Below are 55,466 nucleotides of genomic sequence, written 5' to 3' on the forward strand. Positions count from 1 at the left end.
TTCCGCGCCTCGGGCCCGCCGCGCTGTCGCCGGCCCGAGGCGCGGAACGCCGGACGGCGGGGCGGTCCTCCTGCCACCGTGGTACCCCGGCCCCGCGCGCCGCTCCGGCGCCCCCGCCAGCCCCGAGGAGCCCCGCATGCCCGCTGCCGCCCGCACGCCTGAGCCCGCGCCCGCGAGCGCTCCCGCCCCCGCGCCCGTTCCCGCCCCCGCGACCGCGCCCGCCGCCGCGCCGGCCCGGACGCGGTCCGTCCGTGCCGTCCGTGCCCGCGGCCGCACCGCCCTCGCCGCCGCCGGGCTCCTCCTGCTGGTCGGCGCTCCCACGGCGTACGCCGCGCTCGACGGCGGCGCGGGCCCCGCCGCCCCCGGCGCCACCCCGGGGCCCACCGCTTGGGGGTCCGCGGCTCCCGCCGGGGCCCGCCTCCACGCCGAGACCCGTCTGCTGTTCGGCACCGAGCGGGCCGACGGCGGCCCCGCGGTGACCGACCGGCAGTTCACCGAGTTCGTCGACCGCGAGGTCACCCCGCTCTTCCCCGCCGGGCTCACCGTCCAGGAGGGGCGCGGCCAGTGGCGCGACGCCTCCGGCCGGATCCAGCGGGAGCGCTCGTACGAGCTGGTCCTGCTCTACCCGGCGGCCGAGGCGGCCGCCGCCCACCCGCGCGTCGAGCGGGTCCGCGAGAGCTACCGGCGGGCCTTCGGGCAGGAGTCCGTCGCCCGCGTCGACGACCGGGTGCGGGTCGACTTCTGAGCGGGCGCTGATGGCAGGATCGTGCCCACCCGCCACCGCCACCCCCTGGCGGCGGAAAACTACCGCCGCTAGTTTGGTCGGACGACGGACGACAGGCACAGCGAGCCAGGCCGAAGGAGACAGCGATGAAGGTCCACGACGGGATGTACATCGACGGCGCGTGGCGGCCCGCCGCCGGCACCGGCACCATCGCCGTGGTGAACCCGGCGACCGAGGAGGTCGTCGCCGAGGTGCCGGCGGGTTCGGCGCAGGACGTCGACGCCGCCGTGCGCGCCGCCCGGGCGGCCTTCCCCGCCTGGTCCGCCACCGCCCCCGCCGAGCGCGCGGCCCGCCTCGCCGCCCTGCGCGACGCCCTCGCGGCCCGCCAGGACGAGATCGCCGCGACGGTCACCGAGGAGCTCGGCGCCCCGCCGCGGCTCGCCCACGCCGTCCACGCCGGGCTGCCGGTCACGGTCACCGGCTCGTACGCCGACCTCCTCGCCACGTACCCCTTCGAGGAGAAGGTCGGCAACTCCACCGTGCTGCTGGAGGCGGTGGGCGTCATCGGTGCCATCACCCCCTGGAACTACCCGCTCCACCAGCTCGTCGCAAAGGTCGCCCCGGCCCTCGCCGCCGGCTGCACGGTGGTGGTCAAGCCCGCCGAGGAGACCCCGCTCACCGCCCGGCTCTTCGCCGAGTGCGTCGACGCGGCGGGCTTCCCGCCGGGCGTCCTCAACCTCGTCACCGGTCTCGGCCCCGTCGCCGGCCAGGCCCTCGTCGAGCACGAGGGCGTCGACCTGGTCTCCTTCACCGGCTCCACCGCCGTGGGCCGGCGCATCGGCGCCACGGCCGGCGGCGCGGTCAAGCGGGTCGCCCTCGAACTCGGCGGCAAGTCCGCCAGCGTCATCCTGCCCGGCGCCGACCTCGCCAAGGCGGTCACCACCAGCGTCGCCAGCGTCATGTCCAACTCCGGCCAGCGGTGCAACGCCTTCACCCGCGTCCTGGTCCGCACCGACCGGTACGAGGAGGCCGTGGCGCTCGCCGCCGAGGCCGTCACCGCGTACCGGCCCGGCGAGCGCCTCGGCCCGCTGGTCAGCGCCGCGCAGCGGGACCGGGTAGTCGCGTACGTCGAGAAGGGCGTCGCCGAGGGCGCCCGCCTCGTCGCCGGGGGCCCGCGGCCGCCGCTGGACCGGGGCTACTACGTGGCGCCGACCGTCTTCGCCGACGTCACCCCCGACATGACCATCGCCCAGGAGGAGATCTTCGGCCCCGTCGTGGCGTTCCTGCGGTACGAGGACGAGGAGGACGCCCTGCGCATCGCCAACGGCACGGTGTACGGCCTCGCGGGGGCCGTCTGGGGCGAGCCGGAGGCGGCGGTCGCCTTCGCCCGGCGCATGGAGGCGGGGCAGGTCGACATCAACGGCGGCCGCTTCAACCCGCTCGCCCCCTTCGGCGGCTACAAGCAGTCCGGCGTCGGCCGCGAGCTGGGCGCGCACGGGCTGGCCGAGTACCTGCACACCAAGTCCCTCCAGTTCTGACCCCCCGAGTCCTGCAACCGCCAAGCCCCCGAGCCGGGAGAAGCCCATCGTGGTCGTCCGCGCCGCCGTCCTGCCCGCCGTCGGGTCTCCGCTGGAGATAACCGCCATCGAACTCCCCGAGCCCGGTCCCGGCGAGGTCCGGGTCCGCCTCGCCGCGGCCGGGGTCTGCCACTCCGACCTGTCCCTGTCCGACGGCACCATGCGGGTGCCCGTCCCCGCCGTCCTCGGCCACGAGGGCGCCGGCACCGTCCTCGCCGTCGGGGCGGACGTCGCGCACGTCGTACCGGGTGACGAGGTCGTCCTCAACTGGGCGCCCTCCTGCGGCGCCTGCCACCACTGCGCGATCGGCGAGGTGTGGCTCTGCGCCGACGCCCTGGCCGGCACGGGCCGGGTGTACGCCGCCACCGGGGACGGCACCCCGCTCCACCCGGGCCTGAACGTCGCCGCGTTCGCCGAGGAGACGGTCGTCCCCGCCCGGTGCGTCCTGCCCGTCCCCGACGGCGTGCCGCTCACCGAGGCCGCCCTGCTCGGCTGCGCCGTGCTCACCGGCTACGGCGCCGTCCACCACTCCGCCCGCGTCCGCGAGGGCGAGTCGGTCGTCGTCGTCGGGGTCGGCGGGGTCGGTCTGGCCGCGCTCCAGGCGGCCCGCATCGCCGGGGCCGGGCCGATCGTCGCGGTGGACGTCTCACCGGAGAAGGAGGCGCTGGCGAAGGCGGCGGGGGCCACCGACTTCGTCGTCGCCTCGGACACCACCGCCCGGGAGGTGCGCGGCCTCACCGGCGGCCGGGGCGCCGACGTGGCCGTCGAGTGCGTCGGCCGCGCCGTCACCATCCGGGCCGCCTGGGACGCCACCCGGCGCGGGGGCCGCACCACGGTCGTCGGCATCGGCGGCAAGGACCAGCAGGTGACGTTCAACGCCCTGGAGATCTTCCACTGGGGCCGCACCCTGTCCGGCTGCGTCTACGGCAACTGCGACCCCGCCCGGGACCTGCCCGTGCTCGCCGACCACGTCCGCGCCGGCCGCCTCGACCTGGGCCTGCTCGTCACCGACCGGATCGGCCTCGACGGCATCCCGGCGGCGTTCGACGCGATGCTGGCGGGGAAGGGCGGGCGCGCCCTGGTCGTCTTCTAGGCCACCCCGCGCGACACCCCGGCCGCACCCCGCGCGGCCGGGGTGTCCGTGCTGCCCCCGTGGCCCGGCGAGGGGCGCGTAGCCGCAGGTCGCACCGGGCGCCGAGGTGCTCGGCACGGAGCGCGGAAGTGTTGCGGTTCAGGCCGTTGACGCCATACCAGCCGGTCGGTACGGTCCCGGCAGTCAAGGCGCCCCCCATCCGTCCCCGCAGCCCAACGGAGCTCGCACCCATGGACACGGCACCCCCTTCCGCACCCGTCACCGCCGCCCCGAGCGACCGCCGCCGGCGCAGGGTGGCCACCGTCGCCGCCCTCGCCTCGGCCGTCGAGTGGTACGACTACTTCGTCTTCGGCATCGCCGCCGCCCTCGTCCTCGGCGACCTGTACTTCCCGGCGGCCAGCCCCTCGGCGGGCGTCCTCGCCGCCTTCGCCACCTTCGCCGTCGGCTTCCTCGCCCGCCCCGTCGGCGGCGTCATCGCCGGCCACCTCGGCGACCGGCGGGGCCGCAAGCCGATGCTGGTCCTCGCGCTCACCGTGATGGGCGTCGCCACCGCCGGCATCGGCCTGCTCCCCACGTACGAGACGATCGGCATCGCCGCCCCCGTCCTCCTCGTCGTCCTGCGGATCCTCCAGGGCCTCGCCGTCGGCGCCCAGTGGGGCGGCGCGATGCTCATGGCCACCGAGTACGCCCCCGAGGGCAAGCGCGGCCTGTACGGCAGCCTCGTCCAGCTGGGCGTGCCGATCGGCGTGGTCACCGCCAACACCGTCTTCCTCGCAGCGGGCGCGCTCACCGGCGACGCGGCGTTCGCCGGCTGGGCCTGGCGGGTGCCGTTCCTCGTGGGCTTCCTCGTCCTCGGACTCGCCTGGTACATCCACACGCGGGTCGAGGAGACGCCGGAGTTCCGGGCGGCCGAACGGGCCCTCGCCGCGCAGGAGAAGGAGCGGCCCCGCTCCCCGCTGCGGACGGTCCTGCGCGACCAGCTGGGCACCGTGCTGCTGGCGGGCGGCTCGTTCGCGGTGAACACCGCCACCTTCTACATCGTCGTCACCGGCGTCCTCGACTACGCCACCCGCGAGCTGGGCATGGAGCGCAGCGCCGTGCTGACGGTGTCCCTCTGCGTGAGCCTCACGCAGCTGGCGCTGATCCCCGCGGCGGCCGCGCTGTCCGACCGGGTCGGCCGGCTGCGGGTGTACGCGTTCGGCGCGGCCGGACTGCTGGTGTGGGCGGTGCCCATGTTCCTGCTCATCGACACGGCCTCGCTGCTCTGGCTGGCCGCGGGCACCTTCGTCGCCAGCTGCTTCCTCAGCATCATGTACGGCCCGCAGGCGGCGCTCTTCGCCGAGCTGTTCTCGGCTGAGACCCGGTACACCGGCGCCTCGCTCGGCTACCAGATCGCCGCCGTGCTCGGCGGGGGCCTCGCCCCGTTCCTGATGGTGCTCCTGCTGGAGGCGACCGGCACCTCGATGTCCGTGGCCGCCTACATCATGGTGCTGGCGGTGGTCGCGCTGGTCTCCATCAAGGTCCTCGCCTCCCGCGCCGCCCGGGCCTCCGGCGCCGCCCCGGCCGACCGGCGCTGACCCCGCGCCCGTACGCCGCCGCCCCGCGCCCGCCCCGCACCCGGGCCCGCCCCCGCACCCGGGCCGGGCGCGGGGCGGCGGGGGGCGAGTCAGGTGCGCGCCAGGGCCGCGTACTGCACGGCCAGTCCGTCCAGCAGCGCCCGCAGACCCGTCTCGAAGGCGCCCTCGTCGACCTTCTCCCGGTGCTCGGCCAGCAGGTGCGCCCGGCCCAGGTGCGGGTAGTCCGCCGGGTCGTAGGCCGCCTCGTCGTCGACGAACCCGCGCGCGAACGACCCCAGCGCCGAGCCCGTGATGAAGTACCGCATCAGCGCGCCGATGTAGGTCGCCTGGGCGGGCGGCCAGCCCGCGCGGACCATCGCCCCGAACACCGCGTCCGCGACGCGCAGTCCGGCGGGGCGCCGCCCCGGGCCGCGGGCGAGCACCGGCACGATGTTCGGGTGGTCGGTGAGGGCGGCCCGGTAGGAGACCGCCCAGTCGTGCAGCGCCGTCCGCCAGTCGCGGCCGTCGCCCTCGTCGAACATCGCCAGGTCGACCTGGGCGCTCACCGCGTCGGCGACCGCTTCCAGGATCTCGTCCTTGGTGCGGAAGTGGTTGTACAGCGAGGGCCCGCTGACGCCCAGCTCCGCGGCCAGGCGCCGCGTCGAGACCGCCTCCAGCCCCTCCGCGTCGACCAGGGCGGCCGCCGCGGCGACGATGCGGGCTCGGCTGAGGAGGGGCTTGCGCGGTCTGGCCATGCGGCACATAGTAGGGCTGCCCGAAAAAAACTAGCGCTGGTAATTAAAAGGGGAGTGCGCGTGAACCTGGAGCTCAGCGAGGAGCAGGAGGCCGTCCGCCGGCTCGCCCGGGACTTCGTCCTGCGCGAGGTAGCCCCGCACGCCGCCGCCTGGGACCGGGTCGAGAGCGTCGACCGGGGGATCGTGGCGAAGCTCGGCGCGCTCGGCTTCCTCGGCCTGACCGTCCCCGAGGAGTACGGCGGCTCGGGCGGCGACCACCTCGCCTACTGCCTGGTCACCGAGGAGCTCGGGCGCGGCGACTCCTCCGTGCGCGGCATCGTCTCCGTCTCGCTCGGGCTGGTGGCCAAGACGGTGGCGGCCTGGGGCGACGAGCGCCAGAAGCGCGCCTGGCTGCCCCGGCTCACCTCCGGCGAGGCCCTCGGCTGCTTCGGCCTCACCGAACCGGGCACCGGCTCCGACGCCGCCAACCTCGCCACGCGCGCCGTGCGCGGCCCCGGCGGCGACTGGGTGGTCAACGGCTCCAAGATGTTCATCACCAACGGCACCTGGGCCGACGTCGTCCTCCTCTTCGCCCGCACCTCCGACGTCCCCGGGCACCGCGGCGTCTCCGCCTTCCTCGTCCCGGCCGACACCCCCGGCCTCACCCGCCGCCCGGTCCACGGCAAGCTCGGCCTGCGCGGCCAGTCCACCGCCGAACTGGTGCTCCAGGACGTCCGCGTCCCCGCCGACGCCCTCCTCGGCCCCGAGGGCAAGGGGTTCTCCGTCGCCATGTCCGCCCTCGCCAAGGGCCGCATGTCCGTCGCCGCCGGCTGCGTGGGCATCGCCCAGGCCGCGCTCGACGCCGCCGTCGGCTACGCGGGGGAACGCGAGCAGTTCGGCCGGCCCATCGCCGCCTACCAGCTGGTGCAGGAGCTGATCAGCGACATCGCCGTGGACGTCGAGGCCGCCCGGCTGCTCACCTGGCGGGTCGCGGACCTCGTCGACCGCGGCGAGGAGTTCGCCACCGCGGCGTCCCAGGCCAAGCTCTTCGCCTCCGAGGCCGCGGTGCGCTGCGCCGGCAACGCCCTGCAGGTCTTCGGCGGCTACGGCTACATCGACGAGTACCCCGTGGGGAAGCTGCTCCGGGACGCCCGGGTGATGACCCTCTACGAGGGCACCAGCCAGATACAGAAGCTGATCATCGGCCGCGCCCTCACGGGCGTCTCCGCCTTCTGACGCGGGTGAGTACCCGCCCTGAGTAGCCGTGCGGATGTGTCCCGGGCCACACGGCCCGCATCCTCGACGGCATGAGTGACACACCGGTCAAGCAGCAGAACACGGCGGCCTACCACGCGCAGGCCGTCGCCTCCTTCGCCGTCGCCCTCGCGGCCGTCGCGCTCGGCGTCGCCAACCTGGACGTCGACGCCTGGGTGCGCGCCTTCCTCGGCGTCGCGGTCCTGTACCTGACGACCTCCGCCTTCACCCTCGCCAAGGTGGTCCGCGACCGGCAGGAGGCGGGGCAGATCGTCAGCCGCGTCGACCAGGCGCGCCTGGAGAAGCTGCTCGCCGAGCACGACCCCTTCCAGAAGCTCTGACGCGCGGCTTCCCCCGGACGCCCCTGGGGGGTGTCTCGTCGATCAGGCCGGGCTCCCGACGCCCGGTGCCGCGCCTCGCCGCGTCGTCGTCGGTCGCCGATGCTCCGCACCGGCTCCCTCCTCCGCCTTGGCGCCGCGTGACACCGCCACGCCGCTCGCCGATCCGGCCCGATCGACGAGACACCCCCTAAGCGCTTGCTCACCAGCGCGGTATGGTGTTCGTCCTCGCGCGAGGGGCTTGCGCGAGGGGAAGGGGCGAACGATGAGTACGGCGGAGGAGACGGCCGGCGGCGAGGAGATGCCGTGGGGCGAGGTCACACCCGACGCGGCCCGGCGGCTGCTCGTCGCCGCCGTCGACGCCTTCGCCGAGCGGGGCTACCACGCGACCACGACCCGGGACATCGCGGGCCGCGCGGGCATGAGCCCCGCCGCGCTCTACATCCACTACCGGACCAAGGAGGAGCTCCTCCACCGGATCAGCCGGATCGGCCACGACAAGGCCCTGGCGATCCTGGAGGCGGCGGCGGACGGCCCCGGCACGGCCGCCGAGCGGCTCGCCGGCGCCGTGCGGTCCTTCGTCCGCTGGCACGCCGAGCGGCACACCACCGCGCGCGTCGTCCAGTACGAGCTGGACGCCCTCGGCCCCGAGCACCGCGCCGAGATCGTCGCCCTGCGCCGCCGCACCGACGCGGCGGTGCGCCGCATCATCGGCGACGGCGTGGCGGCGGGCGAGTTCGACGTCCCGGACGTGCCCGGCACCACCCTCGCCGTGCTCTCGCTCTGCATCGACGTGGCGCGCTGGTTCAACGCCCAGGGCAGCCGCACGCCCGACGAGGTCGGCGCGCTCTACGCCGACCTCGTCCTGCGCATGGTGAGCGCTCAGAAGTAGAAGCGGGACACCGACTCCGCGACGCAGACCGGCTTGTCGCCGCCCTCGCGCTCCACCGTCACCACGGCGGTCACCTGCACGCCGCCGCCCACGTCCTCGACGTCCTTGACGGACGCGGTGGCCCGCACCCGCGAGCCGGCCGGCACGGGCGCGGGGAAACGCACCTTGTTCGTGCCGTAGTTGACGCCCATCCGCACGCCGTCGACCCGCATCACCTGCGGCACGAGGACGGGCAGCAGCGACAGGGTCAGGTAGCCGTGGGCGATGGTCGTCCCGAACGGTCCCGCCGCCGCCCGCTCGCGGTCCACGTGGATCCACTGGTGGTCCTCGGTGGCGTCGGCGAACAGGTCGATCCGCTTCTGGTCCACCTCCAGCCACTCGCTGTATCCCAGCTGCTCGCCGGCCGCGGCGCGCAGCTCGTCGGCGGAGGTGAAGATCCTCGGCTCTGCCATCCCTGCTCCCTGTTCCAGGTGCGTCCTGCCCGATCTTTCCAAGCGCTTGCTTAGCATGCTGGGGGCGGTTGCCCTTGTCAACGGACCAGTAGGGTTCGACGGGTGCCGCAGATTCCAGAGAAGATCCACGAGCTCACCGTCGGCCAACTCTCCGCGCGCAGCGGGGCGGCCGTCTCCGCCCTGCACTTCTACGAGGCCAAGGGCCTGATCCACAGCCGCCGCACCAGCGGCAACCAGCGCCGCTACAGCAGGGACGCGCTGCGCCGCGTCGCCTTCGTCCGGGCCGCCCAGCGCGTGGGCATCCCGCTCGCCACCGTCCGGCAGGCCCTGGCCGAGCTGCCCGAGGAGCGCACGCCGACCCGCGAGGACTGGGCACGCCTCTCCCGGGCGTGGCGGGCCGAACTGGACACCCGCATCCAGCAGCTCGCCCGCCTGCGCGACCACCTGACCGACTGCATCGGCTGCGGCTGCCTGTCCCTCGACACCTGCGTGCTGTCCAACCCCGACGACGTGTTCGGCGAGCGGCTCACCGGCTCCCGGCTCCTGCCGGAGCGCCCCCGCCGGGACGCCGGCGCCGGGTAGCCGCCCCCGACCGCGCCCCCGCCCCTACTCGTACTCCGTCCCGCCCTTGCGGGTCAGGTACGCCGGGCTGACCGCCTTCGCGATGGCGCGCCCGCCCACCACCGGGCTGTACCGCTCGGTGGCCGGGCGGACGACGACGCCCTCCCGCAGGTGCAGCGCCCGCCCCGAGACCGTCTCCCGGCCCGTCGCCAGCTCCAGCACCGTCGCGAGGTCGTACGGCCCCGCGTACAGCCGGGGCACCGTCGGCAGTTCGCCGTCCAGCACCTCGTGCAGCTCCGCCGCGTCCAGCCGGCGCACCCGTCCGGCGACCTCGACCGCCACGTCGAACACCGCGTACCCGAGCCGGCCCGCGCGGGCGTCCGCGCCGTACGCCAGGTCCTGCACGCCCGCCCCGTAGACCTCGGCGAAGACGCCGACCCGGGTGGCGCCGAAGCGCTCGGCCAGCCGCGCGGCGGCCGCGGGCACGCCGTGGCCGCGCACCGCCCGCCAGTAGACGTTGCGCGGGTCCTCGCGCAGGGCGAGCCCCTTCGCGCCGAAGCCCTTCGACGACACCTGCACCCGCCCGTCCCCGGCGTGGTACGTCGTCAGGCAGGCCGTGCCGTGCACCTTCTCGGTCAGCACGACGGGCTCGCCCGGCACGAAGACGTCCGGGTGGCGCCGGAGGTTCTCGACGTCGCCCCAGGGCAGCAGCTCCGGTGCGGGCTCGACGTCACCGCTCATGCTCGTCGGCACCGGCGGCACCCACTTGGTGATGCCGAGCGCCGCCGCGAAGTCCGTCCGATCCGCGGCCGCCCGCGCCAGGTCGACGCCGGCGAGGGCGCGCGGCCGGCACACGATGCCCTGCGACAGCTCGCCGCGCAGCCGCACCGCCTTGACCCGGTTCGCCTCCGCGCCGGCCAGCCGGCCCGTCAGCCCCAGCTCCTCGACGAGCGCGGGCGGCAGCACCGCCTGCTCCGGTACGTACACGGCGGCGTCGCCGTCGCGGAAGGCGCCCTTGGCGACCACGGCGCGGAACAGGCCGACCTGGGCGAGTTCCAGGGCGTCGGCGTTCGGGTGCTCGTGGACGGTCAGCAGCTCGGCGGTCACGCGCAGCGTGGACATGGGGTCCGGCTCCTCGGGTCGGCGTCGGTTCGGTCCGGCCACTGTGGCCGCGCCGAATCCGGTGGATCACGCCGTTTTCCGCCTGCTACGGTCACCCGGGCCCCGGGGACGCCGCCTGCCGCCCGCTGTGCCTACCGTCGGCCGCCCTGCCGCCCGCCGACGCGGGTCGGGCCGCGTCGGCCGGGGGTGTGCCGGCGGGTGCCGGCCCCACCCCCGTACCGTCCCGCGGCGGTTCACCCCACGGCTGCGAGTTCCCGCACCGCGCGCGCCCGCAGCCCGTCGGCCCGCGCCGTCCGCCCGCGCGCCGCCCACAGGGCCTCGTCGCTCAGCACGGGGGCGGGCACCACCACCCCGCACCGCGTGCACACCGGCCCGCACCCCTGGGCGTCGGCCGCCACCGGCCGCCACGCGAACCGCTCGGTGCCGCACAGCGGGCAGCACCCGCCCGGCTCCGCCTCCAGCGCGGCGACCAGCCGCCGCAGCGCCTCGCCGAGCGGCAGCCCGGGATGGACCGAGGGGTCGACGCACCGCGCCGCCCCGTTGCCGCCCCAGGTGTGCCGGTGCCAGTCGTCGAGGGCCGGGGGCCGCCGCAGCCCCAGCTGCTTCTCGTGCCGGCGGCGTTCGGCGAACCGCCGTTCGTAGGCGAGCCACACGGCCCGCGCCTCCTCCAACTCGTCGAGCGCGGCCACCAACCGCGCCGGATCGAGATCACGGTCCTCGGGCCCGAACCTGTGCCTGCGGCACAGGTGGTCCCAGGTCGCCCGGTGCCCGTACGGGGCGAACCTCTCCAGGCACTTGCGCAGCGAGTAGCGCCGCAGCGCCACGTCGCACTCGGGATCACGAACCTGTCTGGCGAGACTCCGGAAACCTGCCATCGCTCCGCCACCTCCGTCGCTGGTACTTCGGCGTCGTTGAAGAGACGTACGGGTGCCCGTTTCGGCTCCATCGAAAAATCGGATGTCGGCCATTACGGGCACGTCCCCCCACTGGTACGCGTGTGCGGGCCGTGCCGTTCGGTGCACGGGGGGCGGATTGACGGCCTTTCAGGGGCCGGGCGCGCCGGTCAGCGGTAGAGCAGATACTGCCCGCGCATCGTCCGGAAGGCGGTCAGTCCCCGCTGCCAGGCCGCGGCCACCTCGTGCGGGCCCGCGCCCGCGTCGACGAGGGTGCGCACCGTCGTCGAGCCCGTGAGCTTGTCGATCCAGTGGTCGGGCCGCCACGCGAACCCGCTCCAACTGCGCTTCGCCGTCACGAGCAGGGCGACACCGGTGAGGACGGGGTCGAAGGCCGCGGGGTCGTGGACGTGCAGTTGCACCCCGCCGACCGTCCTGCCCTGGAACTTGGAGAACACCGGCGCGAAGTAGGCCTCGCGGAACCGCACGCCGGGCAGTTCCAGGGCGTTCGCCGCCTCCGCCCACCGCCGGTCGACGCCCTCGGCGCCCAGCAGTTCGAAGGGCCGGGTCGTCCCCCGGCCCTCCGACAGGTTGGTCCCCTCGAACAGGCAGGTCCCCGGATAGACGAGCGCGGTCTGCGGCGTCGGCATGTTGGGGCTGGGCGGCACCCACGGCAGCCCCGTCGTGTCGAACAGGTCCCGGCGCCGCCAGCCGGACATCCGTACGGTCTCCAGCGGCACCGGCCGGGTGAGGAACTCCCCGTTGAAGAGCAGCGCCAGCTCCGCCACGGTCATCCCGTGCGCCTGCGCGATCGGCTCGCGCCCCACGAACGTGGCGAATGCCTTGTCCAGCACCGGTCCGAGCGCCGCCCGCGCGCCGAGCGGGTTCGGCCGGTCGAGGACGACGAAACGTTTCCCCGCCAGCTCGGCGGCGACCATGCAGTCGTACATGGTCCAGATGTACGTGTAGAACCGGGCGCCCACGTCCTGGATGTCGAACAGCACCGTGTCCACCCCGGAGGCGGTGAAGACGTCCGCGAGCGCCCGGCCGCTCTTGCCGTAGGTGTCGTAGACCGGCAGGCCCGTGGCCGGATCGTCGTACCGGCCCTCCGAGCCGCCGGCCTGCGCCGTGCCCCGGAAGCCGTGCTCCGGGCCGAAGACCGCCACGAGGTCCACCCGGTCGTCGGCGTGCATGACGTCCACGACGTGCCGCAGGTCCGCCGTCACGCCGGTCGGGTTGGTCACCACGCCGACGCGCCGGCCGCGCAGCCGCGCGTAACCGTCGGCCGCGAGCCGGTCGAAGCCGGTCTGCACCCGCCGTACGCCCGGCTCGCCGTGGCCGCCCCGCCCGCCGACCGCCGCGGGCGCCGCGACCATCCCGGCCGCGCCCGCGGCCCCGGTGGCGCCCGCGGCACCCGCCGCACAGCCCGCCGCCGCCAGCAGACCCCGTCTGGACACGCTCATGGGACCACCTCCGTGATCGTTCCGTCACGCTCCGACATGACCTCGCAGGCTAGCGCGGCGCCCCTTCCGGGCGAACATACCGACCGGTTAGTCTGCTGGTGGCGGCGGAGGCCGGGCCGCGGGCCGGCCGTCGGCCGGTCGCGAACCTGACGCAGGGAGAGGGGTCGTCGATGAGCGCGTTCCAGGGCGCCGGAGTGGTGGTCACGGGGGCCGGCGGCGGCATCGGCGCCGCCCTCGCACGCAGGTTCGCCGCCGAGGGGGCCCGCGTCGTCGTCAACGACCTCGACCCGGCCCGCGCCGAGCGGGTCGCCGACGAGATCGGCGGCACCGCCGTCCCCGGCGACGCCTCGGCGGTCGTCGCCCGCGCCCGCGACGCCCTCGGCGGCGCCGTCGACGTCTACTGCGCCAACGCGGGCCTCGCCTCGCCCGGCGACGCCCTCGCCGACGAGGCCGTCTGGGCCGCGGCCTGGGACGTCAACGTCATGGCGCACGTGCGCGCCGCCCGGACCCTCCTGCCCGACTGGCTGGAGCGCGGCGAGGGACGGTTCGTCTCCACCGTCTCGGCCGCCGGCCTCCTCACCATGATCGGCGCCGCCCCCTACAGCGTGTCCAAGCACGGCGCGTACGCCTTCGCCGAGTGGCTGTCGCTGACCTACCGGCACCGCGGCCTGAAGGTCCACGCCATCTGCCCGCAGGGCGTCCGCACCGACATGCTGACCGCCGCCGGGTCGGCCGGCGAGCTGGTCCTCGCCCCCACGGCCATCGAACCGGCCGACGTCGCCGAGGCGCTCTTCGCGGGCATGGCGGAGGACCGGTTCCTGATCCTCCCGCACCCCGAGGTCGCCGAGTACTACCGGGCCCGCGCGGCCGAGCCGGAGCGCTGGCTGGGCGGCATGAACCGCGTACAGCGCACCTGGGAGGGAACCGGGAGGTGAACGGCGCACCGACTAGTGGGAGGATCGGTCCTCGGCCGGGCGACGGCAGCGACGGCAGTGACGACGGAGAGAGGTGGCGACACATGGCCAGGACGACGGACGGGAACGGCGCCACACCCGTCCCCCGACGGCTGCTGGCCGCCGCCACCCGCCTCTTCGCCGAGCGGGGATACGACCGCACGTCCGTGCAGGAGATCGTCGAGGCCGCCGGGGTCACCAAGGGCGCCCTCTACCACTACTTCGGGTCCAAGGAGGACCTGCTGCACGAGGTGTACGCGCGCGTGCTGCGCCTCCAGCAGGAGCGGCTGGACGCGCTCGCGGGCGCCGACGCGCCGGTCGACCGGCGGCTGCGGGACGCGGCCGCCGACGTCGTCGTCACCACCATCGAGAACCTCGACGACGCGTCGATCTTCTTCCGCTCCATGCACCACCTGAGCCCCGAGAAGAACAAGCAGGTCCGCGCCGAGCGCCGCCGCTACCACGAGCGGTTCCGGGCCCTGGTCGAGGAGGGGCAGCGCACCGGGGTGTTCTCCACGGCCACCCCGGCCGACCTGGTGGTCGACTACCACTTCGGCTCGGTGCACCACCTGTCGACCTGGTACCGGCCCGACGGCCCGCTCACCCCGCAGCAGGTCGCCGACCACCTCGCCGACCTCCTCCTGCGGGCCCTGCGCCCGTAGGCCGCGACGCCGACGCCGACGCCGACGCCGACGCCGACGCAGGGCCGGGTCGGGCGCCGCCCGGCCCGGCCCGATCCGGCCACCCGGACCGATCCCGTGGCCCGATCCGGCCACCCGGACCGATCCCGTGGCCCGGTCCGTGCGCACCCGGTCCGAGCCCCGGCCGCACCCGTCAGGCGTACTGCCGCAGTTCCCGCCGGGCCAGCGACCGCTGGTGCACCTCGTCGGGGCCGTCCGCGAGGCGCAGGGTCCGCGCCGCCGCCCACAGCTCGGCCAGCGGGAAGTCCTGGCTCACCCCGCCCGCGCCGTGCAGCTGCACCGCCCGGTCGATGATCTCCCCGACCGTGCGCGGAGTCGCGATCTTGATCGCCTGGATCTCCGTGTGGGCGCCCTTGTTGCCGACCGTGTCCATCAGCCAGGCGGTCTTCAGCACCAGCAGCCGCAGCTGCTCCACCGCGACCCGGGCGTCCGCGATCCAGGCGTGCACCTGCCCCTGCGCCGCCAGCGGCCGGCCGAAGGCCGTCCGGGACACCGCCCGCCGGCACATCAGCTCGATCGCCCGCTCCGCCATGCCGATCAGCCGCATGCAGTGGTGGATGCGGCCCGGACCCAGCCGGGCCTGGGCGATGGCGAACCCACCGCCCTCCTCGCCGACGAGGTGGTCCACCGGCACCCGGGCGCCGTGGAAGACCACCTCGGCGTGCCCGCCGTGGGAGTGGTCCTCGTACCCGTACACCCGCATCGCCCGCCGCACCTCGACCCCCGGGGTGTCGCGCGGCACGAGCACCATCGACTGCTGGCGGCGGACGTCCTCGCCCTCCGGGTCGGTCTTGCCCATCACGATGAAGAGCCGGCAGTCCGGGTTCATCGCCCCGGAGATGTACCACTTGCGGCCCGTGACGACGTACTCGTCGCCGTCCCGCTCGATGCGCGTCTCGATGTTCGTGGCGTCGGACGAGGCGACCTCCGGCTCGGTCATCGCGAACGCCGAGCGGATCTCCCCGGCCAGCAGCGGCTCCAGCCACCGCGCGCGCTGCGCCTCGCTGCCGAACTGGGCCAGCAGCTCCATGTTGCCGGTGTCCGGCGCGGCGCAGTTCAGCGCCGTCGGGGCGAGGTGCGGGGAGCGGCCGGTGATCTCGGCGAGCGGCGCGTACTGGAGGTTGGTCAGCCCGGCGCCGTACTCCGCGTCCGGCAGGAAGAGGTTCCACAGGCCCCGCCGCCGCGCCTCCGCCTTCAGCTCCGCCACCACCGGCGGGGCGTCCCAGGGGGAGGCCAGCGCCGCGCGCTGCTCCTCGGCGACCGGCTCGGCCGGGTACACGTGCTCGGTCATGAAGGCGAGCAGGCGCCCGCGTAGCTCCTCGGTGCGCGCGTCCATCGCGAAGTCCATGGGTCAGCCCTCCTGAAGGGTGTCGAGGCCGTGCTCGATGAAGACGGGCACCAGGTCGCCGATCCGGTCGAAGCCGGAGCCGACGGTCCGGCCGAGCGTGTGGCGGTAGTGGATGCCCTCGAGGATGACGGCGAGCTTGAACCAGGCGAACGCCGTGTACCAGGCGAGCGAGGAGACGTCGCGCCCCGACCGGGCGGCGTACCGCTCGACCAGCTCGCCCGGGGAGGGGTGGCCGGCGGCCGACGCGGTCGTGCTGATCACGGATCCCGGGACGTCCAGCGGCGTGCTGTACATGACGAGCAGTCCGAGGTCGGTGAGCGGGTCGCCGAGGGTGGACATCTCCCAGTCGAGGACCGCCGTGATCCGGTCGTCCTCGCCCACCAGGACGTTGTCCAGGCGGTAGTCGCCGTGGACGACGGTCGGCGCGGGGGAGTGCGGCAGCGCCCGCCCGAGGGCGGTGTGCAGTTCGTCCACCCCGGCGAGCTCGCGGCCGCGCGAGGCGGCCAGCTGCTTGCCCCAGCGGCGCAGCTGCCGGTCGAGGAACCCCTCGGGCCGCCCGAAGTCGCCGAGCCCGACCGCGTCCGGGTCCACCGCGTGCAGGTCGACCAGCGTGTCCACCAGCCCCAGCACGGCGCCGCGGGTGCGCTCGGCGCCCAGCGGCGCGAGCTGGTCCGCGGTGCGGTACGGGGTGCCCGGCACGAAGTCCATGACGTAGAACGGCGCTCCGAGCACCGCCTCGTCCTCGCACAGCAGCAGCGTGCGGGGCACCGGCACGGCGGTGGGGTGCAGGGCGCTGAGCACCCGGTGCTCCCGGCGCATGTCGTGCGCGGTGGCCAGCACGTGGCCGAGCGGCGGGCGGCGGACGACCCACCGGTGGGTGCCGTCGGTGACCGCGTACGTGAGGTTCGAGCGGCCGCCCTCGATCAGCCGCGCCCGCAGCGGACCGCCGACCAGTCCGGGCCGCTCGCGCTCCAGCAGCGCGTGCAGCCGCTCGGGGTCGAGACCTGGCGGCGGGGCAGAGCTCATGATGCGCACCTCCGGGGGCGGGGGGACGGCGACCGGTACCCGGGCATCATGACCGACCAGTCGGTATGTCGTCCACCCCGAACCGCGGGAACCCGCGCCGCCCCGGCCCCGGGCGCGGGGCCGGGCCGGCGCGGGGTCCGTGCCGCCGGCGTCAGGCGTGGCAGGCGACCGCCCGGCCCCCGTTCATCGCGGCCATGTCCCCGAACACCGCCGCCACGTCCAGCGGCGACCCCTCCGGCAGGCCCTCCAGCTCGGCGTACGCGCGGTGGACGTTGGCCACCAGCCGCTCGCTCTCGCGCAGCCGCCCGAACTCGCCCAGGTCGGCCCGGCGCGCGACCTCCAGCGGCGGCAGCCCCCGGGCGTGGCCGTCCTCCGCCAGCTCCGCCACGAACCGCAGGTACGCCTCCGTCGCGTCGTACACCGACGGGTCCGTGAGCGGCCCGTGCCCCGGTACGACCGTCTCCGCGTCCATCGCCCGCAGCACCTCCATCGCCCGCAGCGACCCGCGCAGCGAGCCCGTGGCGAGGAACGGCGTGCCGCCGTTGAAGACGAGGTCGCCGGTGAAGACGACGCCGCGCCCCGGCAGGTGCACCAGCGTGTCGCCCACCGTGTGCGCCACGCCCGGGTGGACGAGCCGCACCTCCGTGTCACCCACGTGCAGCGTCATCCGCTCCCGGTACGTCACCGAGGGCGCCGCGACGCGGATGTCGCCGAAGTCGGTCTGCGGCCAGATCAGATGGAGCTGGCGCCCTGCCGCGAGGACCTCGCGGCGGCACGCCTCGTGCCCGACGACGATCGCCTCCGGCAGGAAGACGGAGTTGCCGTACGTGTGGTCGCCGTGGTGGTGGGTGTTGACGACCGTCCGCGGCGGCGCGGCCCCCCGCGCGAGGAGGGCGTCGCGCAGTGCCGTGGCGCGCCGCTCGGTCGCGGTGGTGTCGATCAGGACGGTGTCCGTCCCGTCGCTGACGAAGCCGGCGTTGTTCAGGCACCAGCCGCCGTCCGGCTGGACGTAGGCGTGCACATCAGGAGCGAGCTGGACGGTGTACGGGTCGGTTGCGGGCACCGGAAGTCCCCCCGGGTCGTGGCCGAACTGGACAGGCAGAGCCTGCCAGTCGGCGTCGCCGGGGCGGACGCCGGGGTCTCACCCGGCGGGCTGCCGCCGGGGTGCCCGGGGCGTGCGCGGGGCCGGTGCCGGCGCGGCACCGGTGGTGTCAGTGGTCGTCCCAGTGCCCGTCGTGGGCCGCGTGCCGGTGCCCGTCGTGCGCGTAATCGACGTGGTCGCCGTGGGCGACGGCCGGGTGTCCGCACCCCTCGCCGTGCTCGTGGGCGTGGCCGCTGTGGGCGACGTGCTCGCCCGGCTCGCACTCGTCCCAGTGCCCGGAGTGCTCGCGGTGCAGGTGCCCGTCGTGGACGTAGTCCACGTGGTCGCCGTGGACCACGGACGAGTGGCCGCAGGCGGGGCCGTGGGCGTGGGCGTGGGCCGGGTGTTCCCGGTGCAGGACCGCCATGGCAGTACCTCTCTGGCGGAGGGCCGCTGACCCTCCCAGGTTATCCCTGTTTGCCCTATTGATCACCCCGGGGGAGGGTCGTCCCATGAAGGCGATCAGCTACCGCCGCTACGGCGGACCCGAGGTCCTGGAGTTCGGCGAGCGCCCGGACCCGAAGGTGGGCCCCGACGACGTGCTGGTGAGGGTGCGGGCGGCGGCCGTCAACCCGGTCGACTGGAAGTGCCAGGCCGGCTACCTGGACCGGGCCCTGGACGCGTTCTTCCCGGTCGTCCCCGGCTGGGACGTCTCCGGTGTGGTCGTGCAGCCCGGGGTCTCCGTCCCCGAGTTCGACGTGGGCGATGAGGTGATGGGCTACGTCCGCGAGGACGTGCTGTGCCACGGCACCTTCGCCGAGTACGTCGCCGCGCCCGTCCGCACCCTCGCCCGCAAGCCGCGCGCCCTCGGCTTCGAGGAGGCGGCCGCGCTGCCGCTCGTGGGCCTCACGGCCTACCAGGCGCTCCACCGGTCGCTTCGGGTCCGCGCCGGCGAGACGGTGCTCGTGCACGCCGCCGGGGGCGGCGTCGGGGCGATGGCCGTGCAGATCGCCCGCCACCTCGGCGCCCGGGTCATCGGCGCCGTCCGCGACGGCGGCGCCGACGCCGTACGGGAGCTCGGCGCCGAGCCGGCGGTGTACGGCGACGACTTCGTCCGGCAGGTCCGCTCCCTCGCCCCGCAGCGGGTGGACGCGGTCCTGGACACGGTCGGCGGCGAGGTGCTGCGGACCTCGCCGAACCTCCTGGCGCCCGAGGGCCGCCTCGTCTCCATCGCGGACGGCGACGTCGTCACCCTCGGCGGCGCCTACATGTTCGTACGGCCCGACGCGGCGGACCTCGCCGCCCTCGCGGACCTCGCCGACGAGGGCGCCCTGACGGTACGCGTGGCCCGCACCCACCCGCTGGAGGAGGCCGCGCTGGCGCAGCGCGCGGCGATGGCCGGCGGGCTCGGCGGGAAGGTCGTCGTCACCGTCGGCGAGGCGGACTGAACCGCTCCGGCCTCACACCACCACGGCCACGGCGAAGGCCGCCAGCGCGACGGTGCAGCCCACCGCGGCCCAGCCCGCCCCGGCCCCCAGCGCCCTCGGCCGCCCCCGGTCCAGCTCCGCGATCCGCCGGTGAGCCACCGCCAGGAAGGCGACCCACACCAGGAGCGACAGCCCCGCGCCGAGGAAGCCGGCGGCGGAGGTCTCCCCGCCGCCCAGCGCCTGCCGGGCGGCCAGGGCGGCGGCGACCGTGCACGACAGCGTCGTACGCCGCCACGCCAACCGGGTCCGCTCCGGCTGCAGCCCGGGGTCGCGGGGCGCGAGCGTCACCCGGCCCACCCGAAGAACACCACCAGCACCATGGCGAGCGCCACCAGGCCGACCAGGAGGCTCAGCACCGTCGGGAAGCGGCTCACCGGCAGGTCCTCGCCGCGCCGCATCGCCCGTTCGCACCGCACCCAGTGGTTGACCGCCCGCAGCGCGCACAGGGCGCCCGCGCCGAGCAGCAGCAGCGCCATCCCCACCCGCGCCGGGCGCGGCAGGTCGGGCAGGAACTGGTCGACGGCGAACCCACCGCCCACCAGCGCCAGCCCGGTCCGCAGCCAGGCGAGGAACGTCCGCTCGTTGGCGAGCGAGAACCGGTAGTCGGGCGTCTCGCCCTCCTCCCGCACCCGCTGCGGCGAGAACCACAGCCGTACGCTCCGCCCGAAGTCACCCACCCGATCACCCTAACCGGGCCGGCCCGGAGCCGGGCGCGTCACCGCGCCGCCCGCAGCCTCTCCCACGCGGCCAGCCCGTCCGGCACCCACGGCCACTCCGTCAGACGCTCCGCCAGCTCGGCCTCGGAGAGGAAGGCGTGCCAGGCGACCTCCTCGACCTGGGGCGAGACCGGCAGCGCGCAGCGCACCTCGTACACCCGCGACCACCACGAGCCGCGGCCGCCGGGGCCGTCGTCGTACAGGAACGTCAGCACCGGCTCCGGGCGGGGCAGGCCGCGCACGCCGAGCTCCTCCTCCGCCTCCCGCAGGGCGGCCGCGTCGTACGACTCGCCCGCGCCGACCACGCCGCCGACGAACATGTCGTACAGCGAGGGGAAGGCGAGCTTGGTCGCCGTGCGGCGGTGCACGAAGATCCGGTCCTCGGCGTCGCGCGCCAGCACGAAGACGCAGCGGTGCCGCAGGCCGCGCGCGTACACCTCTCCTCGGGGCAGCCGCCCCACCACCTCGTCGTGCTCGTCCACGACGTCGAGCAGCTCGTCGGCCGGGGATGCGTCCATGTCGGGTCCTTCCGGTGCCTGGGCCGCGGGTTCCGCGTATCCCGATGATCCTCCTTCCGTCCGCGAGGGTTGACGTGCCACCACCGCGTACCGAGGATCGGAGCACTTCGATCGACCCCCGGAAGGGCGGCCCCCATGGCGTACGACGCTGACGTGATCGTGATCGGTGCGGGACTGGCCGGGCTGGTCGCCACCGCCGAACTCGTCGACGCCGGACGGAGCGTCATCCTCCTGGACCAGGAGCCGGAGCGGTCCCTGGGCGGACAGGCCCACTGGTCCTTCGGCGGCCTCTTCCTCGTCGACTCGCCCGAACAGCGCCGCATGCGCGTCCGCGACAGCCACGACCTGGCCCTCCAGGACTGGCTGGGCACCGCCGGCTTCGACCGTCCCGAGGACCACTGGCCCCGCCGGTGGGCGGAGGCGTACGTCGACTTCGCCGCCGGCGAGAAGCGCGCCTGGCTGCACCGCCAGGGCGTCCGCTTCTTCCCCGTCGTGGGCTGGGCCGAACGCGGCGGCTACGACGCCACCGGGCACGGCAACTCCGTCCCCCGCTTCCACATCACCTGGGGCACGGGCCCCGGCCTCGTCGCCCCCTTCGCCCGCCGGGTGCGCGCGGGCGTCGGCCGGGGCCTGGTCCAGCCGCGGTTCCGGCACCGCGTCACCGGCCTCGGCCGCACCGGCGGCGTCGTCGACACCGTCAGCGGCGAGGTCCTGGAGCCGTCCGACGCGGCCCGCGGGGCGGCCAGCAGCCGCGAGGTCGCCGGCGCGTTCGAGTACCGCGCCCAGGCCGTCGTCATCGCCTCCGGAGGCATCGGCGGCAACCACGACCTGGTCCGCGCCCAGTGGCCCGAGCGCCTGGGGACCCCGCCGGAGCGGCTGCTGTCCGGCGTCCCCGCGCACGTCGACGGGCTGATGCTCGGCATCGCGGAGAACGCCGGCGCCCACCTCGTCAACGGCGACCGCATGTGGCACTACACCGAGGGCATCGAGAACTGGGACCCGATCTGGGCCCGCCACGGCATCCGCATCCTCCCCGGCCCGTCCTCCCTCTGGCTCGACGCCCTCGGCCGCCGCCTGCCCGTGCCGCTCTTCCCCGGCTTCGACACCCTCGGCACGCTGGAGCACATCATGCGGACCGGCCACGACCACACGTGGTTCGTCCTCGACCAGAGGATCATCGGCAGGGAGTTCGCCCTCTCCGGCAGCGAGCAGAACCCCGACCTCACCGGGAAGTCCCTCCGCGGCGTGCTGGAACGGGCCCGCGCCGACGTGCCCGCGCCGGTCCGGGCCTTCATGGAGCGGGGCGTCGACTTCGTCGTGGAACGCGACCTGTCCGCGCTCGTCCGCGGCATGAACAAGCTCACCGGCGAGCCGCTCGTCGACGAGGCCGCGCTGCGCCGCGAGATCGTCGCCCGCGACCGCGAGATCGCCAACCCGTTCACCAAGGACCTCCAGGTCACCGCCATCCACGGAGCCCGCAGGTACCTCGGCGACCGGCTGATCCGCACGGCCGCCCCACACCGCATCCTCGACCCGAAGGCCGGCCCCCTCATCGCGGTGCGCCTGGGCATCCTCACCCGCAAGTCGCTCGGCGGGCTGGAGACGGACCTCTCCTCGCGCGTCCTGACCGCCGCGGGCGAGCCCCTGCCCGGCGTGTACGCGGCGGGCGAGGCGGCCGGGTTCGGCGGCGGCGGCGTCCACGGCTACCGGGCCCTGGAGGGCACCTTCCTCGGCGGCTGCCTCTTCTCCGGCCGCGCGGCGGGCCGCGCGGCGGCCCGCGCGGTGGTCTGATACGCCGCCGCCCCGGAGAAGTCCTCGTCACGGCACGCGACGAGGCACACCGCCTCCGGACGGTGACACGGCAGGCGCTCTGCCGGGTCAGGCTGCTCACCGACGACCAGGGGGGTGCTCCTCGCCGCCGAGCGGGCCTGTCGGTGCACGCGGGACGTGTCGACCGCGGACGACCAAACCGGGCGGGACGCGCTGGACGACCAGGCGAGAGACGCGATCGAGGCGTTCGTGGCCCGCGCTTCGCCACTGGTCCGCTGACGTGCCGAGCAGATGCCCGCCGGCGCCCGTGGAGCGGGTCCGGCCCGGGGGCGGGGGTCACGGCGGCTGGTGGAACTGGGCCGTGCCCGCCTCGGAGCCGGCACGGACGACTCCCTTGTCCGGTGGCCCCCTCCGCCCTCCGCCCCGGCCTTCACCCTGGAGCCCTCTTTGCCCCTGCGGACAGGTAGTGCCATCCGCCTGACATCCCTGTTCCTGTCGACCGTGCTCACGGCCGCGACACTCACCGGTTGCACGCTGCTGGAACTCGCCAGGGACTGCGAGGGGACCGCCCACCGGGTGAGGGAGGTGGCGGCGCTCGACATCCTCGACTCCCGCCCCGACGGGGCCGCCGCCGCCCGGGGGTTCGAGGAGGTGAACGCCGGCTGCTGGGCGGACAGCGGCGAGGTCGTGGTGTACGCCGACCGGACGTACGCCTTCCCCGGCACACGGGCCGAAGTGACCGCGCACTACCGGACGGCGGTGGTACGGGACGGATGGATCCCTGGCCGCGAAGCCTTGCCCGGTGAGCTGTGCTTCACCAGAGAGGGCATGGCCCTGTGGATCGCCTTCCTCACCGCCGAGCGCCTCGAGGAGGACGGTCACGGAAGCCGTCCCGACCTCACCACCGGGGCCGGCTACTCGGTCGGCGTCGAGTCGTATGTGGGTAGCGGTGCCGAGGCGAGTTGCTGACCTGCGATGGCCCGGGTCGCTCCCTCGCCGTGGTGGTCACCGGCGGTGGCCGGCCGGGCCGGACAAGACTGCCGAGTCCTGCCAAGCAGCCGTCACGCTCGCCTCACTCCTGATGTGGGCGTGACACATCGACGACAGCCCTGGGCCCTGTCCGGAAAGTAGCGCCGTCTGCCCGGAGGACAGGCGCCGTGGCCCAGGCGGGACTTTCCGGACGGGGCCTAGGCCCGTTCCGCCCGTTCGCCGCGCCGGGGGGAGCCCGTCGACGCCGCGACCAGCCCCGCGGCGCCCAGCACGGCGGCGATCAGCGCCGCCGAGCCGCTGGCCGGGCCGTGGATGGACCACGCCCAGGTCTCGGGCGTGTTGTCCCAGCCCACGCCCAGCAGCAGCGTCGGCCCGAACATCGCGAGCGGCAGCAGCCAGGCCAGACCGCTGCCGAAGAGCCGGGCGCTGACCATCGCGAGGCCCAGGTACCCGACGACGTTGCGGACGGCCGCCCCCGTCATCCCGGCGGACGCGCCGGCGAGCAGCGGCAGGGCGGCCAGCACCGTCCCGTAGAGCAGCGTGGCCGCCATGTGCGCGGTACGGAGCAGCCGCATCGGTCGGGCCGCCGTCTCCTCCAGGTCCGCCATGGGGGAGTACAGCGTCGTGGCGAGGACGACCGCGTGCACGACCGGCACCACCGCCGCCAGCGGCACGCTGTAGTCGACGAGGTGGCGCAGGTCGGGGAGGGACACCCGGCTCCCCGCGTACACCGCCGCCACGACGGCAACGCCCAGGCTGACCAGCGCGGCCCGCGGCACGTTGCGGCTGCGGCAGTAGGGCCCCAGCACGGCCCCGACGGCCGTCACGACCCGGACCCACGGGCCGGCCCGGCGCCGCCCGGGGCGCCGCCGGGGGTGTCGCTCGGGGTGCCGGCCGCGCCCGGTGCCCCGGCCTTCGCGGGCGGTGCGGCGGCCTTCGGCAGCGCCGGCATCGGGCGGCAGGCCCGGACCGCTCCGGCCGCGTCCTCGATCCACCGGTCCTGCGCCGCGCGCGGCGCCGCCGTGAACCGCTGGAGCGCCGCGTCGAACTGCTCGCTCCAGAACGGCGCGGGCGAGCCCGCCCGGCCGCGGACGACCGCCTCCAGGAAGAACGTGCCGGGGTAGCCCCCGGTCTCCGCCATCAGCGGCAGGTCGCACCCGGACGGCGGCTGCGGCAGGGACGCAGACATCATCTGGTCCGTCAGGTCCTGCCGGCTCGTCCCGGGCGACATCACGGGCAGCTCCCCGGCCGTCGCCGGGTCGGCGGGCCGCAGCCCGCGCTCGTGGAAGGTGCGGTTGAGGCCCGGTACGGAGGCCAGCGCCGCGTCGACCGCCTCCACGGCGCCGCGGGCGGCCGGCAGCAGGTGCCGGTCGTCGGGCCACAGGCAGGCCGTCGTCCGGCCGGCCGTCGCGCAGGCGGGCCGGTCGGGTTGCGGGGTGTGCACGGCCCAGGCCAGCTCCGGCTGCGCGGGCCGGTACGTGACGAGCGTCCCGGCGCAGACAGCCGCGACGAGCACGGGCGGCAGGAGCGCCACGAGCCGCGGCCGGGTCGACCGGCGGCGCAGCAGGGCGGGCAGCGCCAGGAGGCACAGGGCGGCCGAGAGGCACCACGCCGCCGCCGTCAGCAGCCGCCCGGTGCGCGGTTGGAAGGCCATGTCCCAGTGCTCGTCGATCGCGGGGACGAGGGCGGCCGGGCCGGTCCCGTCCGCGCCGGAGAGGGCGAGGGCGACCAGGAGGCCGTACCAGGCGACGCCGACGAGCGGGGCGACGATCCGGGACGGGACGAGGCTGCCCGCGGCCACCCCGGCGGCGGCCTGCAGCCCGATCACGGCGGCGCCCAGCAGCAGCGGCGACCACACGGGCGCGGTCACGGCGCTGACCCCGGCGGTCCTCGCGTACGCGACGGCCGCGAACAGGGCGTACGCGGCCAGCGCCCACACCATGGCCGACGCCCACACCACGACGGCCTGGGTCCAGGCGCCCCGCGCGCCGGTCGCCGCCCAGTCGAGCGTGCCGAAGCGGTGCGTCCGGCCCGCGGTCCACGCGGCGGCGGCGCTCGTCATGGGGCCCATCACCATGACGGCGAAGACCTGCACCTCGACGGCGGTCTGCGCCCACCAGCCGATCCAGTCGCTGGTCGACGCGTCGTCACCGGCGAAGTGCCACAGGCCGACCGCGGCGATGACGGCGGCGACCCACTTCGTCTCGCCGCGACGCATCTCGGTCCACAGCAGGCGTGTCACAGCGCGGCCCCTTCCGGGCCGACGACGTGGAGGTAGCCGCTCTCCACGGTGCCGCCGTCGCCGGGCAGCGCGCACAGTTCCTCGACGGTGCCGGTGAACCGGACGCGCCCGTCGAGGAGGACGGCGACGCGGTCGCAGGTGTGGGCCACGTCCTCCGCGAGGTGGGTGCTCATCACCACCGCCGACCGGGTGCCCAGCTCGCGGATGAGGTCGCGGAACCCCACGCGCTGGGCCGGGTCGAGACCGACCGTCGGCTCGTCGAGCAGGACGAGGGCCGGGCGGTTGACGACCGCCTGGGCGATGCCGACGCGGCGCAGCATGCCGCCGGACAGCTCGCCCATGCGGCGGTCGGCGTACTTGTCCATGCCGACCAGGGCGAGCGCCTCGCGGGCCCGCTCCCTGCGCTCCCGGCCGGGCACCTTGCGCAGCCAGGCGGCGTACTCGGTGAACTCCAGCGCGGTGAAGCGCGGGTAGAACCCGAACGACTGCGGCAGCACCCCGATGCGCTCCCGTACCCGGCGAACGGTGCGGCGGTCCGCCGCCCGTTCGCCGAGAAGGGTGACGGCGCCCTCCGCGGGCGGCTGGGCGGTGGTGAGGAGGGAGAGCAGGGTGCTCTTCCCGGCGCCGTTCGGCCCGAGGAGGCCCGTCACGCCGGACGGGAAGGTCAGCGACACCCCGTCCAGCGCGGCGAGCGCCCCGTAGCGGACCGACACGGCCTCGACGGCCGCGACCGGCGGGGAGCCGGCCGCGGCGCGTTCGTTGCCAAGGGACACGTTGTTCCTGTCGGTTCTGTCGTGCGGTGCTAGTTCTGCGCGTTCACGTAACCGTAGGCGCGGCTGCCGGGGATGCCGGCCCAGGTCGCCTTCGTGTAGTACTTCTTGTTCGTGCCGGTGCCGGCGTAGGAGCCGCAGCCGTACGCCGAAGAGTAGTTCTTCGACACGGACGCCTTCTTCGTGTCCGGCGCCCAGGAGACGTCCTCGTAGACGTAGCCGCTGAAGGTCTGGACGTGGCTGGTCGGGACGTCGCCGCAGGCACGGGCCTTGCCGCTGCCCGGACCCGCCCAGCGGTCGCCGTCCTCCTTGCTGCCGGCGGTGGCTATGGCGAACGGCAGACGGCTGCCGCTGATCTCGCCCGCGATCGCGCTGAACGCCGGGACGACGACGGCGACGGCGGTGGCCGCCGCGACGACCGCGGTCCTGCCCTTGCCGGACATGAGGTTCCTCATGCGCAACTCCCCCTGATTGCTTGTTCCTTGATCGGTCGCCATCGAGCCTAGGCAGCCGGTTCGGGTACGTCTGTGGCGGAGATCACCATCGGCGCCGATCTGTCGTAAGGGCGGGATCTCGTTCATCCCTGGCCGGAAAGCGCCGGGTTGGTCGCCCTTCGTCGGAATCCTTCCGTCCGCCGGTTCCCGGCTCCTGCCGCTCTTCCGCCGCCGGGGTCGCCTGGTGGTGGTACATGCGCCACGGCGCCCCGGAGTCGTCCGCCGCCCGCCGCCACAGCGAGCTGCGGTACGCCCGCCGGCCCGCCGCCACCGTCTCGTACGTCAGGTGCACGACGTCCGGCGCGAGCAGGACGCCCACCATGGCGGAGGGTTCGTAGCGGGCTCCCCGCGCGTCGCCGCCGGGCAGGTCGGGCAGCGCGGCGAGCAGCTCCTCGCGCCTCCAGCGCCGCCCCGACGCGCCGACCTCCGTGAACTCCGGGTCGAGGAGCCGCCCGGCCTCCTGCCGGGAGGACCGTACGGACGGCTCCAGCAGCCGCAGCTCACCCGCGACGGCCGCGGCCACCGGGTCGAGCGGTTCCACCACCCGGAACCGCTCGCACACCACCGGGGTCGCGTCGTCCACGGTGAACGCCGGGTCGCCGAGCAGGGCGCGCAGCTGTTCGCCATGCCAGAACCGCTCGTGCCCGGCCCGCCACTCGGCGACCGACCGGTGCCCCTCGCCCTCGTCGACGGCGTGCCGCAGGTCGACCTCGCCCAGCGGCACCACCCGCACCTCCGTAACCTCCACCACCGCGACGGGCCGACCGTCGGAGTCGATCAGCGCCGACCGCGACCCGGCGGCGGGGAGCGGCTCGCCCTCGGCCTCGTACGCGGCGAGCAGCCCGGTCGTGGCAGTCTTCGCCCCGGTCAGCACGGCGGCGACCAGCCGGTCGCGCAGCGGGCCCGGGAAGGCGAGCAGGTACGGGGGCAGGTGCGCGACGTCGCTCATGGGCCGTAGCGTCACACACGGCCGCGCCGGGGCGCCCCCGGATTTCGGGAGGCCCCGGCGTCGCGGGTGCGGGAACGGCGCGGCGGGCGCCGGTGGCTACAGCACCAGGGACAGCAGCAGCACGCAGACGATCCCGACGGCGGAGATGAGGGTCTCCATCACCGACCAGGTCTTGACGGTCTGTCCGACGCTCATCCCGAAGTACTCCTTCACCAGCCAGAAGCCGGCGTCGTTGACGTGGCTGAAGAAGAGCGAGCCGGCGCCGATCGCGAGGACGAGCAGCGCCGCGTGGGTGGTGGACATGTCGGCGGCCAGCGGCGCGACCAGGCCCGCGGCCGAGATGGTGGCCACGGTCGCCGAGCCCGTCGCGAGCCGGATGGCCACGGCGATGAGCCAGCCGAGCAGCAGGGCGGGGACAGCCCAGTCCTGCGAGAGGTCGAGGATCACCCGTCCCACGCCCAGGTCGATCAGCGTGGTCTTGAAGCCGCCGCCCGCGCCGACGATCAGCAGGACGCCGGCGATCGGCGCGAGCGAGCGTTCGACGGTCGTGGAGATCCGCTCCTTGGTGAAGCCGGCGGCGCGGCCCAGGGTGAACAGGCCGACGACCACGGCGGCGAGCAGGGCGACCAGCGGGGAGCCGACGACGTCCGTGACCCGCTGCACGCCGTCCCGCGGGTCGTCCACGACGATGTCGACGAGCGCCTTCACCATCATCAGGACGACCGGCAGCATGATCGTCGCGACGGTCGGGCCGAAGCCCGGCCGCTTCGGCGGCGCGTCGTCCGTGCTCCGCTGCGGCAGCATGCCCTCCGGCGCGGGGACGTCCACCCAGCGGGCGGCGTAGCGGGAGAAGAGCGGACCGGCGACGATCACCGTGGGTACGGCCACGACCAGGCCGAGGGCGAGGGTGACGCCGAGGTCCGCGCCGAGCGCGTCGATGGCGGCGAGCGGCCCGGGGTGCGGGGGGATCAGCCCGTGCATGACGGACAGGCCGGCGAGCGCGGGGACGCCGATCCGCATGAGGGAGTGGTTGCCGCGCCGGGCGACCATCAGCACCACGGGGATCAGCAGCACGATGCCGACCTCGAAGAAGAGCGGCAGCCCGATGACCGACGCGATGAGCACCATCGCCCACGGCATGGCCCGTCCGCTCGCCCTGGCGAGGATCGTGTCGACGATCCGGTCGGCGCCGCCCGAGTCGGCGAGCAGCTTGCCGAGGATCGCGCCGAGCGCCACGAGCACGCCGACCCCGGCGACCGTCGATCCCAACCCGCCGGTGAACGAAGCGATCGTCGCGTCGAGCGGCGCGCCCGCGAGGACGCCCAGGGCCAGCGATCCGATGGTCAGCGCCAGGAAGGCGTGCAGTCGGAAGGCGGTGATGAGGACGACGATCAGGGCGATGCCGGTGAGTACGGCCACGCCCAGTTGCGCGTCGCCCGCCGAGGTGATCGGTTCGGCGGCGTCCGCTGCCAGCATCTCGACGCTGAGTCTGGTCACGGGGGGTCCCTTCGCGGGGTCGGTCGGGGGAACGGGGGGGCAGGGGATAAGGGGGGAACCGGAGGAACGGAGGAGCAGGAGGGGCAGGGGAGGGGAGTGCGGGGAACGCGGGGGAGCCAGGAGCGGGGGAGCGGGGCCCGGCGGAGCGGCCGGGGCGGCCGCGGTGTCCGAGGCGCGCCCCCGGCGGCTCAGCCGGTCCGGCGCCGCAGCGCGGCCACCGCCCGGTCGGCGATGTCCTCCGGGGCGCCGGCCACGTCGACCGCGACCCCCGCCTCGTCGTCGCCGAGCGGCTGGAGTGCGGCGAACTGCGAGTCGAGCAGCGCCGTGGGCATGAAGTGGCCCCGGCGCGCCGCCATCCGCTCCCCGACGAGCGCGCGGTCGCCGGTCAGGTGCAGGAAGACGAGGCCGGGCGCGGCCTCGCGCAGCCGGTCGCGGTAGCTCCGCTTCAGCGCCGAACCGCTCACCACGCCGCCGAGCCCCGCCCGCCCCGCGGCCCACCGGCCGATCGCGTCGAGCCAGGGCCACCGGTCGGCGTCGTCCAGCGGGACGCCGGCCGACATCTTGGCCACGTTCGCCTCGGGGTGGAAGTCGTCGCCCTCCGCGTAGGGCACGCCGAGCCGCTCGGCGACCAGCGGTCCGATGGTGGTCTTGCCGGTTCCGGCGACCCCCATCACGACGATGACCAGGGGAGTGTCCGTGGTGTCCGGTGTGTCCATGGGGGCCTCGCTGTCCTGACGCTGTCCGGCGCCGTTCGCGGCGTCGGGACACTGAAACCCATCAGGTACGACGTATTCAACCCCCTGTGATCTAAAAGTCATACGTTTTGTTCACTGTCCTCGCCGGTCCTCGCCGCCGCTTACGCTTGGCGCATGACGACGCAGGCCCAGGGGCTCCATACGCGCGTGCTGGACGCCCTGGGCCTCGCGATCACCGCGGGGGAGTACCCGCCCGGCAGCGTGCTGCGCACCGACGAGCTGGCCGCCCGCTTCGAGGTCTCCCGCACGGTGGTGCGGGAGGTCGTCCGTGTGCTGGAGTCCATGCACCTCGTGGAGTCCCGCCGCCGCGTCGGCGTGACCGTCCGGGCGGCCGAGCTGTGGAACGTCTACGACCCGCAGGTCATCCGCTGGCGGCTCGCGGGCGCCGACCGCCCGCGCCAGCTGCGGTCCCTCACCGTGCTGCGCTCCGCCGTCGAACCGGTCGCCGCCGGGCTGGCCGCCCTGCACGCCACGCCGGAGGAGTGCCGCGCCCTCACGGAGGAGGCGCTCGGCATGGTCGCCACCTCGCGGGGCGGCCGGCTGGAGGCGTACCTCGTCCACGACGTGGCGTTCCACCGCGTGGTGCTGAACGCCTCGGGCAACGAGATGTTCGCCCGACTCGGCGACGTCGTGGCCGAGGTCCTCGCCGGCCGCACCCACCACCACGTGATGTTCGACGATCCCGACCCGGCCGCCGTCACCCTCCATGTGCAGGTCGCCGAGGCGGTGCGGGAGCGGGACGCGGCCCGCGCCGAGGAGCTGACCCGCCGGATCGCCGTGGGCGCCCTGCGCGAGCTGGACGTCCTCGCCCCGTGAGCACCGCCGTCCCGGGGGGATCGGAGCGGCGCCGCGAGTGCCCCGCGCGCGCCGGCGGGCGCCGGCGGTCCGGCCCGCGGGCCTCGTCACCGTATGTGACCACCGGTGCGCCCCCGGGGGTCCGGTGCGCCTGGTGGCCGGTCCCGGACCCCCGCCGTGGCACCGCACCCGGGTGAACCGGTAAGTTACTGCCCCGTACGCAACCGGCACGTAACCTCAGAAACAGCTCAAATCTGCTTTTACGGGGTCTTGACGTGACATGGACCACAGCCAAGCACGGCTGCGGACTGTGACGATGTGCCACTGGCGCCGCCGCGGAGACGACCCCTGCCCCGCGGCCGGCGGGCGCCAGACCCGATCCCCCTCACAAAGGCGACCAACCAGATGAGCGACCGCTCGCTGCCCGCGGCCCCCACCGGGAGCGCCGCAACCCCGGCGTCCCAGACGTCGCCGCACGTCGACGCCGGAGACGCCGGCTACAGCAAGGACCTCAAGTCCCGCCACGTCAACATGATCGCCATCGGCGGCGCGATCGGCACCGGCCTGTTCCTCGGCGCCGGCGGCCGCCTGGCGGGCGCGGGCCCCTCCCTCGCCATCGCGTACGCCGTCTGCGGCGTCTTCGCGTTCTTCGTCGTCCGCGCGCTCGGCGAGCTGGTCCTCTACCGCCCCTCCTCGGGCGCCTTCGTCAGCTACGCCCGCGAGTTCATGGGCGAGAAGGGCGCCTACGCGGCCGGCTGGCTGTACTTCCTCAACTGGTCGACCACCGCCGTCGCCGACATCACCGCGGCCGCCACCTACGCCCACTTCTGGGCCATGTTCAGCGACGTCCCGCAGTGGATACTCGCCCTGATCGCCCTCGCCGTCGTGCTCACCGCCAACCTGATCTCGGTGAAGTACTTCGGCGAGATGGAGTTCTGGTTCGCGATCATCAAGGTCGCGGCCCTCGTGATCTTCATGTGCGTCGGCATCTTCCTGGTCGTCACGCAGCACGAGGTCGGCGGCCACGCCCCCGGCCTCGCCACGGTCGCCGACAACGGCGGCGTCTTCCCGCTGGGCATGCTGCCGATGCTGATGGTCGTCCAGGGCGTCGTCTTCGCGTACGCCTCCGTCGAGCTGGTCGGCGTCGCCGCCGGCGAGACCGAGAACCCCGAGAAGATCATGCCGAAGGCGATCAACTCGATCATGTGGCGGGTGGGCCTCTTCTACGTCGGCTCCGTCGTCCTGCTGGCGCTGCTCCTGCCGTACACCGCGTACTCCGGCGACCAGAGCCCCTTCGTGACCGTCTTCGACAAGCTCGGCATCCCTGGCACGGCCGGCATCATGAACCTGGTCGTCCTCACCGCCGCCCTCTCCAGCCTGAACTCCGGCCTGTACTCCACCGGCCGCATCCTGCGCTCGATGGCCATGGCCGGCTCCGCGCCGCGGTTCACCGCCCGGATGAACAAGGGCCAGGTGCCCTACGGCGGCATCCTCCTCACCGCCGGCTTCGGCGTGCTGGGCGTCGGCCTGAACTACGTCATGCCGGGCGAGGCGTTCGAGATCGTGCTGAACCTCGCCTCCATCGGCATCCTCGGCACCTGGGGCATGATCATGATCTGCTCGCTGCTGTTCTGGTCCCGCTCCACGGAAGGGCGGGTCACCCGGCCGTCCTACCGGCTGCCCTGGGCCCCGTACACGCAGATCGTGACGCTCGTCTTCCTCGCGTCCGTCCTCGTCCTCATGTGGTGGGGCGGCGGCGTGGGCCGGACCACGGTCAACTGCCTGCCCCTGATCGCGGCGCTGCTCGTCGGCGGCTGGTTCGCCGTCCGCAAGCGGGTCAACGCGCTGGCGGCCGGGCAGCCGCGGGACTGACCCCGGGCCGGCCCGCCCGCCCCAGCGGCCCCCGCCGGACAGCCGTCCGGGGGGGGCCGCGCCCGTCTCACCGCCCGTCCGGCCGGAAACGGCCCCCCGCCACGCCCACCGGGCGCGATAGTGGTGCCGTACATCCGCACCGAGGAAGGGACGCGCCGCGATGGCACAGCAGGTCCGAGGGGTCGTGGCCCCGGGGAAGAACGAGCCCGTGCGGGTGGAGACGGTCATCGTCCCGGACCCCGGCCCCGGCGAGGCGGTGGTGCGGGTCCAGGCGTGCGGGGTCTGCCACACCGACCTGCACTACAAGCAGGGCGGCATCAACGACGACTTCCCCTTCCTCCTCGGCCACGAGGCGGCGGGCGTCGTGGAGTCCGTCGGCCCGGGCGTCAGGGACGTCGCCCCCGGCGACTTCGTGATCCTCAACTGGCGGGCGGTGTGCGGCCGCTGCCGGGCCTGCCGGCGCGGCAGGCCCTGGTACTGCTTCGACACCCACAACGCCACGCAGAGGATGACGCTGGAGGACGGCACCGAGCTGTCGGCCGCGCTGGGCATCGGCGCGTTCGCCGAGAAGACCCTGGTCGCCGCCGGCCAGTGCACCAAGGTCGACCCGTCCGTCGCCCCCGCCGTCGCCGGCCTGCTCGGCTGCGGAGTGATGGCCGGCATCGGCGCGGCCGTCAACACCGGCGGGGTCGGCCGCGGCGACACGGTCGCCGTGATCGGCTGCGGCGGCGTCGGTGACGCCGCGATCGTCGGCTCCCGCCTCGCCGGGGCCGCCCGGATCATCGCCGTCGACATCGACGACCGGAAGCTGGAGACCGCCCGCTCCATGGGCGCCACCCACACCGTGAACAGCGGCACCACCGACCCCGTCGAGGCGATCCGCGAACTGACCGGCGGATTCGGCGCCGACGTCGTCATCGAGGCGGTCGGCCGCCCCGAGACGTACCGGCAGGCGTTCTACGCCCGCGACCTCGCCGGCACGGTCGTCCTCGTCGGCGTCCCCACCCCCGACATGAGGCTGGAGCTCCCGCTGCTCGACGTCTTCGGGCGCGGCGGCGCGCTGAAGTCCTCCTGGTACGGCGACTGCCTGCCCTCCCGGGACTTCCCCATGCTCGTCGACCTGCACCAGCAGGGCCGCATCGACCTCGGCGCCTTCGTCACCGAGACGATCGGCCTCGGCGACGTCGAGAAGGCGTTCGCGCGGATGCACGAGGGAGACGTCCTGCGCTCGGTGGTGGTCCTCTGATGGCCGCCCGCGTCGAGCACCTCGTCACCTCCGGCACCTTCTCCCTGGACGGCGGCACCTGGGACGTCGACAACAACGTCTGGATCGTCGGCGACGGCGCGGAGGCCGTCGTCATCGACGCCGCCCACGACGCCGACGCCATCCTCGCCGCCCTCGACGGCCGGACGCTGCGGGCCGTCGTCTGCACCCACGCCCACGACGACCACATCGGCGCCGCCCCCGCGCTGGCCGCCGCCACCGGCGCCCGGATCCTGCTCCACCCGGACGACCTGCCGCTGTGGAAGCTCACCCACCCCGACCACCACCCGGACGGCGCGCTCACCGACGGGCAGACCCTCACCATCGCGGGGACCGACCTGACCGTCCTGCACACGCCGGGCCACGCCCCCGGAGCGGTCAGCCTGTACGCACCCGACCTGGGCACCGTCTTCACCGGCGACACGCTCTTCGCCGGCGGCCCCGGCGCCACCGGCCGGTCCTTCTCCCACTTCCCGACGATCATCGACTCGATCCGCGACCGGCTGCTCGCCCTGCCGCCGGAGACGGTCGTCCGCACGGGCCACGGCGACACCACCACGATCGGCGCCGAGGCCCCGCACCTGGAGGAGTGGATCAGGCGGGGCCACTGAGGGACAGGCGGCTCACGCACCGCACCGGGACGCCCGTGAGCGGGTCGGTGAACTCCAGCCTCCGCGCCAGCAGCCGCAGCGGACGCGCGTAGTCCTCCGGCCCGTCCTCCCGCACCACCGGGTACAGCGGATCGTCCACGATGGGCACCCCCAGCCGGGCCATGTGCACCCGCAGCTGGTGGGTCCGGCCGGTCGCCGGCACCAGCCGGTACCGGCCCAGCCCGCCCCCGTGCGCCAGCAGCTCGACCCGGCTCTCGCTGTTCGGCTCGCCCGGCACCTCGCGCGCCGCGAGCACGCCCCGCTCCTTCACGATCCGGCTGCGCACCGTCACCGGCAGGGCGAGGCCCGGGTCGTACGGGGCCACCGCCTCGTACTCCTTGGCCACCCGCCGGTCCCGGAACAGCGTCTGGTACGCCCCCCGGTGCTCCGGCCGCACCACGAAGAGCACCAGCCCGGCCGTCAGCCGGTCCAGCCGGTGCGCCGGCTGGAGCCCCGGCAGGCCCAGGTCGTGCCGCAGCCGCGCCAGGGCCGTCTCGGCCACGTGGCGGCCACGCGGCGTCGTCGCCAGGAAGTGCGGCTTGTCGGCGACCACGATCCGCTCGTCACGGTGGACGATCCCCACCTCGAACGGCACCCGCTCCTCCGGCGGCAGCTCCCGGTGGAACCACAGGTACAACCCCGGCGCGTACGGCTCCCGGCCGGTGACCGGCCGCCCGTCCGCCCCGACGAACGCCCCGCCGGAGAGCATGGTGTCCACCCGCCCGGCGCCGATCGCCGCGGCGTACCGCTCCACCAGGTGGTCCCGCACCGTGGGCCAGACCCCGTCCGGGTCGGCCGGCAGCCGCACCCGCGCCGGGTCCACCCCGCCGCGCTGCCCGAGCGGGGCCGCGGGCGCCCTCGTTCCACGTCGTGCCACACCCCCACCGTAGCCACCGCCCCGCGCGCACCCGGCACGGGGCGGCCGCCCGGGGTCAGCGGTCCGGCACGGGGCGGCCGCCCGGGGTCAGCGCAGCGGTACGACGACCTCGCCGGTCCCGCCGGCGGACCCCGCGCCCACCACGCGCACCCGGAACGGCCGGTCCGTGCCGGCCGCCGCCACCCGCACCGCGCCGGCGTCCCGGACCACCGTGAACCGCGCCGCCTCCGCGCCCGCCGGGTCCGGCACCGACACCACCGCGCCGTCCGCGTCGGGCTGGACCAGCAGCGTCAGCCCGTCCAGCCAGTCGCCGTCGGGCCGCTGGTCGTCCGCGCCGAGCGGCAGCACGGCGCCCGGCCGCACGTACAGCGGCAGGCCGTCGAAGCCGTACGTCTCGCGCCGCCACACCGGGCCGGCCACCCGCGCCCCGGTCAGCAGGTGCGTCCACTCGCCCTCCGGCAGGTAGAACTCGACCTCCCCGTCCGCCGAGAACACCGGCGCCACCAGCAGGTCGGGGCCGAGCATGTACTGCCGGTCCAGCGGCCGGCAGCCGGGGTCGCCGGGGAACTCCAGCAGCATCGGCCGCATCAGCGGCACACCCGTCCGGTGCGCCTCCACCGCCGCCGCGTACAGGTACGGCATCAGCCGGTGCTTCAGCTCCGTGAACTGCCGTGCGACGTCCACCGCCTCCTCGCCGAACTCCCACGGCACGCGGTACGACATGTTCCCGTGCAGCCTGCTGTGCGACGACAGCAGCCCGAAGGCCAGCCACCGCTTGAAGACGGCCGGCTCCGGCGTGCCCTCGAAACCGCCGATGTCGTGGCTCCAGAAGCCGAAGCCGGACAGGCCGAGCGACAGCCCGCCGCGCAGCGACTCCGCCATCGCCTCGAACGACGCGAAGCAGTCGCCGCCCCAGTGGACCGGGTACTTCTGCCCGCCGGCCGTCGCCGAACGGGCGAACACCACCGCCTCGCCGTGTCCGCGCTCCTTCTCCAGCAGCTCGAAGACGCACTCGTTGTACAGCTGGGCGTAGTAGTTGTGCATCCGCTCCGGGTCGGAGCCGTCGTGCCACACGACGTCCGTCGGGACGCGCTCGCCGAAGTCGGTCTTGAAGCAGTCGACGCCCTGGTCCAGCAGGACCTTCAGCTTGCTCTGGAACCATGCCCGCGCCTCCGGGCTGGTGAAGTCCACCAGCGCCATCCCGGCCTGCCACAGGTCCCACTGCCAGACGTCCCCGTCCGGCCGCCGCACCAGGTGGCCGAGGGCCGCGCCCTCCGCGAACAGCGCCGACTTCTGCCCGATGTACGGGTTGATCCACATGCTGACGCGCAGCCCGCGCTCCTTGAGCCGGGCCAGCATGCCCTGCGGGTCGGGGAAGGTGTCCGGGTCCCACTGGAAGTCCGACCACTGGTACTCGCGCATCCAGAAGCAGTCGAAGTGGAACACCGACAGCGGGATCTCCCGCTCCGCCATCCCGTCGACGAAGGACACGACCGTCTCCTCGTCGTACGAGGTGCAGAACGACGTCGTGAGCCACAGGCCGAACGACCACGCCGGCGGCAGGGCGGGCCGTCCCGTCAGCGCGGTGTACCGGGCGAGCACCTCCTTCGGCGTCGGCCCCGCCACCACGTAGTACTCCAGCGACTGGTCCTCGACGCTGAACTGCACCTGGCCCACCGACTCCGAGCCCACCTCGTACGACACCCGGCCCGGGTGGTTGACGAAGACGCCGTACCCCCGCGACGACAGGTGGAACGGCACGTTCTTGTACGCCTGCTCGCTGCTGGTGCCGCCGTCGGCCTGCCAGATGTCGACGCTCTGGCCGTTCCTGACGAACGGGGTGAAGCGCTCCCCGAGCCCGTACACCTGCTCGCCCACGGCCAGGGCCAGCTGCGCGACCATGTGGTGCGCCCCGGAGGCGTCCTCCACGAAGGCGGTGCCCTTCGACTCCACCGCGGTCAGCCGCCGCCCGTCCGCGTCGAGGAACGTCAGCCCCCACGGCCCGTCGCGGTCCAGCCGCACCGTGAGCGGCCCGCTGGTCAGCTCGGTGACCGAACCGTCCCGGCGGGTGCGGGCGAAGCCCCCGCCGCCCGCGTCGGCCCCCGGCAGCGCGAACTCCGGCCCCCGGTGCGCCTTGCCCGCGTGGTGGGTGGCGCGGACGCCGATCACGCCCTCGGCGGGGGAGAAGCACTCCACGGTGAGCAGCGGCGAGTTGAGCGTGTGCCCGCGGTGCTCGACCCGCCTGACCGCCGCGTACGCGGTGACGTGGTCGTCGCTGACGTGCAGGTCGCGCACCTCGGTCGCGTACGAGGCGCGGACGCCGTCCCGCATCAGCCAGAAGCCGTCGGTGAACTTCATCGGTGTCCCTGTGTGGTGAGGAGAGGGGTTGCCCGGTCGAGTGCGGAGGCGATCCGGTCCAGCGTGTCACGGTCGGGTGCGACCGGCGGCAGCGTCTCGCCCCCGCCCGCGTCCCACGCCGCCGCGAGGGCGACCGGGTCGTCCCCGGTCGCCGCGCCCGCCGCCAGCGCGGCGGCGCCGAGGGCGACGAGCTCGCTGCCGCGCGGCAGCACGACGGCGCGCCCGGACAGCCGCCGCACGGTCTCCACCCAGACGCGGCCGCGGGCGCCGCCCCCGACCAGCCGCAGCGGCGCCTCCCCGTCGGCGCTCCCGCCGGGGGCCGCGGGCAGCTCCGCCAGGGCGCGCAGCAGGGTGAAGACGGCGCCCTCGTAGGCCGCGCCGAGCAGCTGCCGCGGCGTGGTGGTGTGCCGCACCCCGGTGATCAGCCCGGCGGCGCCGGGCAGGTCGGGGGTGCGCTCGCCGTCGAGGTAGGGCAGGACGACGGCCTCGCCGCCCGGCTCCGCTTCCTCGCGGTCCAGGCCGAGCAGGGCGGCCATCCGGTCGACGGCGAGGGTGCAGTTGAGGGTGCAGCCCAGCGGCAGGTACGTGCCGTGGCCGTCGGCGGCGGCGAAGCCGGCGAGCGCGGCCGTCGCGGGACGCGTCCGGGTCGCCGCGAAGACGGTGCCGGAGGTGCCGAGCGACACCGCCGGGTGGTCGAGCAGCCCCCGCGCGCCGAGGCCCAGACCGGTGGCGGCGGCCATGTTGTCGCCCGTCCCGGCGGCGACCGCGACACCGGCGGGCAGGCCGAGGGCCCCGGCGGCGGCCGGGGTGAGCGTGCCGACGCGGGTGCCCGCCGACGGCGCGACCTCCGGCAGCAGCGCGGGGTCGAGCTCCAGCAGGGAGAGCAGCTCCGGGTCGTAGGCGCCGGTCGCGGTGGAGTACCAGCAGGTCCCGGAGGCGTCGCCGGGGTCGGTGACGGCCGTGCCGGTGAGCCGTTCGGTGAGGAAGTCGTGCGGGAGGCGCACGGCGGCGGCCGCGTCGGCGTGGCGCGGCTCGTGCTCGCGCAGCCACCGCCACTTGGCGGCCGTCATGGACGCCACCGGGACGGATCCGGTGCGCTCCAGCCACGCCCCGGCGCCCAGCGCCGCGGTCAGGGCGGCCGCCTGGGGCGCGGAGCGGGTGTCGTTCCACAGCAGGGCCGGCCGCAGCGGGCGTCCGGCGCCGTCCAGGACGACGAGCCCGTGCTGCTGGCCGGCCACGGCGAGGCCGGTCACGGCCCGCGGGTCGGCGCCGGCCTGGGCCAGCGCGGCGGCCACGGCCTCGGCGAGCGCGGTCCACCACCGCTCGGGGTCGCTCTCCCGGGCGCCGGCCTCGCCGGTCACGGTGTGCGGGGCGCGCCCCACCGCCAGCAGCCGGCCGGTGGCGGCGTCCACGACGGCCGCCTTGGTGGACTGCGTCGAGCTGTCCACGCCGATGACTAGGTGATCCATCTTTTGATCGTACACAGAACAAATTGGCCGCCACCAGGGTTGCCGTCGGCCTGTCCGGCCCTGCCCTCTTGGCGGGACGCACGGCTTGCGCTATTAGTAATCTGAGCAAACAAATAGCCGAGCCGAGGGATCCAGAGCCATGCCGGACCGCTTCGCCCCCACCCCCGACGACCTGTTCACCTTCGGACTGTGGACCGTCGGCTGGCAGGGCGCCGACCCCTTCGGCGCCGCCACCCGCCCGCCGCTCGACCCGGTGGAGACGGTGGAGCGCCTCGCCGGGCTCGGCGCCCACGGCGTGACCTTCCACGACGACGACCTCATCCCCTTCGGCTCCTCCGACGCCGAGCGCGAGGCCCTCGTCAAGCGCTTCCGCGACGCGCTGGACCGCACGGGCATGAAGGTGCCCATGGCGACCACCAACCTCTTCACCCACCCCGTCTTCAAGGACGGCGCCTTCACCGCCAACGACCGGGACGTCCGCCGCTACGCCCTGCGCAAGACGCTCCGCAACATCGACCTCGCCGTCGAACTCGGGGCGCGCACCTACGTCGCCTGGGGCGGCCGGGAGGGCGCGGAGTCGGGCGCCGCCAAGGACGTCCGCGTCGCCCTCGACCGGATGAAGGAGGCGTTCGACCTCCTCGGCCAGTACGTCACCGAACAGGGCTACGACCTGCGCTTCGCCATCGAACCGAAGCCCAACGAGCCCCGCGGCGACATCCTCCTGCCCACCGTCGGCCACGCCCTGGCCTTCATCGAGCGCCTGGAGCGCCCCGACCTCGTCGGCGTGAACCCGGAGACCGGCCACGAGCAGATGGCCGGCCTCAACTTCCCCCACGGCATCGCCCAGGCGCTGTGGGCCGGCAAGCTCTTCCACATCGACCTCAACGGCCAGTCCGGCATCAAGTACGACCAGGACCTCCGCTTCGGTGCCGGGGACCTGCGCCAGGCGTTCTGGCTGGTCGACCTCCTGGAGAGCGCCGGCTACGACGGCCCGCGCCACTTCGACTTCAAGCCGGTCCGCACCGACGGCGCGGACGGCGTGTGGGAGTCGGCGAGGAACTGCATGCGCAACTACCTGATCCTCAAGGAGCGCGCCGCGGCGTTCCGCGCGGACCCCGAGGTCGGTGAGGCCCTGCGCGCCTCCCGGCTGCACGAGCTCTCCCGCCCGACCGCCGAGGACGGCCTCGCCGCGCTGCTCGCGGACACCACCGCGTACGAGACCTTCGACGTGGCCGGCGCGGCCGGCCGCTCGATGGCCTTCGAACGGCTGGACCAGCTCGCCATGGAGCACCTCCTGGCCGTCCGCTGACCCGCTCGCGGCCCGGCCCCGGCGCGCGCCCCCCCCGGGGGCGCGCGCCGGGGGCGCCGTACTACCGCGGCGTGTCGCGCTCCGCGTACCCGGCGGGGTCGGCGATCACGTCCCGCACGACCAGCGCCGCCGCCCCGCGCGCCGCGTCCCCCGACCACGACGAGCCGCGCAGCCGCCCGCTCCCCGCGCTCCACAGCCCCGACACCACCCGCGCGGCGAGCTCCCCGTCGGCGGCCGGCGCGAGCCACGGCACCAGGCCCCGGTAGATCCCGCCCAGCACCACCGCCTCGGGGTCCAGCAGGTTCACCACCCCCGACAGCACCAGCCCCAGCATCCGGCCGGCCCGCTCCAGCGCCGCCAGCGCGCGGGCGTCCCCGGCGGCGGCCCGCCGCTCCAGCTCGGCGACCCCCGCGCCGCCCGCGTCCGCGCCGACCCCCGCGTCCCGCAGCAGCGCCGCCTGCCCGGCGTACTGCTCCAGGCACCCCCGCGACCCGCAGCGGCACAGGGGGCCGGCCGCGTCCGCCACCACGTGCCCGACCTCGCCGGCGAACCCGTGCGCCCCGCGCAGCAGCTCCCCGTCGACGACGACGGCGCCGCCGACGCCGATCTCCCCGGAGACGTACAGGAAGTCGCGCTCCCTCGCCCGGTCCGCCGGCCCGTCCCCGAACCACAGCTCCGCCAGCGCGGCGGCGTTCGCCTCGTTCTCCGAGCCCACCGGCAGCGCCCCCGTGCCCGGCCGCGCCGCCGCCAGGGCCCGCCCGAACAGCTCCTGCGCGGCGACCCGGCTCCACCCGAGGTTGGGGGCCTGCCGGACGGTGCCGCCGGAGACCAGCCCGGGCAGCGCCAGGCGCACGCCCGCCGGGCGCAGCTGCTGCTCGGCCGCCGACTCCAGGGTCCGCGCCGCGATCCGCGCCGCCCGCCCGAGCACCTCCGCGGGCGGTACGTCCCGGTTGTCCAGATGCTCGGTCAGTCGTACCCGATCAGTTCCGGCCAGATCGACGACACAGACGGACACGTAATCGATGTTGATCTCGACACCCAGGCCGGCCGCACCGGTCCGCGCGACCCGCAGCGCCGTCCCCGGCCGCCCCGCCTGCCCGCTGAACGTCTTGCCGGACTCGGTGAGGAAACCGCTGCCCAGCAACTGCTCCACCAGCGAGGACACCGCCGCACGCGTCAGTCCGACCCGCGCCGCCACGGCGGCCCGCGTGGCCTCGCCCTCGTCGTGCACGGCCCGCAGCACCAGGCTGAGGTTGTGCCGCCGCACGGTGGCCTTGTCGGCCTTGGGCTCCAGCGGATCCAGTGTGTTCTTCATCGCCTCTCGCAGCAGCAGCCCCAACAGCAGAAAGACCCCAGATGAACTGGGGTCTTCGCTGGTGTCCGAGGGGGGACTTGAACCCCCACGCCCGATAAAGGGCACTAGCACCTCAAGCTAGCGCGTCTGCCATTCCGCCACCCGGACAAGGTGTCTGTCTCGCGGCCCTGGGCCGTTCCGACGTGGAAAACCATAGCAAACATTCGGCGTGCTCGATCACGCCCCCGCCCCGCCCGCCGGCCTTGGGCCGGGAGCCCGGTCGGTAGCAGGATGGCGCCGTACCAGCAGCACCGACAGCACCGACACGGGAGGAACCAGCGTGAGCGAGACCAACCCGGCCAGGACCGGTCCAGGCGCCACCGCCGAGAGCGAGGTCGTCGACCTCTGCAGCGAGCTCATCCGCATCGACACCAGCAACTACGGCGACCACTCGGGTCCGGGCGAGCGGGGTGCCGCCGAGTACATCGCCGAGAAGCTCGCCGAGGTGGGGCTGGAGCCGAGGATCATCGAGGCGCACAAGGGCCGCGCCTCCACCGTGGCCCGGATCGAGGGCGAGGACCCCTCGCGCCCCGCCCTCCTCATCCACGGCCACACCGACGTGGTGCCGGCCAACGCCGCCGACTGGACGTACGACCCCTTCTCCGGGGAGATCGCCGACGGCTGCGTGTGGGGGCGCGGCGCCGTCGACATGAAGGACATGGACGCCATGACCCTCGCGGTCGTGCGCGACCGGATGCGCAGCGGGCGCAAGCCGCCCCGCGACATCGTCCTCGCCTTCGTCGCCGACGAGGAGGCGGGCGGCACCTACGGGGCGCGCCACCTGGTCGACCGGCACCCCGACCTCTTCGAGGGCGTCACCGAGGCGATCGGCGAGGTCGGCGGCTTCTCCTTCACCGTCAACGAGGACCTGCGCCTGTACCTGGTGGAGACGGCGCAGAAGGGCATGCACTGGATGCGGCTCACCGTCGAGGGCACGGCCGGGCACGGCTCGATGACCAACGACGACAACGCCATCACCGAGCTGTGCGAGGCCGTGGGCCGCGTCGGCCGGCACACCTGGCCCGTCCGGGTCACCAAGACCGTGCGCACCTTCCTGGACGAGCTGTCCGACGCGATCGGCACGCCGCTCGACCCGGACGACATGGAGGGCACCCTCGACAAGCTCGGCGGCATCGCCAAGATGGTCGGCGCCACGCTCCGCAACTCCGCCGCCCCCACCATGCTCGGCGCGGGGTACAAGGTGAACGTCATCCCCGGCCAGGCCACGGCCCACGTCGACGGCAGGTTCCTGCCCGGGTACGAGCAGGAGTTCCTGGAGGAGCTCGACCGGCTGCTCGGCCCCCGCGTGCGGCGCGAGGACGTGCACGCGGACAAGGCGCTGGAGACGAGCTTCGACGGCGCCCTCGTCGACGCGATGCAGACGGCGCTGCGGGCGGAGGACCCGATCGCCCGCGCCGTGCCGTACATGCTGTCCGGCGGCACCGACGCCAAGTCCTTCGACGACCTCGGCATCCGCTGCTTCGGCTTCGCCCCGCTCCAGCTGCCGCCGGACCTGGACTTCGCCGGGATGTTCCACGGCGTGGACGAGCGGGTGCCGGTGGACGGCCTGAAGTTCGGCGTCCGGGTCCTGGACCGCTTCCTCGACGCGAGCTGAAAGTCAGCTGAAACGACACTCCAATAATCGCCCGCGTGTGCACGTCTGACCGAAAAGGGTGAACGAGGCCCGCGCCTCGTAGCCCACCCTCCTCCGCCTCGTTACAGGTGTTGCGGTCCGCGGCTGGGACCGCAATGCCAACTAGGAGGAATAATGATCAAGAAGGTCGTCGCCACCGCGGCCGCCACCGGCGGTCTCATCCTGGCCGGTGCGGGCATGGCCGTCGCCGACGCGGACGCCAACGCCGCTGCCGTGGGCTCCCCGGGTGTCATCTCGGGCAACGTGGTCCAGGTTCCGGTCCACGTGCCGATCAACGTCTGCGGCAACACGATCAACATCATCGGTCTGCTGAACCCCGCCTTCGGCAACGTCTGCATCAACGACTGACCCAGCGCCAGGCGTTGTGCCTCGACCCACCAGGGTCTGAGCCCGGCCGGCCTCGGAGCGCGCGCCATGCGCTCCGGGGCCGGTGGGCATTCAGCCCCCGCGCGAGGTGTGCGGGGGCCTTCGGAAGCCAAGAAGGCAGGAAACTAGCTATGCGACAGGTCACGCGCAAGGGGCTGACCATTGTGGCGGCGGCGGGCGGAGTGCTCGCCCTCGGCGGTGGGTACGCGCACGCGTCCCACGGCGCGGGAGCGGACGGAGTCGCCGCCAACTCGCCGGGTGTCGCGTCCGGCAACTCGGTCCAGGCGCCGGTCAGCGTGCCGGTGAACGCGTGCGGCAACACCGTCAACGTCGTCGGGGCGCTGAACCCGGCGTTCGGCAACAAGTGCGTCAACAAGGGCAGCGACACGCACGCGAAGAGCACCGCCAGCAACTCGCCGGGTGTGGCGTCCGGCAACAACGTCCAGGCCCCGGTCAACGTGCCGGTGAACGCCTGCGGCAACAGCGTGAACGTGGTCGGCGGTCTGAACCCGGCGTTCGGCAACCAGTGCGCGAACGGCGGCAAGACCCCCGACAAGCCGGGCAACCCCGGTAACCCCGGGAACCCTGGTAACCCCGGTAACCCGGGCAACCCCGGTAACCCGGGCAACCCCGGTAACCCCGGTAACCCGGGCAACCCCGGTAACCCGGGCAACCCCGGGAACCCGGGCAACCCCGGGAACCCGGGTCAGCCTGGCAACCCGGGTCAGCCTGGCAACCCGGGTCAGCCGGGTCAGCCGGGTCAGCCGGGCAACCCCGGGGAGCCGGGCAGCCCGGACTCGCCGATCGAGCCGAACGAGCCGGCCCCCCAGGGTGACGGCGGCAGCACCCCGCCGAAGGGCGACGACGAGCTGGCCCAGACGGGCGCCGGCGCGCTCGGCATGCTCCTCCCGGCCGGAGCGGCCGCGCTGCTCGGCGGCACGGTCCTGTACCGCCGCGCCCGCCGCACCGCGTAGGCACGGCGTACCCTCCCGCGCACACGACGGAGCGGGCCCCGCGATCAGCGGAGCCCGCTCCGTCCCTTTGCGCCCGTTCCATCCCTCACCAGGTGGCGCGTACCTGACGGATGATGCGCCGCCGCAGCCGGACACGGCGGCTGCCGTCCCGGTGCAGGGTGAGTCGGTCCAACTCCCAGTGCCCGTACTCCGCGTGGTCGGTCAGGAGCCGCGTCGCCTCCCTCCGGGAGACGCCTCGCGGCACGTACACGTCGACAAATTCGTATTCCGGCATCGCATCTATTGTGCGGGCACGGGCCAGGTACGGATAGCGTCTGCTGTATGTCTGATGCTGCGCAGCCCACAGCTGCCGAGGTACGCGCCGCCGCCGAGGCGGTCAAAGCCGCACTGGACCGTCACCTGGAGGCGGTCGAGAACCGCACCGGTGACGACGACCCCGCGGTCTACGCCGCGTTCAACGACCTGGCCGCCGCGGCCGAGGCGTACGACGAGCGGCTCTACGACCGCTACGACGAGGTCACGCCCTTCGAGATCCCCGGCGCCGAGGACTCCCTGCCGCCGTACGCCGGGCCGGACCAGCCGAACGCGCTGAGCGTACTGATCCGCCGCGACTACGCCGTGGCGGAACCGCAGCGGCTGCTCGCCCAGGCGCAGCGCATCGCCGACGCCGAGGAGGAGGGCGACGACGGGACGGCCAGGACCGGCGCCGCCGTCGGCGCCAGCGTGCACGCCGCGCTCGGGGTCCTGTTCGGCGAGTACGAACCGGACGAGATCGCCTCGCGCCACAAGGAGTTCGGCCTGGAGGAGGGCGACTCCACGCTGTGGGTGGCCGCCGCCGACGACCTGCCCGAGCCGGGGGAGTGGCTCAGCACCCCGTTCGACCAGGCCGACCCGAGCCGGGTCGTCTGCCGCTTCGACGTCAGCGCCGTCTTCGACGAGGACGAGATGTACGAGGAGGACCCCACGGGCCGCTCCCGCGCACTGCCCTGACGGGCCCCGGCGCCCGCCGTGCCCGCGCCCCTGGGGGTGCGGGCACGGCCGTGTCAGGGTGACCGCCGCCGTACCGGCTTGGCGGGCCGGCCCCGCTACTCCGCGGGCTCGGGGACGGCCTCCAGCAGCGCCCGCAGCCGCGTGGTCCGGGTCTGCGCGGGCGGCTCGGCCACCGCCCGGGCCAGCGCCTGGTCGGCGCCGTGCACGACGGACAGGTGCCGGGCGCCCCGGCCGAACGCCGTGTACACCCACGCCCGGCTCAGTCCGCCCACCGCGTCCCCCGGCAGGACCGCCACGACCGCCGGCCAGCGCATCCCCGCCGCCTGGTGCGCGGTCAGCGCCCACCCGTGCCGCACCACGGCCTCGACCCGGTCCTTGGGCACCACCGTCCTCGCGGGCTCGGCCTCGCACTCCAGGTGCAGCCCCTCGGCGTCGGCGGACACCACCCGGCCCTGCACCGTCCGGCCCGGAGCGACCGCGTAGGCCACGCGGTCGCCCGGGTCGAAGCCGCCGAAGCGGCCCGGACCGGGGTTGAGCCGCTGCTTCAACGCCGCGTTCAACGCGCGTGTCCCCGCCGCACCGCCGTGGCCCACCGTGACCACCTGCGTGTCCTCCACCGGGACGCCGAGCGCGCGCGGCACCGAGTCGGCCACCAGCTGCACCGTCCGGTGCACCGCCTCGCCCGCGTCCCGCACCGGTACGATCACGACCTCCTTGCCGGGCGCCTCGACCTGGGCCAGCTCGCCCACGCCGATCCCGGACACCAGCTCCCCGATCGGACCGGGGTCCGGCGTGCGGGACGCGACCTGCGGGCACACCCGGGCCGCCAGCAGGTCCGCGAAGACCCGGCCCGGTCCCGCCGACGGCAGTACGTGCGGGTCGCCGCTCAGCACCAGCCGGCAGCCGTCCGGCACGGACTCCACGAGCATCGCCGCGGCCTCCACGTCGAGCTGCGGCGCGTCGAGGACCACCAGCAGGTCGAGGGCGAACGCCCCCTCCTCGTCCCGTCCCGGCCCGGCCGCGCCGGACAGCAGCGCCGCGACCGTCACCGCGCCCGTCTGCGTGCCCGTCTCCGCGTCCAGCCTGCGGCGGCCGTTCTCGCTGTGCACCGCCACCGCGGCCCGCAGCCCCAGCCGGCCGGCCGCGGCGGCCAGCGCGACCGGTTCGGCGCGCGCCGCCTCACCGCCCGTGTGGACCACCAGGCCCTGCGCGGCGACCGCGCGGGCCAGCTCGACGGGCTCGGCCTGCGCCCAGCGGGCGTCCGGACCGGAGCGGGCCAGCCGGGCCAGGCCGTCCGCGAGGCTCTCCTCCGCCATGGCGTACCGGTCGAGGCCCAGCAGCACCGGCGGGGCCTCCGCCCCCTCCGCGCCGTCCCCGGCCGCTTCGGCCTCTGCCGCGGTTCCGTCCTCGGCCCGGGCGTCCTCGTCGAAGCCGGATCCGCCCTCGTCGAAGCCGGATCCGCCCTCGTCCTCCGCCCCGTCGTGGAAGACCAGGACGACGCCTTCGGCCACGGCGTGCCGCACCGCTCCGTCCGGGTCCGGCACGGACCGCTCGGCGAGCTGCGCGCGCACGGCGGCCGCGTCGAGGGCGGTGTGCCCCCGCAGGGCGGCCCGCTCCAGCGACCAGCCCACCAGGGCGTCCGTGCGGCGCGGGTCCCCCGGGCCGCACTCGGCGCCCAGCAGCGCCCGCGCGAAGCCGTCGGCCTGCTCCGGCAGCACACCGGGCACCGCCAGCAGCCGCCACGGGTCCTCGCGGAGCAGTTCGGCCGCCGTGTCCCCGAGCACGCCCGCGACGCGCACGGCCAGGGCCTCGGGCGCCCCGCCCGCCGTCAGCACGGACCGCACGGCGGCCACCGCCTCCGGTGCCGCGACCCGCGCCGGCGGCGCGGCGGGCGCCGGGACGCGGGGCCGGGGCGGCGCGGCCGGCGGCGGAGCGACCCGCCGCGGCGGCGCCGCAGGAGCGGGGGAGTCCTCGAAGACGGAGCCCGGCTTCTCGCCGCTCTCCACCGCCCGGACGGCCGCGAGCAGGTCGGCGGCCCGGCCGCTCAGCGCGGTGCCGCTCTCGATGGGACCGCCGCGCTCGGCCTTGCGCCGCTCGATGCGCTCCCGCAGCTCCCGCTGCGCGGCCAGCTCCGCCTCCGCCTCGGACGGCGCCGCCGCCTCGGACGCCTTCACCTCGGTCGTCTCGGTCCCCGACGCCTCAGTCCCTGGCACCTCCGCCTCGGACGGCGCCGCCTCGGTGGCCTCCGCCTCGGACGCCTTCACCTCGGTCGGCTCGGTCCCCGACGCCTCAGCCCCTGGCACCTCCGCCTCGGCGGCACCGGCGCCCGGGGACTCACCGGCCGCCGCCTCACCGCCACCCGGCGCCTCCGCGGCCTTCGCGGACGGCGTCGTGTCCGTGCCCTCGGCGTCGTCCGCGAGGGCCCTGTCCGACTCCGACTCCGCCTCCGCCTCCGCGGCCTGCGGGGTCTGCGGCGCCTGCGTGGGCCGGGGCGCCGCCGGTGCGGCGGTCCGGTCGTCGTCGGCCGGGGAGTCGGGGTTCTCCCCCCGGGGAAGCGCGGTCACAGCGTGCTCCAGTCCTGATCGGGGTAGCGGTGCACGGGCGCCGACACGTCGTCGAGCGCCCGGCGGATCTCGTCAGGAAGCGTAAGGCCCTCCACTGACAGTGCGGCCGCGAGCTGCCGCGCCGTGCGCGCTCCGACCACCGGGGCGCTCACGCCCGGCCGGTCGCGCACCCATGCGAGCGCCACCTGCAGCGGGGTCGCCGCGAGGCCGTCGGCCGCCGTCGCCACGGCCTCCACGACGCGCTGCGACGCCTCGTCCAGATACGGCTCCACGAACGCCGACATGTGGTCCGACGCGCCCCGCGAGCCGGACGGCACGCCGGTGCGGTACTTGCCCGTGAGCACGCCCCGGCCCAGCGGCGACGACGGCAGCAGACCGACGCCCAGGTCCCGAGCGGCCGGCAGCACCTCGCGCTCGACACCGCGCTGGAGCAGCGAGTACTCCATCTGCGTCGCCGCCAGCCGCGCCCGCGTCCCCGGCGCGGCCAGCTGCCAGGTCGCCGCCTTCGCCAGCTGCCAGCCGCAGAAGTTCGCCACACCGACGTACCGGGCGCGGCCGCTGGTGACGGCTATGTCCAGGGCCTGGAGCGTCTCCTCCAGCGGCGTCCACGGGTCGTACGCGTGGACCTGCCACAGGTCCACGTGGTCGCTGCCCAGCCGGGCCAGCGAGGCGTCGAGCGCGGACAGCAGGTGGCCGCGGGAACCGTCGAAGCGCCGCTGCGGATCCGGGTCGGGCACGCTGCCGGCCTTCGTGGCGATCACCAGGTCCCGGCGCGGCACCAGCCGCTCCAGCATCCGGCCCAGGAGGTGCTCGGCCTTCCCGCCGCCGTACACGTCGGCCGTGTCGACGAGCGTCCCGCCGGCCTCCCAGAAGACCTTCACCTGTTCGGCCGCCTCGTGCTCGTCCGTGTCGCGGCCCCAGGTCAGGGTGCCCAACCCGATCCGGGACACGCGCAGGCCGGTGCGGCCGAGATGCCTCTGCTCCATGGCCGCGACCCTACTGGCCGGGACAGGAGGCCGAGGGACCCTGTGGACAACGCGGCCGGGCGGCGCACTGCCGCGCCGGCCGCCCGCGCGCTAGAGTCCGCTCACCACAGACGTTACTGATCGGTAAAAGGGGACCCGCATGCGGCTCGGCATCAACCTCGGCTACTGGGGCGCGGGCATGGACGGCGACAACCTCGCCGTCGCGCAGGAGGCGGACCGCCTCGGCTACGACGTGTGCTGGGCGGCCGAGGCGTACGGGTCGGACGCCCCCACCGTGCTGGCGTGGGTGGCCGCGCAGACCGAGAGCATCGACGTCGGCTCGGCGATCATGCAGATCCCGGCGCGGCAGCCCGCGATGACCGCCATGACGGCCGCCACCCTCGACTCGCTCTCCGGCGGCCGCTTCCGCCTCGGCCTCGGCGTCTCGGGCCCGCAGGTCTCCGAGGGCTGGTACGGCGTCACCTTCGACAAGCCGCTCGCCCGCACCCGCGAGTACGTGGAGATCGTCCGCCGGGCCATGTCCCGCGAGCGGCTGACCTACGACGGCGAGCACTGGACGCTGCCCCTGCCCGGTGGCCCCGGCAAGCCGATCAAGCTCACGGTCCACCCGCAGCGCGAGCACATCCCGCTCTACGTCGCGGCCATCGGCCCGAAGAACCTGGAGCAGACCGGCGAGATCGCCGACGGCGCCCTGCTGATCTTCCCGTCCGCCGCGCACCTGGAGGAGACCGCCGTCCGCCACCTGCGCGCCGGGCGGGAGAAGGCCGGGCTCACCATGGACGGCTTCGACGTCTGCCCCACCGTCCCCCTCGCCGTCGGTGACGACGTCGCGGCCCTCGCCGACACCTTCCGCCCGTACACCGCCCTCTACGTGGGCGGCATGGGCAGCCGGAAGCAGAACTTCTACAACCGGCTCGCCCAGCGCATGGGGTACGAGAAGGAGGCCGCCGAGATCCAGGACAAGTACCTGTCCGGCGACAAGGACGGCGCCGCGGCCGCCGTGCCGCACCAGCTCATCGACGACACGACCCTGCTCGGCCCCGTGGAGCGGATCGCCGACCGGATGGCGGCCTACGCGGCCGCCGGCGTCACCACCCTGACCCTGGCCCCCGCCGGCTTCACCCTCGACGAGCGGATCGCCGCCCTCCGGGCGGGCACCGAGGCGCTGGAGCGGGCGGGCCTCGTCGACTGAGCCGGCCGGGCGGACGGCCCGGCCGGCCCCCGGGGAAGCCCGCGGCCGTGGTGGGGGCTCGGGGTCATCCCCGCCACGGCCGTCACGCAGCACAACGCGCCACCGGCCGCCGGGTTACGCCCCCGTCGCACCGCGCACGGCCCCGCCGCTGCTCCGATCGGTGGAGTGGCGGCGGGGTGTCGTTGCCTCACCCCCTCCCCGGCACTTGACTCGTGCCGACACACGGAGGTGACAGCGATGCTCTCGGCCCGCAGCCTGTTCCAGGAGATCGTCGAGGACGACCGTTCCTACCAGCTGTTCTGTTCCATCGCCGCCAGCGGCGAGACCCAGGGCGGCTGGGAGAACGCCCGGATCGCCGCCCTGGTGCCGCAGTCCCTGGCCGCACTGGCCCCGAAGATCACCCGGCACGGCGCCGACGAGGACAAGCACGGCCGCCTCTTCAACGGGCTGCTGAGGAAGCGCGGCCTCGACCCGGTGCCCGTCCCGCCCGAGACGGACTACACCATGCTGCTGGAGCGCGCGGGCATCGGCCTCGCCCACGACAAGCTCCGGCGCGACCAACCGCTCACCGAGTACGACATCCTCGTCTACCTCGCGCACAGCCGCGTCACCGAGCAGCGCGCCGCCGACCAGATGAACCTGCTCGTCCGGCACTTCGGCGACCACCCCGAGATGGGCAAGGCCCTCCGCATGATCAGCGCCGACGAGGACAACCACCTCGCCTACTGCCACGAGGAACTGCTCCGCCTCGCCCGCGCCGGCCACGCCCGCACCATCCGGCGCACCCTGCGCGAGAGCGCCCTCGCCGAGATCGCCGTCCACCGCGACGTCAGCCTCGCCGTCATGGAGTACATGGGCCGCATCCTGCGGTGGCCGCGCGCCAAGTCGGCCGTCCTCGCCGCGGGCATCCACGCCGTGTACGCCTGTGAGCGGGCCGGCGGCTGGCGGCGCATGGTCCGCCTCGCCATGCCGGCGCAGCGCGACGCCATGGGCGGGCCGGCCGAGACCGTGCCGGCGCACTGACCCGCCGGCGGTCCGGGGCGGGGCGGCGTCAGAGCCAGCCGCGCCGCTTGAACAGCCGGTACAGCCCCGTCACCGCGACCGCCATCAGGCCCACCACCGCCGGGTAGGACCACACCCACTCCAGCTCCGGCATGTGCGTGAAGTTCATCCCGTACACGCCCGCCACCATGGTCGGCACCGCCGCCATCGCCGCCCAGGCGGAGATCTTGCGCATGTCGTCGTTCTGCCGGACGCCCATCTGCGCGAGGTGCGCCGAAAGGATGTCCGACAGGAGCCGGTCCAACCCCTCCACCTGCTCGTTCGCCCGGGTCAGGTGGTCGCTGACGTCCCGGAAGAACGGCCGGGCGGACTCGACGACGTACGGCACGCCCGTCCCCGCCAGCCGCTCCATGGGCGAGGCCAGCGGCCCCGTCGCCCGCCGGAACTCCAGCACCTGCCGCTTGAACGTGTAGATCCGCGACGCCGTGTTCTTCGCGTCGCCCCCGGTCGGCGCGAAGACCTCCGCCTCCAGCTCCTCCAGGTCCAGCTGGAGCTCGGCCGCCACGTCGATGTAGTGGTCGACGACGGCGTCGCTCACCGCGTACAGCACCGACGTCGGCCCCTGCCGCAGCACGTCCGGGGCGGCCTCCAGCCGCCGGCGCACCTCCGACAGCGGCGCCCCCACGCCGTGCCGGACCGTCACCACGAACGAGTCGCCCAGGAAGAGCATCAGCTCCGACGCGGAGACCGTGTCGCCGGCCGGTTCGTACTGCACCGGCTTCAGCACCAGGAAGAGCGAGTCGTCGTACACCTCCAGCTTGGGGCGCTGGTGGGCCTTGAGGGCGTCCTCGACGGCGAGCGGGTGCAGCCCGAACTCCGCCGACACCCGGTCGAACTCCTCGGCGGTCGGCTCGTGCAGGCCGATCCACAGGAAGCCGTCCACGGAGCCGCGCGCCTCCTCAAGGGCGGCGACGACGTCGGTGGGGCCCTGGAGGCGTCTCCCGGCACGGTAGATGGCGCAGTCAACGATCACGCCGCGTATTCTTCCCCGCCCACCGCCGCGCGCACCCACCGCGCCGCCGCGGCCTGCCCGGACGGGCCCGTCAAGGCTGTGCCGCCCTCCGGGCGGACGACGCCGCTTTCCGGACACCCCCTAGGCTGGCCGCCATGGCGACCCTGATCCTCGTCCGGCACGGCCGGTCCACCGCGAACACCGCCGGAGTCCTCGCGGGCCGCACCCCGGGCGTCGGCCTCGACGAACGCGGCGCCGCGCAGGCGGCCGCGCTCCCCGGCCGGCTCGCCGGCGTGAAGCTCGCGCTGGCCGTGAGCAGCCCCCTCCAGCGCTGCCGCGAGACCCTCGCCCCGCTCCTCGCGGCCCGCCCCGGCCTCGCCGTGCACACCGACGACCGGCTCAACGAGTGCGACTACGGCGACTGGTCGGGCCGCGGCCTCGCGGAGCTGGGCGGCGAGCCCCTCATGGAGGTCGTCCAGCACCACCCGTCGGCGGCGGCCTTCCCCGGGGGCGAGTCCATGCGCGGCATGCAGGCCCGCGCCGTCGAGGCGGTACGGGAGTGGAACGCGCGCGTGGCGGCCGAGCACGGTGAGGACGCCGCCTACGTGGTGTGCTCGCACGGCGACATCATCAAGTCGCTCGTCGCGGACGCCCTCGGCATGCACCTCGACCTCTTCCAGCGCCTCCACGTCGACCCCTGCTCGGTCACCGCGATCCGCTACACCCGGACGCGGCCCTTCCTCGTCCGCCTCGGCGACACCGGCGACTTCGCCGGCCTCGCCCCGGGCGCTCCCGGCGGCCCCGCGCGGCCGGGCCCCGACGGCGCGGCCCCGACCGGACCGGACGGCGCCGCGCAGGTGGGCGGCGGCGCGGGCGCACCGTGATCGACGCGCACAGTAGGGTGGACGCGCTGCCGTCACGGCCCGCGGCCGGACCCGCCTAACCAAGATCAAGGGAGAGGGAACGTGTCCCGTCAGGTGTTCCTCTATGACCCGCCGGAGCGCTTCGTGGCCGGTACGGTCGGGCTGCCTGGCCGCCGTACGTTCTTCCTCCAGGCGTCCGCCGGCGGGCGGGTCACCAGCGTCGCCCTGGAGAAGACCCAGGTCGCCGCGCTCGCCGAACGCATGGACGAGCTCCTCGACGAGGTGGTGCGCCGCACCGGCGGCAACGCCCCGGTCCCGGCGGTCGCGCCGGCCGACGTCGCCGACACCGCCCCGCTGGACGCCCCCGTGGAGGAGGAGTTCCGCGTCGGCACCATGGCGCTGGCCTGGGACGGCGAGGACCAGCGGCTGATCGTCGAGGCGCAGGCGCTCGTCGAGCTCGACGTCGACTCGGAGGAGGACCTCGCCGAGGCGGAGGAACGTCTCCTCCAGGACGAGGAGAACGGCCCGCCGATGCTCCGCGTCCGGCTCACCGGTGCCCAGGCGAGGGCCTTCGCCAAGCGCGCCCTGGACGTCGTGAACGCCGGCCGGCCGCCCTGCCCCCTGTGCAGCCTGCCGCTCGACCCGGAAGGACACGTATGCCCGCGCCAGAACGGATACCGCCGCGGGGCCTGACGGCGACGGCCGACGTGCTGGAGGTCCTCGCCGGGGGCGAGCTGACCGTGCGCGGCCAGGTCCGTGAGGCGTCCAACGCCGTACTGCTCTGCTCCGCCGCCCTCGCCGGCCGCGCGGTCGACTGCGTGTACAAGCCCGTCGCGGGCGAGCGGCCGCTGTGGGACTTCCCCGACGGGACGCTCGCCGAGCGGGAGGTCGCCGCGTACGCGGTCTCCGAGGCCACGGGGTGGCACCTCGTCCCGCCGACCGTCCTGCGCGAGGGGCCCTACGGGCCCGGCTCGGTCCAGCGGTGGATCGACGCCGACCCCGCCGCCCCGCCGCTGCTCTCCCTGGTGGACGGGGACGAGGCCGGCGACGGATGGCGGCCGGTGGGGCTCGCCGAGGTGGGCGGGGGCCGCACGGCGCTGCTCGTCCACGCCGACGACCCGCGGCTGCGGCGCCTCGCCGTCCTCGACGCGGTGATCAACAACGGTGACCGCAAGGGCGGCCACCTGCTGCCCGCCGGGGACGGCGCCCTGTACGCCATCGACCACGGCGTGACGTTCCACGCGGAGGACAAGCTGCGGACGCTGCTGTGGGGCTGGGCCGGCGAGCCGCTGCCCGACGAGGCCCTGGAGGTCCTGGCCCGGCTCGACGCGGAGCTGGCGCCCGGCGCAGCGCTGGCCACCCGTCTGGAGCAGCTGATCACCCCGGCCGAGGTCGACGCGGTGCGCGCCCGGATCACGGCCCTGCGCACCACCGGCCGGCACCCCGAGCCGTCCGGCACCTGGCCGCCGATTCCCTGGCCACCGGTGTGAACCCGGCCTGACCGGCACCGCAGCACACCGCGGCGCCGAGTACAAGAGGGCGGAACCGGTCATGAACCCGCCTCCGGTTCGTATCCGGAACACCCGTCCGGTTACGCTCAAGGCATGCATGCCTGGCCCGCTTCTGAGGTCCCCGCCCTGCCCGGCAAGGGCCGCGACCTCCGGATCCACGACACCGCGACCGGCGGACGAGTGACCCTCGACCCCGGCCCCGTCGCCCGCATCTACGTCTGCGGCATCACGCCGTACGACGCGACCCACCTGGGTCACGCGGCGACCTACAACGCGTTCGACCTCGTTCAGCGCGTGTGGCTCGACACCAAGCGGCAGGTCCACTACGTGCAGAACGTGACCGACATCGACGACCCCCTCCTGGAGCGGGCCGCGCGCGACGGCATCGACTGGGCCGGTCTCGCCGAGCGGGAGACGTCCCTGTTCCGCGAGGACATGACGGCGCTGC

54 protein-coding genes, 1 tRNA gene and 2 pseudogenes (1 of these 57 running past the window's edge) are annotated in these 55,466 nt (G+C 74.9%); 28 read left to right on the forward strand and 29 right to left on the reverse strand.

The window, feature by feature from the left end:
• The first annotated feature begins 136 nt into the window (after nt 1–136).
• The 4 genes from LPA54_RS24880 (at nt 137) to LPA54_RS24895 (ending at nt 4,971) form a co-directional block, all read left to right on the forward strand.
• On the forward strand, nt 137–745 hold the full coding sequence (locus tag LPA54_RS24880; protein ID WP_306806538.1) for a DUF3574 domain-containing protein: 609 nt from the start codon (nt 137–139) through the stop codon (nt 743–745).
• Nucleotides 746–870: 125 nt separating this feature from the next.
• Entirely contained in the window at nt 871–2,262 is a 1,392-nt protein-coding gene (locus LPA54_RS24885; protein ID WP_228981616.1) for an aldehyde dehydrogenase family protein, read from the forward strand.
• A 49-nt stretch (nt 2,263–2,311) separates the two neighbouring features.
• A complete protein-coding gene (locus LPA54_RS24890; protein ID WP_228981618.1) occupies nt 2,312–3,394 on the forward strand; it encodes a Zn-dependent alcohol dehydrogenase in 1,083 nt (360 codons plus the stop codon).
• A gap of 230 nt (nt 3,395–3,624) precedes the next feature.
• Nucleotides 3,625–4,971, forward strand: coding sequence for an MFS transporter (locus tag LPA54_RS24895; RefSeq protein ID WP_228981619.1), 1,347 nt, complete (start codon nt 3,625–3,627; stop codon nt 4,969–4,971).
• An 89-nt stretch (nt 4,972–5,060) separates the two neighbouring features.
• Here the strand turns inward: LPA54_RS24895 and LPA54_RS24900 are convergent, their stop codons facing one another.
• Complete coding sequence (locus LPA54_RS24900) at nt 5,061–5,705, reverse strand: TetR/AcrR family transcriptional regulator (protein ID WP_228981620.1); 645 nt, start codon at nt 5,703–5,705, stop codon at nt 5,061–5,063.
• Between the two features lie 60 nt (nt 5,706–5,765).
• Here LPA54_RS24900 and LPA54_RS24905 point away from each other — a divergent pair, with 60 nt between their 5' ends.
• From LPA54_RS24905 to LPA54_RS24915, 3 genes are all read left to right on the forward strand, one after another.
• Complete coding sequence (locus LPA54_RS24905) at nt 5,766–6,920, forward strand: acyl-CoA dehydrogenase family protein (protein ID WP_228981624.1); 1,155 nt, start codon at nt 5,766–5,768, stop codon at nt 6,918–6,920.
• Between the two features lie 71 nt (nt 6,921–6,991).
• A complete protein-coding gene (locus LPA54_RS24910; protein ID WP_228981626.1) occupies nt 6,992–7,279 on the forward strand; it encodes a YiaA/YiaB family inner membrane protein in 288 nt (95 codons plus the stop codon).
• A 262-nt stretch (nt 7,280–7,541) separates the two neighbouring features.
• Nucleotides 7,542–8,168, forward strand: coding sequence for a TetR/AcrR family transcriptional regulator (locus tag LPA54_RS24915; RefSeq protein WP_228981628.1), 627 nt, complete (start codon nt 7,542–7,544; stop codon nt 8,166–8,168).
• Here the strand turns inward: LPA54_RS24915 and LPA54_RS24920 are convergent.
• Nucleotides 8,159–8,620 (reverse strand): MaoC family dehydratase, encoded by a 462-nt coding sequence (locus LPA54_RS24920; RefSeq protein ID WP_228981630.1) that lies wholly within the window; start codon nt 8,618–8,620, stop codon nt 8,159–8,161. The genes LPA54_RS24915 and LPA54_RS24920 overlap by 10 nt on opposite strands.
• Nucleotides 8,621–8,722: 102 nt before the next feature.
• Here LPA54_RS24920 and soxR point away from each other — a divergent pair, with 102 nt between their 5' ends.
• Entirely contained in the window at nt 8,723–9,202 is a 480-nt protein-coding gene (gene soxR, locus LPA54_RS24925; protein WP_228981632.1) for a redox-sensitive transcriptional activator SoxR, read from the forward strand.
• A gap of 24 nt (nt 9,203–9,226) precedes the next feature.
• Here soxR and LPA54_RS24930 read toward each other — a convergent pair whose 3' ends face one another.
• From LPA54_RS24930 to LPA54_RS24940, 3 genes are all read right to left on the reverse strand, one after another.
• The gene (locus LPA54_RS24930) at nt 9,227–10,303 is read right to left on the reverse strand and encodes an RNA ligase (ATP) (RefSeq protein WP_228981633.1); all 1,077 of its coding nucleotides are present in this window, start codon (nt 10,301–10,303) and stop codon (nt 9,227–9,229) included.
• A gap of 233 nt (nt 10,304–10,536) precedes the next feature.
• Nucleotides 10,537–11,178 (reverse strand): hypothetical protein, encoded by a 642-nt coding sequence (locus tag LPA54_RS24935; protein WP_228981636.1) that lies wholly within the window; start codon nt 11,176–11,178, stop codon nt 10,537–10,539.
• A gap of 188 nt (nt 11,179–11,366) precedes the next feature.
• Nucleotides 11,367–12,659: an exo-beta-N-acetylmuramidase NamZ domain-containing protein gene (locus tag LPA54_RS24940; protein WP_228981637.1), complete on the reverse strand. Its 1,293-nt coding sequence runs from the start codon at nt 12,657–12,659 to the stop codon at nt 11,367–11,369.
• Nucleotides 12,660–12,829: 170 nt separating this feature from the next.
• Between LPA54_RS24940 and LPA54_RS24945 the strand changes: the two genes are divergently transcribed.
• Both LPA54_RS24945 and LPA54_RS24950 read left to right on the forward strand, forming a co-directional pair.
• Entirely contained in the window at nt 12,830–13,594 is a 765-nt protein-coding gene (locus LPA54_RS24945; RefSeq protein WP_228981645.1) for an SDR family oxidoreductase, read from the forward strand.
• Between the two features lie 83 nt (nt 13,595–13,677).
• A complete protein-coding gene (locus tag LPA54_RS24950) occupies nt 13,678–14,274 on the forward strand; it encodes a TetR/AcrR family transcriptional regulator (protein ID WP_228981647.1) in 597 nt (198 codons plus the stop codon).
• Between the two features lie 172 nt (nt 14,275–14,446).
• On the opposite strand, the gene LPA54_RS24955 is transcribed toward LPA54_RS24950, so the two are convergent.
• From LPA54_RS24955 to LPA54_RS24970, 4 genes are all read right to left on the reverse strand, one after another.
• Entirely contained in the window at nt 14,447–15,661 is a 1,215-nt protein-coding gene (locus LPA54_RS24955; protein WP_228981652.1) for an acyl-CoA dehydrogenase family protein, read from the reverse strand.
• Between the two features lie 3 nt (nt 15,662–15,664).
• Nucleotides 15,665–16,687 carry a phosphotransferase family protein gene (locus LPA54_RS24960; RefSeq protein WP_228981654.1) on the reverse strand — a complete coding sequence of 341 codons (1,023 nt, stop codon included), beginning with the start codon at nt 16,685–16,687 and terminating at the stop codon, nt 15,665–15,667.
• Between the two features lie 151 nt (nt 16,688–16,838).
• A complete protein-coding gene (locus tag LPA54_RS24965; RefSeq protein ID WP_228981655.1) occupies nt 16,839–17,750 on the reverse strand; it encodes an MBL fold metallo-hydrolase in 912 nt (303 codons plus the stop codon).
• 148 nt (nt 17,751–17,898) lie between these two features.
• Nucleotides 17,899–18,195 (reverse strand): hypothetical protein, encoded by a 297-nt coding sequence (locus LPA54_RS24970; protein WP_228981657.1) that lies wholly within the window; start codon nt 18,193–18,195, stop codon nt 17,899–17,901.
• Nucleotides 18,196–18,280: 85 nt separating this feature from the next.
• Here LPA54_RS24970 and LPA54_RS24975 point away from each other — a divergent pair, with 85 nt between their 5' ends.
• Nucleotides 18,281–19,216 carry an NADP-dependent oxidoreductase gene (locus LPA54_RS24975; protein WP_228981659.1) on the forward strand — a complete coding sequence of 312 codons (936 nt, stop codon included), beginning with the start codon at nt 18,281–18,283 and terminating at the stop codon, nt 19,214–19,216.
• Between the two features lie 12 nt (nt 19,217–19,228).
• Here the strand turns inward: LPA54_RS24975 and LPA54_RS24980 are convergent, their stop codons facing one another.
• Genes LPA54_RS24980 through LPA54_RS24990 form a run of 3 tightly spaced genes read right to left on the reverse strand, consistent with a single transcriptional unit; the run spans nt 19,229 to nt 20,489 of the window.
• Nucleotides 19,229–19,543: a DUF202 domain-containing protein gene (locus LPA54_RS24980; RefSeq protein WP_228981661.1), complete on the reverse strand. Its 315-nt coding sequence runs from the start codon at nt 19,541–19,543 to the stop codon at nt 19,229–19,231.
• Nucleotides 19,540–19,932, reverse strand: a complete 393-nt coding sequence (locus tag LPA54_RS24985) for a DUF202 domain-containing protein (protein ID WP_228981662.1) — start codon at nt 19,930–19,932, stop codon at nt 19,540–19,542. Before LPA54_RS24985 ends, LPA54_RS24980 begins: the two co-directional genes overlap by 4 nt.
• A gap of 38 nt (nt 19,933–19,970) precedes the next feature.
• Complete coding sequence (locus LPA54_RS24990) at nt 19,971–20,489, reverse strand: NUDIX domain-containing protein (protein ID WP_228981663.1); 519 nt, start codon at nt 20,487–20,489, stop codon at nt 19,971–19,973.
• Between the two features lie 135 nt (nt 20,490–20,624).
• Between LPA54_RS24990 and LPA54_RS24995 the strand changes: the two genes are divergently transcribed.
• Together LPA54_RS24995 and LPA54_RS25000 are read left to right on the forward strand one after the other, a co-directional pair.
• Nucleotides 20,625–22,280, forward strand: coding sequence for an FAD-binding dehydrogenase (locus tag LPA54_RS24995; RefSeq protein WP_228981664.1), 1,656 nt, complete (start codon nt 20,625–20,627; stop codon nt 22,278–22,280).
• Nucleotides 22,281–22,760: 480 nt separating this feature from the next.
• Nucleotides 22,761–23,228, forward strand: a complete 468-nt coding sequence (locus LPA54_RS25000) for a hypothetical protein (protein ID WP_228981666.1) — start codon at nt 22,761–22,763, stop codon at nt 23,226–23,228.
• Between the two features lie 218 nt (nt 23,229–23,446).
• Here the strand turns inward: LPA54_RS25000 and LPA54_RS25005 are convergent, their stop codons facing one another.
• From LPA54_RS25005 to LPA54_RS25040, 8 genes and pseudogenes are all read right to left on the reverse strand, one after another.
• A complete protein-coding gene (locus tag LPA54_RS25005) occupies nt 23,447–24,076 on the reverse strand; it encodes a hypothetical protein (RefSeq protein ID WP_228981669.1) in 630 nt (209 codons plus the stop codon).
• On the reverse strand, nt 24,073–25,491 hold the full coding sequence (locus LPA54_RS25010) for a hypothetical protein (protein ID WP_228981670.1): 1,419 nt from the start codon (nt 25,489–25,491) through the stop codon (nt 24,073–24,075). The genes LPA54_RS25005 and LPA54_RS25010 overlap by 4 nt, the downstream gene beginning before the upstream one ends.
• Nucleotides 25,488–26,264: an ATP-binding cassette domain-containing protein gene (locus tag LPA54_RS25015; RefSeq protein WP_228981672.1), complete on the reverse strand. Its 777-nt coding sequence runs from the start codon at nt 26,262–26,264 to the stop codon at nt 25,488–25,490. Before LPA54_RS25015 ends, LPA54_RS25010 begins: the two co-directional genes overlap by 4 nt.
• Before the next feature lie 29 nt (nt 26,265–26,293).
• Nucleotides 26,294–26,716, reverse strand: coding sequence for a hypothetical protein (locus LPA54_RS25020; protein WP_228981674.1), 423 nt, complete (start codon nt 26,714–26,716; stop codon nt 26,294–26,296).
• Nucleotides 26,717–26,927: 211 nt separating this feature from the next.
• Nucleotides 26,928–27,299: pseudogene (locus LPA54_RS25025) on the reverse strand (DUF4440 domain-containing protein); the annotation flags it as partial.
• Nucleotides 27,285–27,704 (reverse strand): annotated as a pseudogene (locus tag LPA54_RS25030) (ASCH domain-containing protein); the annotation flags it as partial. The pseudogenes LPA54_RS25025 and LPA54_RS25030, both read right to left, overlap by 15 nt.
• A gap of 96 nt (nt 27,705–27,800) precedes the next feature.
• Entirely contained in the window at nt 27,801–29,201 is a 1,401-nt protein-coding gene (locus LPA54_RS25035; protein WP_228981676.1) for a GntP family permease, read from the reverse strand.
• A gap of 188 nt (nt 29,202–29,389) precedes the next feature.
• Nucleotides 29,390–29,917 (reverse strand): gluconokinase, encoded by a 528-nt coding sequence (locus LPA54_RS25040; protein WP_228981678.1) that lies wholly within the window; start codon nt 29,915–29,917, stop codon nt 29,390–29,392.
• Nucleotides 29,918–30,070: 153 nt separating this feature from the next.
• Here LPA54_RS25040 and LPA54_RS25045 point away from each other — a divergent pair, with 153 nt between their 5' ends.
• The 4 genes from LPA54_RS25045 to LPA54_RS25060 all read left to right on the forward strand — a co-directional run bounded on the left by LPA54_RS25045 (nt 30,071) and on the right by LPA54_RS25060 (nt 34,498).
• The gene (locus tag LPA54_RS25045) at nt 30,071–30,772 is read left to right on the forward strand and encodes a FadR/GntR family transcriptional regulator (RefSeq protein ID WP_228981679.1); all 702 of its coding nucleotides are present in this window, start codon (nt 30,071–30,073) and stop codon (nt 30,770–30,772) included.
• 384 nt (nt 30,773–31,156) lie between these two features.
• Complete coding sequence (locus tag LPA54_RS25050) at nt 31,157–32,623, forward strand: amino acid permease (protein ID WP_228981680.1); 1,467 nt, start codon at nt 31,157–31,159, stop codon at nt 32,621–32,623.
• A 160-nt stretch (nt 32,624–32,783) separates the two neighbouring features.
• Nucleotides 32,784–33,869, forward strand: coding sequence for an S-(hydroxymethyl)mycothiol dehydrogenase (locus LPA54_RS25055; protein WP_228981681.1), 1,086 nt, complete (start codon nt 32,784–32,786; stop codon nt 33,867–33,869).
• The gene (locus LPA54_RS25060) at nt 33,869–34,498 is read left to right on the forward strand and encodes an MBL fold metallo-hydrolase (RefSeq protein ID WP_228981682.1); all 630 of its coding nucleotides are present in this window, start codon (nt 33,869–33,871) and stop codon (nt 34,496–34,498) included. Before LPA54_RS25055 ends, LPA54_RS25060 begins: the two co-directional genes overlap by 1 nt.
• Here the strand turns inward: LPA54_RS25060 and LPA54_RS25065 are convergent.
• The 3 genes from LPA54_RS25065 to xylB form a co-directional block, all read right to left on the reverse strand.
• Complete coding sequence (locus LPA54_RS25065; protein WP_228981683.1) at nt 34,482–35,414, reverse strand: pseudouridine synthase; 933 nt, start codon at nt 35,412–35,414, stop codon at nt 34,482–34,484. The two genes, LPA54_RS25060 and LPA54_RS25065, sit on opposite strands and share 17 nt — an antisense overlap.
• 87 nt (nt 35,415–35,501) lie before the next feature.
• Complete coding sequence (yicI, locus tag LPA54_RS25070) at nt 35,502–37,772, reverse strand: alpha-xylosidase (protein ID WP_228981685.1); 2,271 nt, start codon at nt 37,770–37,772, stop codon at nt 35,502–35,504.
• Nucleotides 37,769–39,241, reverse strand: coding sequence for a xylulokinase (gene xylB / locus LPA54_RS25075; protein WP_228981687.1), 1,473 nt, complete (start codon nt 39,239–39,241; stop codon nt 37,769–37,771). Before xylB ends, yicI begins: the two co-directional genes overlap by 4 nt.
• A gap of 139 nt (nt 39,242–39,380) precedes the next feature.
• On the opposite strand from xylB, the gene xylA reads away from it, so the two are divergent.
• Nucleotides 39,381–40,550, forward strand: coding sequence for a xylose isomerase (xylA, locus tag LPA54_RS25080; RefSeq protein ID WP_228981689.1), 1,170 nt, complete (start codon nt 39,381–39,383; stop codon nt 40,548–40,550).
• A 61-nt stretch (nt 40,551–40,611) separates the two neighbouring features.
• On the opposite strand, the gene LPA54_RS25085 is transcribed toward xylA, so the two are convergent.
• Both LPA54_RS25085 and LPA54_RS25090 read right to left on the reverse strand, forming a co-directional pair.
• The gene (locus LPA54_RS25085; protein WP_228981691.1) at nt 40,612–41,865 is read right to left on the reverse strand and encodes an ROK family protein; all 1,254 of its coding nucleotides are present in this window, start codon (nt 41,863–41,865) and stop codon (nt 40,612–40,614) included.
• Between the two features lie 59 nt (nt 41,866–41,924).
• A tRNA-Leu gene (locus LPA54_RS25090) sits at nt 41,925–42,012 on the reverse strand.
• Nucleotides 42,013–42,184: 172 nt separating this feature from the next.
• On the opposite strand from LPA54_RS25090, the gene LPA54_RS25095 reads away from it, so the two are divergent.
• The 3 genes from LPA54_RS25095 (at nt 42,185) to LPA54_RS25105 (ending at nt 44,898) form a co-directional block, all read left to right on the forward strand.
• Nucleotides 42,185–43,519: a M20/M25/M40 family metallo-hydrolase gene (locus tag LPA54_RS25095; RefSeq protein ID WP_228981696.1), complete on the forward strand. Its 1,335-nt coding sequence runs from the start codon at nt 42,185–42,187 to the stop codon at nt 43,517–43,519.
• 153 nt (nt 43,520–43,672) lie between these two features.
• A complete protein-coding gene (locus tag LPA54_RS25100) occupies nt 43,673–43,906 on the forward strand; it encodes a chaplin (RefSeq protein WP_228981698.1) in 234 nt (77 codons plus the stop codon).
• Nucleotides 43,907–44,055: 149 nt separating this feature from the next.
• Nucleotides 44,056–44,898, forward strand: coding sequence for a chaplin (locus LPA54_RS25105; RefSeq protein WP_228981700.1), 843 nt, complete (start codon nt 44,056–44,058; stop codon nt 44,896–44,898).
• Nucleotides 44,899–44,983: 85 nt separating this feature from the next.
• On the opposite strand, the gene LPA54_RS25110 is transcribed toward LPA54_RS25105, so the two are convergent.
• Entirely contained in the window at nt 44,984–45,172 is a 189-nt protein-coding gene (locus LPA54_RS25110) for a DUF5703 family protein (protein WP_187739671.1), read from the reverse strand.
• 47 nt (nt 45,173–45,219) lie between these two features.
• Here LPA54_RS25110 and LPA54_RS25115 point away from each other — a divergent pair, with 47 nt between their 5' ends.
• Nucleotides 45,220–45,888 (forward strand): hypothetical protein, encoded by a 669-nt coding sequence (locus LPA54_RS25115; RefSeq protein ID WP_228981701.1) that lies wholly within the window; start codon nt 45,220–45,222, stop codon nt 45,886–45,888.
• Between the two features lie 95 nt (nt 45,889–45,983).
• Here the strand turns inward: LPA54_RS25115 and LPA54_RS25120 are convergent, their stop codons facing one another.
• Both LPA54_RS25120 and LPA54_RS25125 read right to left on the reverse strand, forming a co-directional pair.
• On the reverse strand, nt 45,984–48,452 hold the full coding sequence (locus tag LPA54_RS25120; protein ID WP_228981703.1) for a helix-hairpin-helix domain-containing protein: 2,469 nt from the start codon (nt 48,450–48,452) through the stop codon (nt 45,984–45,986).
• Nucleotides 48,449–49,438, reverse strand: a complete 990-nt coding sequence (locus LPA54_RS25125) for an aldo/keto reductase (RefSeq protein ID WP_228981704.1) — start codon at nt 49,436–49,438, stop codon at nt 48,449–48,451. Before LPA54_RS25125 ends, LPA54_RS25120 begins: the two co-directional genes overlap by 4 nt.
• A gap of 139 nt (nt 49,439–49,577) precedes the next feature.
• On the opposite strand from LPA54_RS25125, the gene LPA54_RS25130 reads away from it, so the two are divergent.
• Together LPA54_RS25130 and LPA54_RS25135 are read left to right on the forward strand one after the other, a co-directional pair.
• Nucleotides 49,578–50,630 (forward strand): LLM class F420-dependent oxidoreductase, encoded by a 1,053-nt coding sequence (locus LPA54_RS25130; RefSeq protein ID WP_228981706.1) that lies wholly within the window; start codon nt 49,578–49,580, stop codon nt 50,628–50,630.
• A 237-nt stretch (nt 50,631–50,867) separates the two neighbouring features.
• Entirely contained in the window at nt 50,868–51,653 is a 786-nt protein-coding gene (locus LPA54_RS25135; protein ID WP_228981711.1) for a ferritin-like domain-containing protein, read from the forward strand.
• A 28-nt stretch (nt 51,654–51,681) separates the two neighbouring features.
• Here the strand turns inward: LPA54_RS25135 and corA are convergent, their stop codons facing one another.
• On the reverse strand, nt 51,682–52,674 hold the full coding sequence (gene corA, locus LPA54_RS25140) for a magnesium/cobalt transporter CorA (protein ID WP_228981759.1): 993 nt from the start codon (nt 52,672–52,674) through the stop codon (nt 51,682–51,684).
• A gap of 125 nt (nt 52,675–52,799) precedes the next feature.
• Between corA and LPA54_RS25145 the strand changes: the two genes are divergently transcribed.
• The 4 genes from LPA54_RS25145 to mshC form a co-directional block, all read left to right on the forward strand.
• Nucleotides 52,800–53,528 carry a histidine phosphatase family protein gene (locus LPA54_RS25145; protein ID WP_228981714.1) on the forward strand — a complete coding sequence of 243 codons (729 nt, stop codon included), beginning with the start codon at nt 52,800–52,802 and terminating at the stop codon, nt 53,526–53,528.
• Nucleotides 53,529–53,609: 81 nt separating this feature from the next.
• Nucleotides 53,610–54,200: a DUF3090 domain-containing protein gene (locus tag LPA54_RS25150; RefSeq protein WP_228981715.1), complete on the forward strand. Its 591-nt coding sequence runs from the start codon at nt 53,610–53,612 to the stop codon at nt 54,198–54,200.
• Complete coding sequence (locus LPA54_RS25155) at nt 54,164–54,997, forward strand: SCO1664 family protein (RefSeq protein WP_228981717.1); 834 nt, start codon at nt 54,164–54,166, stop codon at nt 54,995–54,997. Before LPA54_RS25150 ends, LPA54_RS25155 begins: the two co-directional genes overlap by 37 nt.
• Nucleotides 54,998–55,111: 114 nt before the next feature.
• Nucleotides 55,112–55,466 carry the beginning of a cysteine--1-D-myo-inosityl 2-amino-2-deoxy-alpha-D-glucopyranoside ligase gene (gene mshC, locus LPA54_RS25160; protein ID WP_228981719.1) on the forward strand. It continues 875 nt past the right edge of the window, so the window shows 355 of its 1,230 coding nt (coding positions 1–355); the start codon lies at nt 55,112–55,114; its stop codon lies beyond the right edge, outside the window.

The organism is Streptomyces sp. DH12 (assembly GCF_020873895.1).
Lineage (GTDB): Bacteria > Actinomycetota > Actinomycetes > Streptomycetales > Streptomycetaceae > Streptomyces.

Coding starts and splice junctions, on each gene's coding strand:
- LPA54_RS24880 (WP_306806538.1), top strand. CDS start 137: ATGCCCGCTGCCGCCCGCACGCCTGAGCCCGCGCCCGCGAGCGCTCCC.
- LPA54_RS24885 (WP_228981616.1), top strand. CDS start 871: ATGAAGGTCCACGACGGGATGTACATCGACGGCGCGTGGCGGCCCGCC.
- LPA54_RS24895 (WP_228981619.1), top strand. CDS start 3,625: ATGGACACGGCACCCCCTTCCGCACCCGTCACCGCCGCCCCGAGCGAC.
- LPA54_RS24900 (WP_228981620.1), bottom strand. CDS start 5,705: ATGGCCAGACCGCGCAAGCCCCTCCTCAGCCGAGCCCGCATCGTCGCC.
- LPA54_RS24910 (WP_228981626.1), top strand. CDS start 6,992: ATGAGTGACACACCGGTCAAGCAGCAGAACACGGCGGCCTACCACGCG.
- LPA54_RS24915 (WP_228981628.1), top strand. CDS start 7,542: ATGAGTACGGCGGAGGAGACGGCCGGCGGCGAGGAGATGCCGTGGGGC.
- LPA54_RS24920 (WP_228981630.1), bottom strand. CDS start 8,620: ATGGCAGAGCCGAGGATCTTCACCTCCGCCGACGAGCTGCGCGCCGCG.
- LPA54_RS24930 (WP_228981633.1), bottom strand. CDS start 10,303: ATGTCCACGCTGCGCGTGACCGCCGAGCTGCTGACCGTCCACGAGCAC.
- LPA54_RS24935 (WP_228981636.1), bottom strand. CDS start 11,178: ATGGCAGGTTTCCGGAGTCTCGCCAGACAGGTTCGTGATCCCGAGTGC.
- LPA54_RS24940 (WP_228981637.1), bottom strand. CDS start 12,659: ATGAGCGTGTCCAGACGGGGTCTGCTGGCGGCGGCGGGCTGTGCGGCG.
- LPA54_RS24945 (WP_228981645.1), top strand. CDS start 12,830: ATGAGCGCGTTCCAGGGCGCCGGAGTGGTGGTCACGGGGGCCGGCGGC.
- LPA54_RS24950 (WP_228981647.1), top strand. CDS start 13,678: ATGGCCAGGACGACGGACGGGAACGGCGCCACACCCGTCCCCCGACGG.
- LPA54_RS24955 (WP_228981652.1), bottom strand. CDS start 15,661: ATGGACTTCGCGATGGACGCGCGCACCGAGGAGCTACGCGGGCGCCTG.
- LPA54_RS24960 (WP_228981654.1), bottom strand. CDS start 16,687: ATGAGCTCTGCCCCGCCGCCAGGTCTCGACCCCGAGCGGCTGCACGCG.
- LPA54_RS24970 (WP_228981657.1), bottom strand. CDS start 18,195: ATGGCGGTCCTGCACCGGGAACACCCGGCCCACGCCCACGCCCACGGC.
- LPA54_RS24975 (WP_228981659.1), top strand. CDS start 18,281: ATGAAGGCGATCAGCTACCGCCGCTACGGCGGACCCGAGGTCCTGGAG.
- LPA54_RS24990 (WP_228981663.1), bottom strand. CDS start 20,489: ATGGACGCATCCCCGGCCGACGAGCTGCTCGACGTCGTGGACGAGCAC.
- LPA54_RS24995 (WP_228981664.1), top strand. CDS start 20,625: ATGGCGTACGACGCTGACGTGATCGTGATCGGTGCGGGACTGGCCGGG.
- LPA54_RS25020 (WP_228981674.1), bottom strand. CDS start 26,716: ATGAGGAACCTCATGTCCGGCAAGGGCAGGACCGCGGTCGTCGCGGCG.
- LPA54_RS25040 (WP_228981678.1), bottom strand. CDS start 29,917: ATGGACACACCGGACACCACGGACACTCCCCTGGTCATCGTCGTGATG.
- LPA54_RS25045 (WP_228981679.1), top strand. CDS start 30,071: ATGACGACGCAGGCCCAGGGGCTCCATACGCGCGTGCTGGACGCCCTG.
- LPA54_RS25050 (WP_228981680.1), top strand. CDS start 31,157: ATGAGCGACCGCTCGCTGCCCGCGGCCCCCACCGGGAGCGCCGCAACC.
- LPA54_RS25055 (WP_228981681.1), top strand. CDS start 32,784: ATGGCACAGCAGGTCCGAGGGGTCGTGGCCCCGGGGAAGAACGAGCCC.
- LPA54_RS25060 (WP_228981682.1), top strand. CDS start 33,869: ATGGCCGCCCGCGTCGAGCACCTCGTCACCTCCGGCACCTTCTCCCTG.
- yicI (WP_228981685.1), bottom strand. CDS start 37,772: ATGAAGTTCACCGACGGCTTCTGGCTGATGCGGGACGGCGTCCGCGCC.
- xylB (WP_228981687.1), bottom strand. CDS start 39,241: ATGGATCACCTAGTCATCGGCGTGGACAGCTCGACGCAGTCCACCAAG.
- xylA (WP_228981689.1), top strand. CDS start 39,381: ATGCCGGACCGCTTCGCCCCCACCCCCGACGACCTGTTCACCTTCGGA.
- LPA54_RS25085 (WP_228981691.1), bottom strand. CDS start 41,865: ATGAAGAACACACTGGATCCGCTGGAGCCCAAGGCCGACAAGGCCACC.
- LPA54_RS25100 (WP_228981698.1), top strand. CDS start 43,673: ATGATCAAGAAGGTCGTCGCCACCGCGGCCGCCACCGGCGGTCTCATC.
- LPA54_RS25105 (WP_228981700.1), top strand. CDS start 44,056: ATGCGACAGGTCACGCGCAAGGGGCTGACCATTGTGGCGGCGGCGGGC.
- LPA54_RS25110 (WP_187739671.1), bottom strand. CDS start 45,172: ATGCCGGAATACGAATTTGTCGACGTGTACGTGCCGCGAGGCGTCTCC.
- LPA54_RS25115 (WP_228981701.1), top strand. CDS start 45,220: ATGTCTGATGCTGCGCAGCCCACAGCTGCCGAGGTACGCGCCGCCGCC.
- LPA54_RS25125 (WP_228981704.1), bottom strand. CDS start 49,438: ATGGAGCAGAGGCATCTCGGCCGCACCGGCCTGCGCGTGTCCCGGATC.
- LPA54_RS25130 (WP_228981706.1), top strand. CDS start 49,578: ATGCGGCTCGGCATCAACCTCGGCTACTGGGGCGCGGGCATGGACGGC.
- LPA54_RS25135 (WP_228981711.1), top strand. CDS start 50,868: ATGCTCTCGGCCCGCAGCCTGTTCCAGGAGATCGTCGAGGACGACCGT.
- LPA54_RS25145 (WP_228981714.1), top strand. CDS start 52,800: ATGGCGACCCTGATCCTCGTCCGGCACGGCCGGTCCACCGCGAACACC.
- LPA54_RS25155 (WP_228981717.1), top strand. CDS start 54,164: ATGCCCGCGCCAGAACGGATACCGCCGCGGGGCCTGACGGCGACGGCC.